This window comes from uncultured Dokdonia sp., from assembly GCF_947496725.1.
Classification (GTDB): domain Bacteria; phylum Bacteroidota; class Bacteroidia; order Flavobacteriales; family Flavobacteriaceae; genus Dokdonia.
In genome coordinates this window covers 115,344-173,014 of the sequence record NZ_CANMDS010000002.1, presented here as the reverse complement: position 1 = coordinate 173,014, position 57,671 = coordinate 115,344, and the positions used below count along the sequence as shown (strand labels likewise).

Genomic DNA, 57,671 nt, shown 5'->3' with positions numbered 1-57,671 from the left:
GTTTTAGATTACTAAGCCCTAAAGTAGTAAAAAATTTAGCGTTTATTGAATATGAGCACTATTAAGGCACAAATACCTCCTACTACAACGTTAAAAATAGTTTGAGTACCCCAGAGTAACCATCCAAAAATGACTCCATCTTCATACCCAAAGAATGTAAAAATAGCACCCATTGCTATAGGGTAAACACCCATACCAGCATTAGTCGCACTCATAGCAAATGCTCCTATTACAAAAGAGGCGAGAATTACCCCTAGTGGTGCGCTTGCGATACCTGGCACTGTAAATTTCATCACCCAGAACATTCCTATATACATAAGCCATATAAAGATGGTGTGAAAAATAAAAGCACTATTATGCTCCATTTTGAGTATGCTCTTAATACCATCTAAAAGGCCAAGGCCAAAATCTCTTATCTTTTTAATAAATGGATGAGAAGAAGTTTTAAGCAATCTTAACCCAGCGATTCCAGCCGTAATTCCTAAAATAAGTAGTATGATAAAACCTGTAGGATTTGCATTTTCTTTAAAATAAGAAACAAGAGCAGTAGACTGTAAGGCAATCGCAGTAGCCATAACTAAGAGAAGTACAATCAAGTCTGCAATGCGCTCTGCTACAATAGTTCCAAAAGCTTTTTCAAATGGTATGTTATCCGTGCGTGACAGCGACACTCCTCGTAGTACTTCTCCAGATCGAATAATAAAGGTGTTTGCAAAGTAGCCTATGAGAATAGCCATAAAGCTTGATCGTAATCTTGGTTTATAGCCTAAGGGTTCTAAAAGAAATTTCCAGCGATAAGCTCTTGAAAGATGACTAAATAACCCAAAAAGTAATGAGATAATTATCCATATAGGGTCTACTGTTTTTATAGCCTCCCACATATCACTGCGCTCCGCACTACTCATTTTACTAAGTTGATACCAGACCAAAAAAACTCCCACGAGTGGGAGTATAATTTTAAGCACAAGGCCTGTATGTTTTTTTGTAGACAATGCTTACTTAAGTAAGTTAGTCTCTTCATTAGGAAAACAAAGCGTAGGTTTAAATTCCTTAGCTTCATCTAGTTCCATAAACGCATAGGTGATAAGGATGAGAATGTCTCCCTTTGCAACCTTACGAGCAGCTGCGCCATTAAGAGTGATTTCTCCACTGTTACGTGGTCCCGGGATAGCATACGTTTCAAGACGTTCACCATTAGTCACATTTACAATTTGAACTCGTTCTCCTTCTATAATTTTTGAGGCATCCATAAGATCTTCATCTATGGTAATACTTCCTATATAGTGTAGTTCTGCACCCGTTACTTTAACGCGGTGTATTTTTGATTTTACAACATTTACTAGCATAGTGCAAAGGTAATAATAAGGTGTTTAATTTAAAGCGATGTTATCTATAAGTCTCACCTCGCCAGCATAAACGGCAAGGAAAGCTCGATATTGTTGATTTTTACGCTTTCGCGAAAGCGTACGAAGATTTTTAACATTTACGATCTCAAAATACTCCAGTTCCAGTCCGTCCTTTTCTTTGTAAATAGACTCGATATATGTTTTTAATTCTCGTGCCGAAAGATTGTTGAAGTTCTTTCTAGCATATGTTAAAGACTCGTAAATAAAGGGTGCAATCTCTAGTTGATGCTTTGTAAGTCGCGAGTTTCTACTACTCATAGCGAGTCCATCTTCTTGACGATGTATGGGGCAACCTACAATTTCTAAATCCAGATTTTCTATTTCAACGAGCTTGCGCACAATGGTGAGTTGTTGGAAATCTTTTTCGCCAAAATATGCCTTATGAGGATTAACTTGTCTAAAAAGAATATTCAAAACAGTACCTACACCATCAAAATGTCCTGGGCGATGCTCTCCTTCCATTACGGTTTCTAAATGGCCAAAATCATACCCCTTTGAAGACACTTTATTGCCATAGGTTTCTTCTGGTGAAGGATTGTAAACAGCGACTTTAGATCCATAGTGAGATAAGAATGCGAGATCCTTTTCTATGGTTCTGGGATACTTTTCTAGATCTGTGGCGTTATTAAACTGCGTGGGGTTTACAAAAATACTTACCACAATAAGGGCACAGTCTTTGAGTGCATAGTCTATTAGTGAGGCGTGGCCATTATGTAATGCACCCATTGTGGGTACAAAACCTACGGTTTTACCTTGCGCTTTTGCTTGACTGACGATTTTAGAAATCTGATTATGAGCTGTGATTGCTTGCACTTTACCAAAATTTTAACGGGGTGCAAACTTACTAATATTAACCCTAAGTGCGTAAAAATTCGTACTTTTGCGTGTTTTTTGAATAGAATAACAACCTAATTTTACATATATGAAAGATAAGAGGATATTGTACGTGTCATCTGAAGTGATTCCTTATCTACCAGAGACCGAGATTGCCTCTATGTCGTTTGAAGCTCCTCAAATGGTTAATTCCAAGGGAGGGCAAATACGCATATTTATGCCTCGCTACGGCAATATTAATGAGCGCAGGCACCAACTACACGAAGTGATTAGGCTATCAGGAATGAATCTTGTGATCAATGATTTTGACATGCCACTTATAATCAAAGTTGCATCTATACCTAAAGAACGTATTCAGGTTTACTTTATAGATAACGAAGAATATTTTAAGCGTAAAGCTACGTTTACGGATGAAGATGGAAATCTTTTTCCAGACAATGATGAGCGTGCTATTTTCTTTGCAAAAGGAGTGGTGGAGACGGTTAAGAAATTAAACTGGGCTCCAGATATTATACACGTTCAAGGATGGCTAGCGTCTTTATTACCATTATACTTGAAGCAATATTATGCTAGTGAGCCGTTGTTTGCGCAAAGTAAGATTGTAACATCTGTGTATAATCAAGGTTTTGAAGGTTCATTAAATAGTGAGTTGCTCAACAAAGTTGCTTTTGATGGAGTTGATCCAGAAACGATTAAAGAGCTTGAAGATCCTACGTATGAGAACTTAATGAAGGTGACTATTAAGAACAGTGATGCTGCTATTATAGGTTCACAAGACTTAAACGAAGATTTACTTAAGATTTTAAATACGACTAAAATCCCTGTTCTACCGTATAAGAAGAAGGAGGAGTTTCCTCAGGCTTACGAAGATTTTTACACAGCCCAAGTTTTAGAAGAATAGATAGTTGCTATGAAATTGAATAAATTATTTAAGCAAGCACTTGCAGTAGTGGGTCTTGCATTATTGATTATATCTTGTGAAGATGAGTTTGGTTCTATAGGAACTGACATTGTAGGGCAAGTAAATTTTGAGACAGAGGTAGCTCAAGATTTTGATATTGCAGCATATAGCCGCAACTATGCAGATGCTTCTGGTTTTAATGGAGTGCAGACTAATGGTTCTCAAATTGGGGTTGTAGGTTATTACAACGATCCTACGTATGGATCTACAACTAGCAATTTCCTTTCACAAGTTGCTTTGTCTCGTACTAATCCGGATTTTGGAGATAATACCGTAGACAATCCTACTGTAATTGATTCAGTAGTATTTTCACTAGCATACTTTGCTACTAATGAAGGTACAGATGATGATGGAGCTTCTACGTATACAATAGATTCTATATTTGGAAATACACCTGGACAGATGAAATTATCTGTATATAGGTCTAATTTCTTTTTAAATAGCTTAGATCCAAATTCAGATTTTGAAGATGCAGCATTATATTTTTCTAATGAGATTGGAGATTTTGCTGGTTTAGAGGGGGATTTGCTGTTTGAAGTAAGAGATGTTAATAGTGATGGGGAGATGGAAGAAGGTTTTGTGCCAAGCGCAGAGGAGCTTGTTCTTAAAGAGCCAGTTCTTGATGATGATGGAAACATACCAGAAGATCCAGAATTTGAAGTTTCAGATAGATTAAGCCCAAGAATAAGATTGTCTTATGATAATACGACTACAGTTGGTGCAGATGTGGTAGCCTACTGGCAAGAAGCAATTATAAACCAAGAAAATACTGGAGTGCTTCTTAATAGTAATACATTCAACGATTATTTTAGAGGTCTTTATTTTAAGGCAGAGGCTATTGATGATAAAGGAAGTACTATCTTATTCAACCTTACAGGGGTAGATGTTACTATATATTATAGCTTTGAAGGAGATGATGACTCTGGTGAGCCTGGTGAGTCTACAGATGATGGTAAGGGTGATATATCACTCTCTTTAAATGGTGTGCGTGCTATAGGTTACACAAACGACTTTGGAATAAGTCCTATAGGTACAACAACTTTTAATGATAGCCAGAATACGGTAGATGGAGAAGAAAATTTATATCTGAAAGGTGGTGACGGTTCTATTGCACTTATAGATTTATTTGGGGCAGATGCAGATGCAGATGGTGTTGCAGATCAACTAGAGGCATTACGTTCTTGTAATATTTTAATCAATGAGGCAAACCTCACATTTTATGTAGATCAAGAAGATTTAGCAGATACGGGTGCTGGGCAATTAGAGCCAGAACGTCTCTTTATTTATGATTATGAAAATAATAGTACACTTTTAGATGCTGCTATAGATGTTACAACTGGAGCTATAGGCCCTGTGGATACTCGTGTTAATCACTTAGGAAGACTTACACGTGAGACAGAAGGAGATCTAGATAGTGATGGAGTGAGTTATAAAATTAGAGTAACACAGCATATAAATGACATTGTTCAAAACGATTCCACAAATGTTCGACTAGCACTTGCTGTTTCTCAAAATGTAACACTTGAGAATACTGCACTTATAGGTGGTACGGGAGATTTAGAAGATGGTCAAAGAGTGCCATTGTCTTCTGTTATCTCTCCAGAAGGAACGATACTTCACGGTAGTGCGAGTCCAGACGAAGAAAAACGTTTGAGACTAAGAATTTTTTACACATTAACAGAAGAAATAGATCCTACTAGCCCTTGTGGTATAGCATTAGGACTTTAAAAAATAAAATTACATATGTGCGGAATTGTAGGTTACATAGGTCATAGAGAAGCATACCCTGTAGTAGTACAGGGTTTAGAAAGGCTTGAATACAGAGGTTATGATAGTGCAGGTATAGCACTATATGATGGAACTGACGTTAAATTTTCTAAAACAAAAGGAAAAGTTGCAGACTTACGAGCTAAGCTCGAAGCAGATATTACTACAACTGGTGGTATAGGAATAGGTCATACAAGATGGGCCACTCACGGAGTGCCTAACGATGTTAACTCTCACCCTCACTTTTCAAATTCTGGAGATTTAGTAATAATACATAATGGTATTATTGAAAACTACGATCCGCTACGTCAAGAGCTTATTAAGCGTGGCTATACCTTTGATTCTGATACTGATACAGAAGTTCTTGTTAACTTAATAGAGGATGTCAAGAAAAACGAAGGTGTAAAGCTTGGTAAGGCTGTGCAAATAGCGCTTAATCAAACTATAGGTGCTTATGCAATTGCAGTATTTGATAAGACGAAGCCAGACGAGATTGTTGTGGCAAGATTAGGAAGTCCGCTTGCGATTGGCGTGGGAGAAGATGAGTTTTTCATTGCATCAGATGCGACTCCTTTTATCGAGTATACAAAGAAAACCATCTATCTTAAAGATGGTGAGATGGCGGTAATACGCAATCATAAAAAATTAAAAGTACGTAAGATTAAAGATGACTCTTTAGTTGATCCGTATATAGAGGAGCTTCAGCTTAATCTTGAGCAAATAGAAAAAGGTGGTTATGATCACTTTATGCTTAAGGAAATTTATGAGCAGCCTCAAGCTATTAAAGATACCTTCCGTGGGCGTATGCTTGTAAAAGAAGGTATTATAAAAATGGCAGGTATTGATGATAATATCGAGAAGTTTAAAAACGCTCGTCGTATTATCATTATTGCCTGTGGTACTTCTTGGCACGCAGGTCTTGTGGCCGAGTATATTTTTGAAGAATTTGCTCGCGTTCCTGTAGAGGTTGAGTATGCTTCAGAGTTTAGATATCGTAATCCGGTTGTCTTTAAAGATGATGTGGTAATTGCTATCTCACAAAGTGGAGAAACAGCAGATACAATGGCGGCTATTAAACTTGCCAAAAAACAAGGAGCATTTGTATTTGGAATTTGTAACGTAGTAGGTTCATCTATATCTAGAATAACTGATGCTGGGGCTTATACACACGCAGGTCCAGAAATAGGGGTTGCATCTACAAAGGCATTTACAACACAGATTACCATTCTTACGCTTATCGCACTTAGGCTAGCGCAAGCTACAGGTAAGATGGCAGAGTCAGAGTTTAGAAGTTACCTTCAAGAACTAGAGAGAATACCTGGAAAGGTAGAGAAAGCTCTTAAGTGTAACGATCAGGCAGAGCTTGTGGCAGCACAATATAAAGATGCGCCTAATGCACTTTACCTAGGTCGTGGATACAACTTTCCAGTAGCGCTAGAAGGAGCGTTAAAGCTCAAAGAAATCTCATACATACACGCAGAGGGATACCCAGCTGCAGAGATGAAGCACGGGCCTATCGCTCTTATTGACGAGATGATGCCAGTTTTTGTAATCGCTATGAGAAAAGGCCATTATGAGAAAGTGGTAAGTAATATTGAAGAGATTAAAGCACGTAGTGGTAAAATAATAGGTATTGTTACAGAAGGTGATACAGAGGTAAAACGCCTTGCAGATCACATTATCGAAATACCAGAAACACTTGAGCCACTCACACCTATACTTGCAACCATACCGCTGCAATTACTGTCTTATCACATCGCTTTGATGCTTGATAAAAACGTAGACCAGCCACGTAACCTTGCAAAGTCTGTTACGGTAGAGTAGGTAGTAAACAATTAGAATTTTTTAGAAGGATATTTTAAACTCAAGTTTAAAATATCCTTTTTTTATGCGCTACTTTTTGGTTGGGCTAAAAAGTTTTTGTCATAGAAATTGTCACGGGTAATAACCGTAACCCCTAGTTTTTAGTACGCTTTCGCGAAAGCGTAATCATCACTAAAAAAAGCACTTCAAAAACTTACACTTTACACTTTTGCATAAAAAATTAAACAGTATCTTTGCACGACGAAAAACGACAAGTTTTTCGCTATTATTTTGCTAAACATTAATATAGAGACTAATGTCACAAGTTACAGGTAAAGTTGCACAAATTATAGGCCCAGTAGTAGATGTCGCTTTTGAGAGCGGAACTGAGTTACCTAAAATTTACGATTCACTAGAAGTTACAAACTCAAACGGAACAAAATTAGTTCTTGAAGTACAGTCACACATTGGAGAGAATACAGTACGTACAATCTCAATGGACTCTACAGACGGATTAAGCCGTGGGGTGGATGCTGTTGCAACAGGATCTGCTATACAAATGCCTATTGGGGCAGATATTTATGGTCGTCTATTTAATGTAATAGGTGATGCTATTGATGGTATGGATGATCTTCCTAAAACTGGAGATGCAGGTTTACCTATACACCGTAGCGCACCAAAATTTGAAGACCTATCAACATCTACAGAAGTACTTTTTACAGGTATTAAAGTAATCGACCTTATTGAGCCTTATGCAAAAGGAGGTAAGATTGGATTATTTGGAGGAGCAGGAGTAGGTAAAACAGTACTTATCCAGGAGTTGATTAACAATATTGCAAAGGGTCACGGTGGTCTTTCTGTATTTGCAGGAGTAGGAGAGCGTACACGTGAAGGAAATGACCTTTTAAGAGAGATGCTTGAGTCTGGTATTATCAAATACGGAGATGACTTTATGCACTCTATGGAAGAAGGTGGATGGGATCTTTCTAAAGTAGATAAAACTGCGATGAGAGACTCAAAAGCAACTTTCGTATTCGGACAAATGAACGAACCACCAGGAGCACGTGCACGTGTGGCACTTTCTGGACTTACTATAGCTGAGTATTTCCGTGATGGAGCAGGAGAAGGACAAGGAAAAGATGTACTTTTCTTCGTAGATAACATCTTCCGTTTTACTCAAGCAGGATCAGAAGTATCTGCACTTCTTGGACGTATGCCATCTGCCGTAGGTTACCAGCCTACACTAGCAACAGAGATGGGTGCGATGCAAGAGCGTATTACTTCTACAAAGAGAGGATCTATTACATCTGTACAAGCGGTTTACGTACCTGCAGATGACCTTACCGATCCAGCACCAGCAACAACCTTTGCTCACCTTGATGCAACTACAGTACTTTCACGTAAGATTGCAGAGCTTGGTATTTACCCAGCGGTAGATCCACTAGACTCTACATCACGTATCCTTACTGCAGATATCTTAGGTAATGAGCACTATGAGTGTGCACAAAACGTAAAAGAGCTTTTACAGCGTTATAAAGAACTTCAAGATATTATTGCCATCTTAGGTATGGAAGAATTATCTGAAGAAGATAAAATGGCCGTAGGACGTGCACGTCGTGTACAACGATTCCTTTCTCAGCCATTCCACGTAGCAGAGCAGTTTACAGGTATCCCAGGAGTACTGGTAGATATTAAAGAAACTATCAAAGGATTTAATATGATTATGGACGGAGAGTTAGATCACCTTCCAGAAGCAGCATTTAACCTTAAAGGAACTATCGAAGAGGCAATCGAAGCAGGAGAAAAAATGCTTCAAGAGGCTTAAGAGATTTTTAATTACGCTTTCGCGAAAGCGTACTATAAATTATAAACTATGCATTTAGAAATTGTAACTCCAGAGGCATCTCTAGTAAGCGGTGAAGTATCATCGGTTACCGTACCAGGTGTTAATGGTGAATACCAAATGTTAGATAATCACGCAGCAACTGTTTCTTTACTAGTAGCAGGTACTGTAAAATTTGAAGGAAATCCTACTATAGCCGATGGTCAAGAAGGTAAATTTACCAAAACACCAGACGGTAAGTGGTCACTTGTAATTGCTAGTGGTACTGTAGAGATGAACAACAATAAAGTGATTGTGCTAGCAGATTAAAGCGCATTAACATACATTATTAAAAGCCCAAATTCTTATGAGAATTTGGGCTTTTTTGTATTATTAACGTATGATAAAAGAAGATGTAGTTATATCTCAAGGCTCAAGGTCGTTACTTGAAAATATTATTGCGGCTACTTGTTATACAGCGACTTTGTTTTGTTTGTATCAATCTTTTGTAGATTTAAAACACGTAGGAGGGTATGCTTATTTTGGTACTACTTGCTTTATGTTTGGTTTACGATATTCTATCTCAAAATATTATCGATTTAACTTTAAGAATCATCGCTTTAGAGATATGTCTACTATAGGCATTATTGAGTGGGGCAATTGGGTGCAATATGAAGAGTTAAGTTATGTTGCCGTTTTTCTTAACTCTAAAGATTTCTACGAGATCAATTTATGGTACGATGAAAAACGACATTTTAACCTTTCTAATTATCAAGACTTAGATGATGCACTTGATGTAGCTCGTGGTATAGCTCTACAGTTGGAACTAGATGTTTATGATGCGGGTACAGACCCATATAATACGAAATGGCTTTAGCCCTTTAAGGCTATTTTTATGTAGAATACTCCAGTATATCACCAGGTTGACAATCTAAGGCCTTACAGATAGCCTCAAGCGTAGAGAAGCGCACTGCCTTTGCCTTACCAGATTTGAGTATAGAAAGGTTTGCTGTGGTGATGCCTATGATTTCTGCGAGTTCTTTGCTCTTCATCTCACGATCTGCAAGCACCTTGTCTAAGTTTATCGTTATAGGCATAAGTTATATGGTTAGATCGTTTTCAGATTTGAGGACGTGTGCATCCTTTAATACCGTAGTGATTGTTATGATGGCGAGTCCTAATATGATCGTGTAGCTATTCTCAAAGGCATTAATGACCATTTGAGGAGCCTCGTTAGTTTCAGCTTGGTTAAAATAGCTCATTAGATATAATCTCCAGCAAAGCGAAATAATACCGTATGCGATAAAGGCTACAGCTCCAAAATTGAGCACCTTTATACTTCTCAAATTAAAGTATCCATATTGTATCATAAACCACAGTCCCTTAGCGACGAGTAAGTGAGCTGCACAGAGTACAATGATAGTTGCTAGGTAAGTTATGATGAGTAAATGACCTTCACCATCTGCATTGAGAAGATCATCTAAGGAGTTATAAAAAGTGATGTTGAAAATGACCTTAGCTAGATTTAAAATAAGTAAACCTACAATTACGCCCAGAAGTAGTTTTATGTTTTTCATAATAGAAAATTATATTGTTAAATCATTTTCAGATTTGAGTTGGTAGCCCGTTCGAGCCATATCTGCTATGATAAGTACTATGAGTCCTACAATAGTGAGTAAAAAATCAACTAATATTATTTCGATTGCCACAGACTCTTTCATTCCATTAGCAACTCTTATAATGTCAAAAATACTTGTTATCACTCCTGAGAATAGGAAAATGCTTCCTGCAAGTCTCATTAATTTTCTAGCTAATTCTGTGAAATAGCCTTGCTTAATAATTGTATAAATACATTTAAAGCTAAGACAGAGCCCAATAAATAAAATAACAGAGCTCACATACCCAATAATAAAGTTATACTTACCAAATACAACTCTATCTTCTGTCGCTTTGTACAATTCTGTATAATAGTCCCACATATATATTAATGAGATAAAGTGCAAAACGTGTAGAAGTATACCTATTGCAGTAATTGTTAAAAGTATTTTAAGTTTATTCATCAGATTTATTTAAATAGTTTTCATTTTATTATCGTTTTACAATAACAAATATATAAAAATTATTGAAAAACAATAATTTTATTTAAAAATCATACATAAAAAATCCCCAGCACTACTTTTAGTGCTGGGGATATAACCTTGAAAGATGGGCTTTACTTTTCTTGTAGCCAGTGTTTTTTGAGCTTACGAGCTTTTTTACCTGCGTTTTCATCGGTAGCGATGGTGTAGGTAGGATCTGCGCTTACTGTTAGATTTGTGGTTGCCTCGTTACCAAAACGTTTATAAGTCACTGCAATCGTTTGACCTACAGTGAGCTTTTTAACTAGCGCATTATAGGCATCTACAGTCGTTATCGCTGCTCCATCTATTGCAGTTATAAGATCTCCTTTATTAAGCTTTGCATCATATGCAGGCGAGTCTTTTGAAGTTGGGCTAGCAATACGTAATCCGCTTTCAGAGGCGTTTACACGTAGTCCTAGATAAGGCTTGTTTTTGTCTCGTATGATTTTCAGACCGGCATTTGTAAATAGGTTTTGATAATCTGGCATCTTACTATCATAAATATATTGAGAGAAGAACGCTTTCGCGAAAGCGTCACCCGCATACCCAGCTAACACATTTTCAAGATCTTGAATACTGTATGAAACCTCCTTTTTTCCAAACTGATTCCACACCACTTTAAAATAGTCATCTAGATTAAGCCCTTGCTGGCGGAGTGAGAGGTCAAGCGCTAGACCCAGCACACTTCCATAAGAGTAGTATGAGATAAAGGTGTTGTTTCTATTTACAGGATCTACAGAGGTCGCGGCATCTACAAAAGGCGCTTGGTAGCTCATCTCAATAGGGTTAAAATAATCGCGGGCAGGTGAGTTCCATACATAGTTGAACGTTCGGTTGAGTCCTTTTACATAATCTTCACTGGTGATAACGCCTGCGCGAGCAAGAATTAAGTTAGTGTAGTAGCTTGTAAAACCTTCGGCAAACCATAGGGATCCACTCATATTTGCTGCTGTAAAGTCAAAGGGCTCGAGATCTGCTGGGCGTATGCGCTCGACATTCCACGAGTGAAAAAACTCGTGAGAAACCGTTCCTATATTGCCTTCCATACCACCAGCTGCTAGTGATTCTCTATCGGTAAGTATCGTACTGTTGCGGTGTTCCATCCCATCACCAGATACGTGAGGAGCATAACAGGCAAGGAAGGTGTACTCGCCAAAATCATAGACAGGCAACTCTCCAAACACTTCTTTTTGTGCAAGAACAATGGCTTTTACCTTTTTCCAGTAGGCGTCAAAATCTTCTGCACTGTCATCACTATGCAATGCAAAGCGTATGTTTTTACCATCTACCATAAACTCTCGCAACTGGTAATCACTTACCTCCGTAGGGCTGTCAAAAAAGTATTGTAAATCTGGTGCTGTAAATGTTGTTTGTGAGACTTTTTTGAGTTGGCTAGCAACTTTCCAGTTTAAGTCTTTCCTTACATTAAAGTCTATCTTGATAGGGCGATGCTCTTCTCCCTCCATAAACATAAATGTAGCAGGCATATTGAGGTGTGCGTGTGACTCATCTATTTGTGAGTACGTACCATCTGCCCTATTTGCAAAGAGTGTGTAGAATACGTTTATTTCTCCATCGTGATTTTTAATCTCCCAAGAGTATGGATCTGGTCTGGTAGCCTGTAGTATTTCTCCTTTACTATTTGTTGCTTTAAAGTCAAATACATTTTTTGCAAACTCGTGTATAGCATAACGTCCCGGTGATGATCTACTCATACGTACGGTAACGGTCTTCTGTTTAAGTTCTGGGAAGGTGATAGCAATGCTAGCCTCGTGATGTACAGCATTTTCAAAGGAGATGCTGTACTCATTAGTTTGAGCGATACAAAAGGAGCTTAAGAGCAATGCAATAAGAAGTAATCTCATAAAGGAAAGTTTAGATTTTAAAAGTAAGAAACTAACGGCACTTCTATCCCTACAAAATGTCACATTGGTGAAGTATCTTTACCATATGTTACCAAAAAAATTACAGAAAAAACTAGATGCTCGAAAAGCTACGCAAGCACTACGAGTGCTCACGCCTCCAGCAAATCTCGTTGACTTCTCGTCAAATGATTATTTAGGATTTTCTAGTAATAGTAGCATCGCCCAGAAAATTACAGCACGCGCTCAGGCTATATTGCAAGAAGAGCAGCTCAGTGCAAATGGAGCCACAGGGAGCAGATTACTGTCTGGTAATCACAAGCTATACACTCGCACGGAGGAGATGCTAGCAGATTTTCACAAAGCAGATTCCGCACTTGTTTTTAATAGTGGGTATGATGCAAACGTGGGCTTCTTTCAGAGTGTGCCGCAGCGCGGGGATCTTATACTCTACGATGAGTATATACACGCTAGTATACGAGATGGCATACAGATGAGCCCAGCTAGAGGCTATAAGTTTAAGCATAACGATATTGCCAGTATAAAAAAGCTGGTCTCTAGATTGCGAGAGATGCATCACCTAGATGATCAAGAAGGTGCCATCGAGCTATACCTTGTGACTGAGTCTGTTTTTTCTATGGATGGTGATACGCCAGACCTTCTTCCTATTGCAAACATCTGTATGAAAAATGGCATACACCTCATTATAGATGAAGCGCACGCAACCGCTGTACTGGGGCCTCAAGGCGCCGGACTCGTACAAGAACTACATCTAGAAGATAAAGTTTTTGCACGCATTGTCACCTTTGGTAAAGGGATGGGCGCACACGGAGCGGCGATTTTAGGTAGTGAGGCTTTAAGGAGCTATCTGGTAAATTTTGCACGGTCTTTTATTTATACTACTGGGCTGCCTCCACATTCACTTGCCGTTATTTTAAGTGCTTATGAGCAATTATTAGAACGTACAAATGAGGATGCGCCAGAGGTTGTGAACTTGCGCAAACTTATAAATCATTTTAAGGCCGAAGTACAAAGATTAGCTTTAGGTGAGCTCTTTATAGATAGTGACTCTGCCATACATTGTGGTGTGATACGTGGTAATGATGCGGTAAAGACGCTTTCGCGAAAGCTAAAAGAAAACAACTTTAACGTCAAGCCTATTTTATCGCCCACAGTGCCTCAAGGTCAAGAGCGCCTGCGTATTTGTTTGCACGCATATAACAGTAAAGATGAAGTTACTGAACTTCTAGAATTAATAAAAAGCCAATTATAGCATTAAACAAGCTCAGTCATTAAAGAGCTTTGTTGAACTACAAAAGAATATAGGATGAAAGATAAACAAGCTACATATTTCATTACGGGGATTTCTACAGATGTAGGAAAGACAGTTGCTGCAGCCATTGTTACAGAGGCCTTACAGGCAGATTACTGGAAGCCAGTACAGGCTGGAGACCTTGATAATAGTGATACTCACAAAGTCAAGCGATTAGTTAAAAATGAAATATCGCAATATCACGATAACAGTTTTGCTTTACAGACGCCTATGAGTCCGCACGCGGCTGCTGCTATAGATAATGTAGCCGTTACCGTAGATAAAATAAAAAGACCAGAAACTACAAATTTACTTGTAATTGAGGGTGCAGGCGGCTTACTAGTCCCTATAAATGAAACCGAAACCATTGCAGATGTAATAAGGCCAACAGATAAAGTGATTGTAGTATCGCGTCATTACCTAGGAAGTATCAATCACACACTGATGACTATTGAATTACTCAAGGCACGTAATCTTGAGATAGGTGGTATCATATTTTCTGGAGATGAGCATCCTACCACAGAGTCTATAATTAAGAAAATGAGTGGTGCAACCGTAATAGGTCGTATTGATGAAGAGCCCTACTTTGATGAAAATGTTATTGCAGAGTATGCAGAGCGCTTTCGCGAAAGCGTAATAAACCTCTAGACTTTTTTTTAAAATCTTTTCTAACTAAGAAGGCTATTACCTTAACTAACTTTGCACTAAACTTATAATTGTGACTATACTAGAAAAAGACAGCAAGCACCTCTGGCATCCACTCACGCAGCATCAAACGGCTAGAAATCCTATTGTGATTACACGCGCAAAAGGGGCCGTGATGTATGATGATGCTGGTAATGAGTATATAGATGGTATTGCATCTTGGTATACCGCAATGTATGGTCACGGTAATGAGTACATCACTAGCGCGATGCATAAACAAATGCAGCAGTTGGATTTTGTAATGTTCAGCGGGTTTACGCATCCGCCAGCAGTTACCCTTGCCGAAAAGTTGGTAGAAATTTTACCAGGAAACCAAGAGAAGGTGTTTTTTAATGATAACGGCTCTACAGCAGTAGAGGCGGCTATCAAAATGTCACTACAGTATTATCATAACAAAGACGATAAGAGAGACACGCTTATCGCTTTTGAAGACGGTTTTCACGGCGATACCTTTGGGGCAATGAGCGCCTCGGGTTTGAGTTCGTATAACGGTCCTTTTGAAGATTTTTTACTTAAAGTAGAACGTATCCCAACTCCGCAAGATGATAACCTTGACGAAGTAATGGCTATGCTAGAGCGGATACTTGCATCAAATAAATGTGCAGCTTTTATTTTTGAGCCATTAGTACAAGGTGCTGCTGGGATGAAGTTCCACTCGGTTGCGGGTCTTGATGCGCTTGTAAAAAAATGCCGTGAGGCAAATGTACTCACCATTGCAGATGAGATTATGACCGGTTTTGGAAAAACGGGAACCGTCTTTGCTTGTGACCAGTTAGATAATAAGCCAGATATAATGTGTCTCAGTAAGGCACTTACTGCGGGAATGTTTCCGCTTAGTATCACGAGTTGTACTCAAGAAATCTTTGAAGGCTTTTTAAGTGAGGAAGTACATAAAGGATTTTTTCACGCACATACCTTTAGTGCGCATCCCGTAGGTTGCGCTGCGGCTATTGCAGGAATTGAAGTGCTGCAAACCGAAGAAATCACAAAAAGTAGAGAGCGTATTAACGATGCTCATACGGCATTTGCACAAACGGTAAAAGCACATCATAAAGTGAATAATGTGCGAGTAAAAGGTGTTGTAATCGCCATAGATCTTACTATAGAAATGGCACGCTATGGCAACCTACGTGACGAGCTCTACCAGTTTTTTATGCAACGAGGTGTAGCACTTAGGCCGCTAGGTAATACCATTTATGTGCTACCGCCTTATGTAATTACAGATGAAGAGCTGGCCAAAGTGTATAGCGCAATACAAGAAGCGCTAGATCATTTTTAGTTATCTTCTAGCAGTAGTGGCGCTAGGTCAATCACTTGGTCACTGTCATCTATAGTGACATTATAAACCTCATACACTTTCTCATCATCCTCACCACTAGTGATGATATGTATGACGCCAGTTCCGTTAGGGCCTTTTATGGGTGTTGTCGCATTAGTTCTTTTTTCTCCATTATTAAAAGAGATATTAAAACTCCCAAAACCGTCACTTTCTATGGGTTCTCCTAGTACAGCAATCACTTCTTGGTTAGATTGTACTTGAGCCAGTGCCTCATCACTTCCAGAAGCTGTTTTGATTTTATTTGCAAAAGCAAATACGCCACCTACTATTAATATGACTCCTATTACGACTATAGAGAGGCATCCTCCTACGGGTACAGCCCATTTCCAGTTGCGTTTCCACCAGCTAGGCTTCTCTATAAGTTCATTTTGATTATCCATTGTGATTGATTTTTAGATAGGTAACAGTTGTGAGGTAAAAGTTACACTTCTTTTTAAGAAAACTCAAAAATAGATGGGGTACGCTTTCGCGAAATTGTACTTTTGTAAATCCAATTTTAAACAAACTTATACTTTGAAAACTCCTATAGCTATAACCGGTCTAGGTTCTATCTCTCCATTAGGTTCAAATGCTGAAGAGCAGTGGAACGCATACCAAGAAACAACTACAAAAATTGCTTGGGAAGAAGAGCTAGAAGCATTTACTGCAAGGTTAACACCAGAGGGCCAAAAAGCTATTCAGGCTATACGTCGAGAAGATAAAAACTATTTAAGAATTGATCCATCTGTACTATATGCTCTTTATGCAGGTAGAATTGCTGTAGCGCAAGCAGGCTGGAAAGATGGAGATTTTGGTATAAACGTAGGTTCTTCAAGAGGTGCAACACAACTTTTTGAAAAGTTTTTTGAAACGTATAAAGAACGAAACATCGTTCCTACACAGGCATCACCATCTACTACGCTAGGTAATATTTCATCTTGGCTAGCAAACGATTTAAAGTCTACTGGACCAGACATATCGCACTCTATAACGTGTAGTACTGCTTTACACGCTTTATTAAATGGCGTGGCTTGGTTACAATCTGGAATGGCAAAAAAATTCTTAGTAGGAGGTTCTGAGGCGGCTCTTACACCGTTTACCATTGCACAAATAAGAGCAATGAAACTCACACCTACAGAAGAGGGTACGAGTGCATATCCTAATATGGCACTTAACCTCTTTAAAAAGAAAAACACAATGGTGCTAGGAGAAGCTGCAGCAGTAGCTTGTCTTGAGTTAGGAAAAAAGAAAAATGCACTTGCTTATGTAACTGCAGTAGGATATGCTACAGAGATGCTAGACCACGCGGTGTCTATATCTGACGAGGGTCTTTGCTTCCAGAAATCTATGAAAATGGCACTGGGCAAAACAGATCTTTCTGAGATAGATGCTATTGTAATGCACGCACCAGGTACACTTAAGGGCGATACCTCTGAGATGGGCGCTGTTAAAGCCGTTTTTGGTGAAGAGCTGCCTATGCTTACTACAAACAAGTGGAAAATAGGCCACACCTTTGGCGCAAGTGGTTTGTTAAGTTTAGAGCTCGCTATAAATATGCTGCAAGAGCAACGTTTTATAGGTGTTCCATACCTCAAGGATAAAACAAAAGATCAAGCTCTTAACAAGATTCTTGTAAACGCTGTAGGTTTTGGAGGTAATGCCGTGAGTATTATCGTAGAGAAAGCTTAGGGTAGTATCACGCTTTCGCGAAAGCGTACCAAAAGAACTTTTAACACATAAAATTATACCAGTACTGGCTACATTTTTTTAAAAACTTAGTAATAGCCATTTACTTGCTTAAGACTATTTCATATTTTTACGTTATGACAGAAATAAGACACAACTGGACCAAAGAGGAAATACTCGCTATTTATAATAAACCTATGATGACGCTTTTATATGAAGCGGCAACTACCCATCGCGAGCATCACGATCCAAATACGGTACAAGTTTCTACCCTTTTATCTATAAAAACTGGTGGATGTCCAGAAGACTGTGGGTACTGCCCGCAAGCGGCAAGATACCATACAGATATAGAAGGTAATGACCTTATGTCTGTACAACAAGTAAAAGCACAGGCACTGCGCGCAAAGGCGTCTGGAAGTTCACGCGTATGTATGGGAGCAGCCTGGCGTAATGTAAAAGACGGACCAGAATTTGATAACGTACTAGAGATGGTACGTACCATAAACAAGCTAGATATGGAAGTGTGCTGTACCTTAGGTATGGTGACAGAAAACCAAGCAGAGCGTCTAGCAGAAGCTGGATTATATGCATACAATCACAACCTTGACACCTCAGAAGATTATTATAAAGATGTCATTTCTACGAGAGCTTTTGAAGATCGTCTAGATACGATTTCTAACGTGCGTAAAACTAATGTGACCGTATGTTCTGGAGGAATCATAGGTATGGGAGAAGCAGTAGAAGATAGAGCAGGAATGCTTGCAGCACTTGCAAAGCTTGACCCACAGCCAGAGTCTACACCTATTAATGCACTTGTGGCAGTACCAGGTACACCTATGGAAGATATAGATCCTATATCTATCTGGGAGATGATACGTATGGTTGCAACTACAAGAATAGTATTACCACAAACGCAGGTGAGACTATCTGCAGGAAGAACAGAGATGAGTAGAGAAGGACAGGCTATGTGCTTCTTTGCAGGAGCAAACTCCATCTTTGCTGGTGATAAACTACTTACTACACCTAATCCAGATGTAAATGAGGATATGAAAATGTTTGATCTATTAGGTCTTACTCCTCAAAAGCCTTTTGTTAAAAAAGCACAACCAGAATCTGTAGAAGCAGTAGATTCTAAGTTTGAATCACTTGGAGAAAAACCAAAATGGTCACGCCCAGGACACAAAATAGAGCGCAACGAAGAGGCAAAACTTGCCGGAAAAGCGCTTAAGTAGGCAGAACCATATTTGAAGTAATATCGTAGATATACGCGAGAGTATACCACAAAACACTAACTCCCTTCTGGGAGTTAGTGTTTTGTGGTACTATAGCTTTACATAATTTAAGGTCATCTTATATGCAGTTACAAGAAATCACAAGAGTACATACTATAACCAAAAAGGAATTTTTACGTGATTACGTAAAGCCGCAAAAACCCGTGGTTATAGAGCACCTTATAGATGACTGGAAGGCTTATGATAAATGGAACCTCGCCTATATAAAAGATATAGCTGGAGATAAGGAGGTGCCGCTCTATGATGATAGACCCGTAAAACACGACGAGGGTTTTAACCAGGCGCACGCTACAATGAGTATGAGTGCATATGTAGACTTACTCAAAAAGGAGCCTACTAACTATCGCATTTTTCTGTATAACTTAATGAAAGAAGTTCCTTCATTAAAAGAAGATTTTAAGTTTCCAAAAATAGGTTTAAGGTTACTCAAGCAAATACCTATGCTGTTTTTTGGTGGAGAGGGGAGCAAAGTCTTTATGCATCACGATATAGACTGGGCAAATATCTTACACTTTCACTTTGAGGGTAAAAAGCAATGTGTGTTATTTCCTCCTAGTGAGACGCCACATCTTTACAAAGTACCTTACTCTCTCATCACCCGCGAGGATATCAACTTTGATGATCCAGATTATGATAAGTTTCCAAATCTTAAAAAGGCAAAAGGTTTCATTTGCCATCTTAATCACGGCGAGACGTTGTATATGCCAGAAGGATACTGGCACTATATGAAATATGAAACTCCTGGATTTAGTATGAGTTTACGTGCGCTTCCGCGAAAAATGTCTAACCTCAGGAAAGCACTATACAATGTGTTCTATATGCGTCACTATGATAACTTTATGAGGCGCCGAAAAGGACAGGTGTGGATAGATGAAAAAAATGAGCGTGCAATGAACAACTAAAAGTGGTGTTGTATCTCTTTATAAATGGCTGTGCGTCATACTAAATCTTAAAATAACACTAACATATTACAATGACTTAACATTGAAAGTGTTTTTTGTCTATTATAACAGCTATTATATCGATAATTTTTCATTTTTTCAAGCTAAGTTGTATTGGGAATAATGTTTTTTTGATATTTGCTTCATACCCAACCCCTAGAATACCCTATAATGAAAAGAGTCCTCTTAATAGATGACGACAAAGCTGTAAATTTTTTTAATGAACGAGTTGTTGTAGGCCACTCGGAATTTGAACACGTCAAAACAGTACAGAGCGGAAAAGATGGTTTGTTATTTTTAGATCAAGTTGTATCTGGAGAAGAAGTCAAGCCAGACATCATATTTTTAGATATTAATATGCCCGCTATGAATGGCTGGGAGTTTCTAGATCACTATGAGCAACTCAATGCTGATTTTAGAAGCGACATTCAAGTTATTATCCTTTCTAGTTCATCAAATCCAGAGCACGTCAAGAAATCTATAGTAAATTATAAAGTGAGAGATTTCATAAATAAGCCACTTTCTTTTAACATACTCGACGGTGTTTTGAAAACCGTAAATGACACTTCTTTTAGGTCACAAGAAATAAATAAACTCAACTTTGAAGTATAAAGCCTTATTAATAGACGACAGTAAGCCTGTTTCATATTTTAACAAAGTTGTATTAGAGAGATCAAATAAATTTTCTTCGATAGAATTAGCTAGTAATGGACTAGAAGCTATCAGCATACTTGATAGCGGTTATACTGCAGATGTGATTTTTTTAGATATTAATATGCCTGTGATGAACGGCTGGCAATTTTTAGAACATTACCAGCAAAGAGTATTAAACCAAACACCTATAATCTTACTGCTTGCAACAATGCCTAGACAAGCAGAACAAGATAAACTTGCAAGCTATCCTTTTGTAAAAGGTGTTAAGAAAAAAATGTTATCTCAAGAGATGCTAGAAGAGGTAATTGATCATATGATTTTAGTTTAAATATTCTGTAATGTCACGGTATAACAAGTTATTATTCTTACTATTTATTTTTGTAAGCGCGCTAAGTTTTGGTCAGACTAGAGCAAAGATTGCGGGTGTTGTAACAGATAGTTATGGTGTTCTTCCTGGGGCACTTGTGTCTATAGAAGGCTACAATAAATCTACAAAAACAGACATTGATGGCGCATTTTCTTTTGAAGTAGATGAAGGAGAATACATTCTATCTGCAAGTTTTGTAATGTATAACGTGCAGTACAGTACTGTGGTCGTAAAGGCGGGAGAAACAAAGGAGATAAATTTTAAACTTGAAACCGGTTTTTCGGCAGATGAGCCTATTTCTCTCGGTACTAGATCAGACCCAGTCTCTTCATTTCAGAACACAGCCTCTGTAGATATTATTTCGCCTCAGCAAATTACAAACTCTTCTCAAATAGAGTTAAGTCAAATTTTACATTATCTAGCACCATCTTTTCATTCAACACATCAAACCATAGCAGATGGTACAGATCATATAGATCCTGCAACTTTAAGGGGGCTAGGCACAGATCAAGTACTTGTTTTAATAAACGGTAAGAGGAGACATAATAGCTCACTACTTAATGTAAATGGTACGATAGGTCGAGGTGCTGTGGGAACAGATTTTAATGCCATACCAGTAAGTGCTATTGAAAGAGTAGAGATCCTTAGAGACGGAGCTACCTCACAATATGGATCTGATGCTATTGCTGGAGTAATCAATATCGTATTAAAGAAACAGACTAATGCTATCACACTTGATAATTTGGTGAAAATTAATCAAGAGGGCGATGGTCTTACTCAGTTTGCGGGAGCAAATTTTGGGATGAAAATAGGTGAAGAAGGCTTTTTGAACCTAACAGGGGAGTACCGAAAAAGAGAGGCTACAAACCGAGCAGGTAATTATACAGGTAGTGTCTATGTAGATAACCCAGAAGAAGATGCTAACCTCATTGAACAGAATGATTTTTATAATCAAACAGGTTATTCAGACAGGCAGGTAATGCAAATAGGAAATGCAGAGACCCAAAATCTTGCAATCCATTTTAATGGTGAGATTAAAGTGTCAGACAGTGCTCAGGTATATCTTAATGGAGGAAGAAATTATAGAGAAGGTAAAAGTGCTGGTTTTTATAGATTTCCAAAAGATGAGGATCGTGTAATAACAGATTTATTTCCTAATGGATTTTCACCTCAAATACTTACAGATATTCAAGATGATGCGGTTACATTAGGTATCAAAGGAGTGAAGCGTGAGTGGACTATAGACTTTAGCCATTCTATAGGCAAAAACTCTCTAGATTATACGGTAAATAATTCAAACAATGCATCAATGGGGGTAGCATCACCCACTACTTTTTATGCTGGAGGCTTTTTATACAGTCAGAATACATCAAACATTGATCTTTCTAAATCTTTTGACTGGCGTTCTGGACTTAACTTTTCCTTTGGAGCAGAGCTTCGAGTAGAAAATTACCAGATAGGAGCGGGAGAAGAAGCCTCATATATAGATGGAGGTAGCGTTTTTATAAATCAAGACGGAGAAGAAATACCGCGAATAGCAGGAGCGCAGGTTTTCCCAGGAATTCAACCAGACAATGAGCTCAATAAATTTAGAACTAATAGTTCTTTTTATGTAGACGTAGAGGCAAATGTGACAGACCAGTGGTTAGTACAAGGAGCAGCAAGAAATGAAAATTATAACAACTTCGGGAATCAAATTATATGGAAACTAGCCTCACGTTATAAGGTATATGAAAACACAAGTATAAGAGGTGGTGTTGCTACAGGCTTTAGAGCCCCATCGCTACATCAAGTGTTTTTTCAAAATATAAGTACTCAGTTTATAGATGGTGATATTGTACAAGTGGGTACGTTTAATAACGAGAGTGCACTTACTGCCCAAGCTTTTAACGTAGATAAATTAAGACCAGAGCTGTCTAATCACTACAGTGCTGGTTTAAGTAGTAAGATAAATGCAAACCTTTCTGTATCTCTGGACTACTATTATATTTCTATAAAAGATAGAATTGTTCTTTCTGGTAGAATTGCAGAGGGTTATGAGAATATTCTTGATCCTTTTGGAGTAGGAGCAGCTCAGTTCTTTACAAATGCTATAGACACAAAAACATCAGGTTTTGATGCCTCTGTAGTATTTAAAAAATCTCTAGGGTTAGGTAATATAGAAAGTTCTCTAGGCTTCAACGTAAACAATACTAAAGTAGGGAGCGACATTAGAGTTCCAGAGGCTTTTGAGGGAGCAGAGGAGGTGATTTTTAATAGAGAAGAGATAGGAAGGTTAGAAAAAGGGCAGCCTAGCTATAAACTTAGTTTTAGAAATTTTTATGACATCCAAAAATTTAGAATACAACTTAATAACACACTATTCGGACCGGTAGAATATTTTCATCCAGAAGATGCAAATCCAGAAAACTGGGTTGTAAATGACTTCACGGGCACCATAGAGTCTAGAGATCAAAAATTTTCTCCCAAGATAATTACAGATCTATCTGTCGACTATCAGTTTAGTTCAAGGGTGAGAGCTGCTATAGGTGGCAACAATATCTTAAATGTGTATCCAGATAAACATACACACTCTTCAAATACTGGTAATGGTAATTTTGTTTATAGTAGAAGGGTTGGCCAGTTTGGGGTACAAGGAGCAAACTATTTTGTAAAGGTAGCTATCAAGCTGTAGTGACTTATGATGAGAGGAGGTAGTTTTCTAAAATCAGTAATAATCATCTTCTTTCTAGGGGCACTAGCCTCTATGAGTGCACAGCAAAATACCAGTCAAGTCTCAAGGGTACAAAGAGCTATTTATATATTTAATATTGCGCAGCAAGTAAGTTGGCCAGAGCAGCTAGATGAGCGTTTTAAAATAGGCGTATTAGGACCAGATAGAACTCTTATAGATCTTAGGGCTATGGCTCAAAAAAGAAAAATACAAGAGAGGCAAGTCTCTGTGTCAAACTTTTTATCCATTAAAGATATTCAAGATGTAGACGTACTTTATGTAAATAGAAAGTACAACTACCAGATGCCCTATATCTTACAGTCCCTGGAAAATAAAGGGATTCTAGTTATTGCAGAAGATTACCTGTTTAACTCTTCTATGATTAATATTGTAAGCGTGGGTGATACCTTTAGACACCAGCTTAACGAAGGTTTGTTAAACAAGAACGATTTTATAATTGCTCCTTCCTTACAGTCTTATGCGATTGCTAGTTCAGAAAAGTGGCAAGCGCTATTTCAAGAAGCACAAGATTCTCTTCAAGCGGTTCTCAAAAATGCTAAGCAAAAGGACGAACTTATAAATCGTCAAGAGCAAGAGCTAGTGAGCCAAAATGAGATTATAGACACAATACAAGAGATTGTAAAATATAAAGATAGCTCCATACAAGAATTACAAGAGACAGATAAGCAACAAAAGAAAACCATTGAGAAAACTCAGGAGATTACCGAAGAGCTTGAAGATAAAGTTAAAAACCAACTTATAGAGTTAGACGAGCAGCAAGTTACTTTAAGAAATAGTGCAAAAGAAATTGAGACTAGGCAAGACAGCATTGAGGTTCAGAAAGTAAATATAAGTGATCAAAAAAAGGTGTTACTCGAGCAATCTTCAGAGTTAGATCTAAGAGCCACCATAAACTGGCTCTTAACGGGTATAGCACTATTATTTCTTATTGCTGGTTTTGTACTCTACAAGAATTACCGCACAAAAAAGAAACTTATAGAGCAACTCACCATACAGAATACAACCATACTTGAGCAAAAAGAAGAACTGAGTCAAAAAAACGAAGACCTAGAACAATTTGCATACATAGCCAGTCACGATTTACAAGAACCTCTTAATACTATTTCAAGCTTCATAGGCCTCATAAGAGGAGATTATGGAGAACAGTTTGATGAGGTGGGTCTACAGAGTCTAGAATTTATAGAAGAAGCAAGTGATCGTATGGCTAAGCTTATAAATATGCTTCTTGAGTATTCTAGAATAGGTAAAACAAGAGTTTTTACTCAGGTTGACACTCATAAAGTACTGCAAGATTTAGAGAAAGACATTACATCACTTGTAACACGCACAGGTGCCACTATAAATTATACACAACTGCCAGTGGTATCTGGTTCTGAAGTAGAGCTGCGCTTGTTGTTCCAAAACTTAATTACAAATGCACTCAAGTTTTGCCCAGAAGACAAGCGCCCCATTCTCAATATAAGCACAACAAAAGTGAGTAATGTAGATAACCCATCACAAGGTATGTGGCAGTTTTCTTTTTCAGATAATGGTATCGGTATACATCAAGCACATCAAGATCGCATTTTCTCCATCTTTCAGCGACTACATACTAATGATGAGTATGAGGGAACCGGTATTGGTCTTGCACACTGTAAAAAGATTGTAAGTATCCATAAGGGAAGCATTTGGCTAGACTCAGAGCTTGGTAAAGGGACCACCTTTTACTTCACAATACCCTACGGTATATAATTAGGGTTAGATTACGCTTTCGCGAAAGCGTAACAACAAGCAACACAAACTACATTTAAAACTTGCTACCAGTAATTTACTTAAATTGCTGTGCACTAGATGTTGTTTTAAAACTAAAGCCTAAATGATGGAACTCACGTCAACCTATTGGAATAATCGCTATGCCGATGGAAGTACAGGTTGGGACCTAAAAGAGGTCTCTCCACCTATCAAAGCCTACCTCGATCAATTAGAAAATAAGGAGCTTAAAATTTTAATCCCTGGTGGCGGTTATAGCTATGAGGCCCAGTACTGCTGGGAGCAGGGGTTTAAAAATGTGTATGTAGTAGACTTTTCTCAACTAGCATTAGAAAATTTGAAACAGCGAGTGCCAGATTTTCCTAGTTCGCAACTCATACAAGAAGATTTCTTTACGTATGACGGTCAGTTTGATGTAATCCTAGAGCAAACGTTTTTCTGCGCATTGCAGCCAGATTTGAGGCCTGCTTATGTTGCACATATGCATACATTGCTTAGAGCTAAAGGGAAGCTGGTAGGTTTACTTTTTAATTTCCCTCTTACTGAGAAAGGACCACCATACGGAGGAAGCACTACAGAATATGAAAGCTTGTTTTCAGAACACTTTGACATTCAAAAAATGGAGACTGCCTATAACTCAGTAGCTGCTCGTGCAGGTAAGGAGTTATTTATCAAAATGGTAAAAAAGTAAACTAGTAAATACCACAACACAATGATTGTACAACTCGCCGAAGGAACTATTAAAACTAAATATGGCACCTATAAAGAGATACTCTTTTATGACGGTATCAAGGAGTCTCACGCGCTAGTGATGGGAGATATTTCGGGAGAAGAAGATGTGCTCTGTAGGGTGCATTCATCGTGCATTTTTGCTCACCATTTTAATAGTATAGAGTGTGATTGCCGTGAGCAAATGGGAATATCCCAGCAACTTATAGAACGAGCAGGAAAGGGCATTGTAATCTGGCTAGAGCAAGAGGGAAAAGGAAATGGTCATTATGCACTCCTTAATACATTACCGCTCAAAAAACAAGGTATGCCTCAAGCAGATGCGTACGAGGCCGTAGGTTTTCATAAAGACAATAGAGACTTTTCGGCAGCAGCAAAGATTTTGAAGCATCTAGAGGTAAATTCCATCACGATGATTACGGGTAATGAAAAGAAAACCAAAACACTCACAGATCTCGGCATACGTGTAACTGGTATTCAACCTACGGAGTTGTAATGTGAGTACGCTTTCGCGAAAGCGTGATTTTAAAACAATACCGGTATCACATAATACGCCAGTGCAAACAGCAACCCTACAGAGATGAGATTTAAAACCACACCCACACGGGCCATCTGATCTACGCGCACGTGACCACTTGCAAATACAATCGCATTAGGCGGTGTAGCCATAGGGAGCATAAAAGCACAACTAGAAGCAAGGGTTACGGGAATGACCATTTGTAGCATAGGCACATCCATCCCGATGGCAATACCTACCACAAGAGGTACGAGTATGGTCACGAGGGCTACATTACTCATTAACTCGGTCATAAAGAGCATTAAGAAAATAAGCACGGCAGTCACCACCCACATACTCCAGTCTTCCTGCTGTGATATGTAGGAACCTATCATATCTATAAAACCAGATTGTGCTAGTCCGGAGGCAAGTGCGAGACCGCCGCCAAAGAGAATGAGAATCCCCCAAGGTAATCGCGAAGTATCTTCCCAATTGAGCGGAAAAGAACCTTTCTTGTAATCAATAGGTACAATAAACATAAGTAGTGCGGCAATGACAGAAATGGTCGTGTCTGTTAGGGTAATATCTGGTAGCAGGTTGTTTAAATACGAGCGCAACATCCACGAGATTGCTGTAATGAGGAATATGGCAAGCACTACTTTCTCACCCTTTGAGATAGGACCTAGTTTATCAAGTTCGGTTTGTATAATATTTGCAGACTTACCTATGGTGCCTAAACCGTTGCGATAAAAGACGCGGGTAATCATAAAGTAGGTAATAGTCATCAATAAGATAGAAAAGGGAACACCCATTTTCATCCATTGAAAAAAGCCTATATCTACATTATAACTTTCATTTAAAAAGGCAAGCATTACAGAGTTAGGTGGTGTGCCTATCAAGGTCGCCATCCCACCTATATTTGCGCCAAAGGCGATACCTAGCATAATACTAAGTGCAAAGTTGCGGTCGTTTTTTGTAAATCCATCTTCGTCATCTATGAGAAGCTGTATAACAGATACAGCTATAGGGAGCATCACTACCGTACTTGCTGTGTTTGAAATCCACATACTCATAAGGCCAGTGGCAATCATAAAACCTAAGATGATACCGTTTGCCTTTGTGCCTGTGATTTTAAGAATTGATAACGCAATGCGCTTGTGTAGCTGTACTTTTTCTAGTGCTAGCGCGATGACAAATCCTCCAAAAAACAGATACACAATAGGGTTTGCATAGTTGCTTGCAACTTCTTTTATAGTACCTATACCAAGTAGTGGAAATAGTGCTAACGGGATTAACGCCGTCACAGAAATAGAAACAGCTTCTGTAATCCACCAGATAATCATCCATACGGCAATGGCAACCACTCTATCTATCGCTGGGTTGATAATATCAAAAGGTAATGCCAGTATGAGAATGCAAAGTAACGGGCCTGTGATAAAACCTATTTTTCGCGAAAGCGTAAATTCTTTCATAGCCCTAAAAATAGGTAAAAAAGAAAACTACCTACCTTTTAAAAATAGCGCAAGTCTTATTTTCCAATACGGCATCTCCTCCTTGAAGTATTCATAAAAAGATTTGAGCTTATCTGGATCTGCTACTTTCAAGATAGCGTCGTGTACTTGCTTGACCTCTACAGGCTGTATAAACTGGTAAAAGTCTATCTCCATACCCTCTTCGTGCAGCTTTATGAGGTGATTGTAAACAGAGCCTATGGTGAGTTTGCGAGTCTCTGCAATTTCTTCAAGTGAGAGACCTTGCTGGATGAGGTTTTTAGTCTCGAGATACGTTTTGCTACCGCTTTTAGGTTTTGGTTTTTTGAGGTGTTCTTTGATGAGTTTTAAAAAGTCGGCGCCATATTTTTCCATTTTGGCTTGCCCTACACCTTGTATGTCTAAAAACTGTTTTTGAGTCACAGGCTCTTGGTCTTCCATATCTTTAAGAGACGCATCTGAGAATACAATATAAGCCGCAACATTTGCCTCTCTAGCTAGTTCGGCTCTTAGCTCTCGTAGTTTTTCAAAAAGAGAACCTTTTGGTTTTTTAGGCTTACGTTCTTTAGTAATCGGTTTGGCTTTTTCCTTACTAGGTTTTGCGAGTTGTATCTTTTTACCGTCGTATAAAACTTCTTTAGAAAGCGGTGTGAGGAGAAGTCTTCCGCTTTCGCGAAAGCGTATTTCTAACAATCCTTGATTAATCATTTGTATCACATACTGCTGAAGATCTCGCCAAGAGACATCCTTTGCAGCGCCATAAGTTTTGATATTTTGGTACCCTTTGTCATACACCTGTGCGTTTTGAGAACCTCGTAGCACATCTATTACAGTACCCATAGCTTCTTTTTGCTGCATACGGGCCACACCAGAAAGTACTTTTTGGGTAAGTACGGTGCCATCAAAATATGCGGGGGCATTTTTACAAATGTCACAGTTTCCACAGTCTTGCGATAAGAACTCCCCAAAGTAATTTATGAGGACTTTACGCCTACAGCTTAGTGCCTCTGCATATTGCTGCATACGGTCAAGCTTTGCCATCTGGTAGTCGGCATTTTTTGCTCCGTCTATAAACTGGCGTAGCTGCATCGTGTCTGCATAGCTATAAAAAAGTACCGTGTGTGACGGTAATCCATCACGGCCGGCTCTACCTATCTCTTGATAATATCCTTCAAGGTTTTTAGGCATATTATAGTGTATCACCCAGCGCACATTACTCTTGTCAATACCCATCCCAAAGGCAATAGTCGCACAAATTATAGGTGTGGTATCGTTTATAAAATCTTCTTGCACTTTTGAGCGTTGCTCTGCACTCATACCTGCGTGGTAGGCGGCAGCGTTGTGCCCGTTGCTCTTAAGTTTGGCCGCGAGATTTTCTGTGCTTTTTCTTGATAGACAGTAAATGATACCACTCTCAAAAGGGTGATCTTCTAGAAAGTCTAGTATTTGCTCGTTTCTTTTTTGACCTGGTCGCACGTCCAGATAGAGGTTTGGTCTGTCAAAAGAGGAGATGTATTTTTTTGCTTGTGGGATACTAAGTTGTTGTGCAATGTCATCTTGCGTAGACCTATCTGCAGTTGCCGTGAGTGCTACAAGTGGTGTTTCTGGATAACGTCTTTTTAAATAACCTAATTGTGTGTAAGCGGGTCTAAAGTCGTGTCCCCAAGATGAGATACAGTGCGCCTCATCTATGGCAATGAGTGATATCTTTATTGTAGAAAGTACGGGATCTAATAGTTGCAAACTCTCTGGAGCCACATAAATAAGATCTAGCGCATTGTGCTGTAGGTCTGACAGTACCTTTTGCGTCTCTTCTGGTGGTTGTGTACTGTTATAATAGGCTGCCTTAATACCATTTGCTCGCAAAGCATCTACCTGATCTTTCATTAAAGCAATAAGCGGTGAGATCACGAGGGCAACCCCGTCAAGCGCCAGAGCTGGCAGTTGAAAACACATAGATTTACCACCACCCGTAGGCATTATGACTAGTGCATCTTGCCCATTACAAATGGACTCAATAATCTCTTGCTGGTTAGGGCGGAAATTATCATAACCAAAGTGAGTTTTGAGTAATTTATGTAAATCTTGTTGTGTGGGTAGTGCAGAATTTGTCATTGCGACAAAGGTACTCAATGTATGATTTTAATATTCCTATTTTATGATGGAGACTTAAGTTACAACCAGACATATAAATAAAATTGATGACGCATATATCTGACTGTAAACTAAGTGATAAGCTACTAGTTATTTTTACTAAGCATTAACAACTCATTGCACACAATCTCTGTTGTGTACCTTTTTATACCATCTTTATCTTCCCAAGAGCGGTTAGTAAGTTTTCCTTCTATAGCAATTTCTTGTCCTTTTTGTACATAGCTCTCTAACACTTTTACAAGGCCACCACGTACTACGATGTTGTGCCAGTAGGTGCGCTCTATCTTTTGTCCATTCTTGTCTTTATAAGAATCATCTGTAGCCATTGAGAAGTTGGCAATTTTGTTTCCGTCTGGAAAAGTTGTGATTTGTGGGTCTTGACCTAAACGTCCAATAAGTTGTACTTTGTTGCGTAATGCATTCATAATAAAATTGTTTTCTTGAGCAGGTTAAGCCTGCCAAATTAGTTTCAGTTCTTTCTTGAGTCACTCCCAAGAAAATCATCGTTCTTGTGAACAGTGCAAATATGAAACATAAAACAATCTCCATACGAAAGGTAAACGCTTACTTACGTTTATAGTCGCTTGTAAATGGTTGTAAGCATTTGTAAATGAATAAATTTCCTATCAACTTGTAAGGTAATTTGCTTATAATCAATTTTATAGGTTAATTATTAAGTCTGTTTTATACATTTTGTGAGTATGCTATGATAGGTGATGCAATAATAAAGCAAGAAGCTTTTCTGTCTTATACGGTTTTAAAATACTATCATTTATACCGTGTTTGCCTAGCTCATTACATCCATTATTATAGTTTGTTGCAGTTAATGCTATAATAGGTGTAGTGGTATTAAATTCTCTTATGGCTACACTCGCATCTATACCATTCATCACTGGCATATTTATATCCATAAGTATAAAGTCATACGTATTTTCTTGTACCATAGATACAGCCTCTAGGCCGTTACTAGCCGTATTGTTTTCAATACTATATTGCTCGAGAACTTTTTTGGTAACTACTTGATTGATCTTATTATCATCTACAATAAGTATTTTTTTACCTTTAAGCTTATCATAACCTGAGATTTCAAATGGAGCTTCTACGTGTTCTTCACTCCCGGTCTCAAGATCTATTTCAAAGTAAAAATTTGAACCCTTGTTGGGGCTACTTTCTAATGAGAGTTTACTTCCTAGTATTTTTAAAATCTTATTTACAATAGGTAATCCTAGGCCTGTTCCTTCTTGTGTAGGTAAGTTTTCTACTTGGGCAAATTCATTAAAAATGTTTGCTTGTTCTTCTTCTGGTATACCTTGACCGGTATCTTTTACTTCAAATAATATGCTGTGTACTTTACCTACTTGCTTGATAAGGGTAGCCTTAATAGTTATGTTTCCATCTTCTGTAAACTTGCTCGCATTACTCATTAAGTTCATAAGCACTTGTGATATCTTGGTTTTATCACCGTACAATGTGTTAGGAATCTCTGGAGCGATAATGCTATGAAAACTATTGTTATTCTTCTTATTAATAAACTCTAGATTTTGCCCTATGTGATGTATTAATCTGTCTAAGCTAAAATTTGACATCTGTATGCGCTCACCTTCCTTAGAGTCATATTTATTTAAACTCAGTATGTCATTTACCAAAGCCAGTAAATAATCTGCCGAAAATTTTAAGGACTTGAGATCATCTTTATGCGATTTAAGTGCAGGATCTTCTAAAAAAACAGAGGATAGGCCAATGATTCCATACAGGGGTGTTCTCAACTCGTGGCTTATAGTAGATAGAAATTTAGTGTTACTACTTGCTAGTTTTTGAGACTTCTTCTTTGCTTTAAGATATTGTCTGTTTTTTGCTCTCAGGTTTCGTAACAGCTTGTTTCTTTTTGTTCTTCCATATAATAGGGAACCTATTAGAATAAGTAAGATTACCCCTATTGCAAGTGCAGTATTAAGTAATAAATTATTTTTCTGAGCCATCTGGGTGGCTAAGTCATTTTCTAACTCTGATGCTCTTAGTTCTTGTTTGTATTTGTTGAGATTAAAACGCGAAGTAGCATTTTTTTCTTGTTTAATTTTATTGGCTTCATATCGCTTTTCAACTAAGGCGTCATATACCTTACGCACCTCGTTAATCTCTTTGTACCTGCCCAGTGACTCATACGCCTGCATCAGGTTTTTATAATTATCAATTTTATAATTGTCATCTTGCTTATCACCGCCTATTTCGATAGACTTTGTAATTGATTTTACTGCCTCAAGAGGTTTGTCTTTAAGCAGGTAAATACCTCCTTGTACATAATAGATGGTGCTTTCAAAGTTTTGCCTTCTACCATTAAAGTTATGTAGTTCTATTAAAGCCTTTGCCTTGTCAAGATAAACTTGAGCATTTTCAGGATCATCCATAGTCACATACAGCTCAGCAAGGTTGTTATTTGCTATAAAATGAACCATCGTTTTATCCTTGATGTCGTTGCTAGGCTCTAACGATTTTTCAAAGTAGCCAATTGCTTTTTTTGGATCTTGGTCAAAAAATGTGTTACCTAAGTTTAAGTATGCGGTAACAATCCCATATGTGTCATTTGTGCGTTTACTTTCTTCAAGACTTTTAGTAAAGAGCTCTTCGGCTCCGTGCGTGTTGTCTACTTGTATAAAAGCATTGCCTAAAGCACTTCTTAGCCGTGCAGCCAGTGCATTTTCTTCTAAGCGTTGGGCATTTTTAATAAGGTAAGGAACAGTCTCAATTATTTTTTCATAACTAGATTCATTAAATAGCTCTAGAACGAGAGGTAAATATGAGTTGATCTCTTCTTTTGTAAGCTCTTTTTCTTGAAGCATTAAGATATCTTCTTGCGAGAATATGTCTTGACCAAAAGAAATAGATGGCTGTAGAAAAATGAAAAATGCGAAAAGTAAAATGGTTAGTCTTAGCATATTTTATGATTTGGGACTTTGAATGTAGTTATTGCCATTTTTGTGTAATCAAAACATACGTAATTGATTGATTTTAGGATTTATATCTTGAAAATACTACATTTTATCGATAAAACATACGTTTTTGTAATTTTCCAATAATTTTTGCAAATATCTCAATCTCAGTAATTTGGTTATTTGTCTTTTTTTGTGTGAGAATGTATTGTTGTTATTTAGTAACTAGACTAATGTTGCGATAGTGATTACGCTTTCGCGAAAGCGTAAAAAATCCTTTCTGTATTAAGAAATTCCTCCATATCTTTTATCTGTAATTAGAAAGCTTATGAGTAACTATCACATTAAGGGCTTAGAAGAGTATTTTCAAGTCTACCGAAAGTCTGTAAATACACCTGAAAAATTTTGGGAAGAAATAGCCGAAGAGAACTTTGTCTGGAGAAAAAAGTGGAATAGTGTCTTGCAGTGGGATTTTACAAAGCCAGAGATAAAGTGGTTTGAAGGGGCACAACTCAACATCACAGAAAACTGTATAGATAGGCACCTGTATACTAAGGCAGATCAAACGGCTATCGTTTTTGAGCCTAATGATGTAGATGAGCAAGCACAACACATTACTTATAAACAACTGCACGAGCGCGTGTGCAAATTTGCAAACGTGTTAAAAGATCAGGGCATTGAGAAAGGTGATCGTGTATGTATATATCTACCTATGATACCAGAGCTCTCTATAGCCGTACTCGCCTGTGCTCGTATAGGTGCGGTACACTCTGTAGTGTTTGCTGGTTTTTCTAGTACAGCACTTAGTACACGCATAAATGACGCTTCTTGCAAGCTAATAATCACGAGTGATGGCTCTTATCGAGGTAAGAAAACCATAGATTTAAAAGGTATTGTAGATGAGGCACTTGCAGAAACACCTTGTGTAAACAGTGTGCTCGTTGTAAAAAGAATACATACAGAAGTCGCAATGAAAGAAGGTCGTGATCACTGGTTACAGCCTCTACTAGAAAAAGCAAGTGCAACCTGTGAGGCAGTCCTTATGAATGCCGAAGACCCTCTCTTTATCCTTTATACGTCTGGATCTACGGGTAAGCCTAAAGGGATGGTGCATACCACAGCGGGATATATGGTATATAGTGCATATACGTTTAAGAATGTTTTTCAATACAGACGAGGAGATGTATACTGGTGTACGGCAGATATAGGTTGGATTACGGGTCATAGCTATATCATTTATGGGCCACTGGCAAATGGGGCAACTACAGTAATGTTTGAGGGTGTACCCACCTATCCAGACTGGGGTAGATTCTGGCAAATTGTAGAAAAACATAAAGTCACACAATTTTATACAGCACCTACGGCTATACGTGCGCTGGCCAAAGAGAGTCTTGATAATGTTACTAAGTATGACTTATCAAGCATTAAAATTTTAGGAACCGTAGGAGAACCTATTAATGAAGAAGCGTGGCACTGGTATGATGAAAATATAGGTAAAAAAGGAATCCCAATAGCAGACACCTGGTGGCAAACCGAAACTGGAGGTATTATGATAAGTCCTATTCCATATGCTACACCTACTATACCCACCTTTGCAACATTACCATTGCCAGGGATACAACCATCACTTATGGATGAAAATGGCGCCGAAATCAAGGGCAATCAAGTAGATGGCCGTCTTACTATCAAGTTTCCTTGGCCAGGGATGGCGCGCACTATATGGGGTAATCACCAGCGATATAAAGAAACTTATTTTACCGCCTATGAAAACAGGTATTTTACCGGTGATGGCGCCCTAAGAGATGCAACAGGTTATTATAGAATAACTGGTCGTGTAGATGATGTTATTATTGTCTCTGGACATAACCTGGGTACCGCACCTATAGAAGATGCCGTAAATGAGCACCCAGCTGTTGCAGAGAGTGCCATCGTAGGTTTTCCTCACGATGTAAAGGGTAATGCCTTATACGGGTATGTGATTCTTAAAGAAACAGGAGAGAGTAGAGATCAAGATAACGTGCGTAAGGAGATTAACCAGCTTATAACAGAACGTATAGGCCCTATTGCAAAACTGGATAAAATTCAATTTACACCAGGATTGCCAAAAACAAGGTCTGGTAAAATTATGAGAAGAATACTCCGTAAGATTGCTAGTGGCGAGAGCGAGCAGCTAGGAGATATAAGCACGCTGCTTAATCCAGAAGTTGTAGCGACTATAAAGGATAATGCATTACTATAAAAAAAAGTCCTAAGTAGTTGTACTTAGGACTTTTTATAAATTCTAGTTGTTATCATTGAGGTTATCTCTAGGTTGTACGTACTCTTTTTTATCTTTTACTTGATGATTTATTGCTTTACCGTGAGTAGCTTCTAGATTAATAGCTTGTTCTTTTTTACTAGTTTTCTCGGGATTAGGTGTTGTATTGCTCATAATTCTTATTTTTTGTTTACCTCAAGATACATTCATAAAATAGTGTTTGCCATACTTTTAAAACTCTTTAACCTCTACTTGTTAATAAGTGTAAAAGTGGGTAAGTGAGTGTGGTTGTAGTAAGATAGATTAACTTTGTACTACTAAAAACATTTGCTATGAAATCTTCATTTTCTGATATCATAAATTCTGACACTCCTGTGCTAGTAGACTTTTTTGCTACTTGGTGTGGGCCGTGTAAAACGCTTGGACCTATTTTAGAACAAGTAAAAGACACCCTAGGAGATGGTGTAAAAATTGTAAAGATTGATGTAGATAAAAACCAACCGCTGGCAGCAAAGTATCAAGTGCGCGGGGTGCCTACAATGATATTGTACAAAAATGGAAAACAGGTCTGGAGACAGTCTGGTGTACTAGACAAGACGGCGCTGGTTGATATCATTAAAAAATCATAATATGATTTTATTAATTTCTCCAGAGCAAACTACCCCAGATGAGATAGAGACGCTTCACCATTTATTTGAAGTAGGTTTAGCACATTATCATTTTAGAAAACCTGAAGCAAGCCTTGATGAACATATTACATACCTCAATCGAGTAGACGCTCAGTATCACAACCGTATAATGACTCATAACTACCACGAGGAGCTTTGTAAGAAGTTTGACTTGCGTGGTGTGCATCTTGAAGAGGCAAAGTGGAGAGCTCAAGAAACTCGGTTAGAAGGGTATGTTTCCGCTTTCGCGAAAGCGAATAAAAAAGTATCATCATCATACCACGAGTTAGAAGATCTAGAAGCTCAGTCTGTAACTTTTGATTACACAATTCTAAGTCCCGTTTTTGCCGCTATTTCAAAAAGTGATATGCAAGGTCGCGGGTTTGATGTGCGAGCTAGCGAGAAGTGTATTGTAGGGATGGGAGGGATTAATGCCGTAACCACGCCAGAGGCAGTGGCACTTGGCTTTAAAGGAGTAGGCGCTCTGGGAGGTATATGGAATGCACAAAACCCTGTGGCTGCATTTGTAGAAATGCAAGAAGCTTTTAAAGAGGCAAATACATAACCTATAGTATATTTGCAGTATGGCAAAAAGAGGAACACCAAAAAACACAAAGAATAAGGCAAAGCATTCTAAACTTATGGATCGCAAGAAAAAGAAAGAGCGCGAAAAAAGAGAAGTGAGCCAAGAGCGACTTAAAGTTGCCAAAGAAAAAATGAAAGCTCTTAAAGAGAGTGAAGAAGAATAAAAAACATCCTACGGGATGTTTTTTTTGTTGATAGTTAATTGTTTAGGTAACAAATAGGCTTTTGTTACGTCTTTATAAAAACCTAGGCAACCATTTTAATTTTTGTTGCGTCTATATATAAAATAGCAATCTTATGACGGCACTTATAAAATTTATCTTAACACTCCTTATAGGTACATATGCAGCTGCAGCAGTTGCACAATCATTTAATGCAACAGTACACGACGCGCGTACTAATGAACCTATCCCGTTTGCCACTGTAAAGCTGTCTAAAAATACTGGTACCATTACAAATGAGGAAGGCATCTTTACCATAGGAGAACGTAAACTAGCAAGTCTTAAAGACTCCGTATATATATCTTCTATGGGATATGAGGAGGTGGCTATTTTACCTAAAAAGTTAGGAGATACAATTATAAAATTAAAGGTAAAGACTAACGAGCTAGACAATGTTTTTCTTACCAATAATCCGCTAGGGGTAGAAGATATTATAGCGCGTGTAAAAGAAAATATTGCCACAAATTATCCCAACACACTTACCGAGAAAAAAATATTTTTTAGACAATCTGCGTCTAATACTATGGATAAAATGGATGTTGAGGTAGAAAAGACAACCATTCCAGAGTTTAATCAAGCATTTATGGACAGCCTGGTGGGAGCGGTCGAAAAGAAAAGTGATTATTACAGCGAGTCTGTAGGTATGCTTGCTGGCAACTACAACAAACAAAAACTTGTTATTGATAAAGCGGCAAAGCTCTATGATAAAAGTAAGAAGGATGTAGGTGTAGAGAGTTTTGGTAAAAGACTGGAAGAGATTGTTGAGAAGAATGTAAAAGTAGATTCATATTTTAAAATCAAATCTGGAATTATAGGCACAACCATAGAAGTAGACGACTCTACAAAGATGGGGAGCTCAAACGGCGGACTCAAAATTGAGGTAGATACAGAGCAAGAAGAAAATGATAAAGAACAAGCCATCACAGCGAGTATAAAGTCTGATCTTTCTGATCTTTTTGAGGCGATGTTTTATAAAGAGGACACAAAGCTAGATTTTTTAACAAAGTCCAACCGTTACCGTTTTACAAAAAGAGAATTTACATCTATAGGAGATGCTATTGTTTATGTGATAGATTTTGAACCTAAGGGAAGAAAAGATTTTAAAGGCACCCTGTACATTAATACAGAAGACTATGCGGTAATGCGTCTAGAGTATGAGAATGTGCGTAAGCTCTCTAGCTTTGGGATGTTCGGGATAAGCTATAAAAAGTACTTGTATAGAGGCAAGAGTATCTATGCAAAAGATGAAAATGGAGGCTACTCACTGCGATATATGGAGCTAGAAGATGGTGAGAAAGTAGGGATAGATAGACCACTTAAAATCATCGAAAAAAATAAAAACGTAGCAGGCCGAAGAAAACAAAATGAAGTTGCAATGGAGATAGAGTTTGCAACTACGAGTTACTCAAAAAAAGAGCTTGTCGTGTTTAACTCTGTCGTAATAGATGAGCCTGCTTATAAAAATGTAACAGAGAGTGAAGAGCTAGAAGCGACCTACTTACCCAACTATGATCCTAATTTCTGGAAAGGGTACACCATTATGGAGCCTAATGCGGCCATACAGAGCTTTAAGTCAGAAAGTAAGTAACAATTCACCTCCCATATCATAATTAAGATAATGCCAGTATACTATCTAGGGTAGCTGGCATTTTTATGTATACAGGTCTAAGGGGGCTTTTAGTATCTTTACTTTATGGAATTAGTATTTATAGGGCTCGCAATAGGAGCGGTACTCTCATATTTTATATACAACTGGTTTTCTGGCAAATCAAAAACACCAGATGCCCACGCACAATCTGTAGTGCTTATGGAGCGCATACGCACGGTATGTAAGTTCATAACCGTAGAAGGCGATTTTGCCGAAATATATCACTACGAGGGCCTCAAAAATAAATGGATGAACCTCTTACTAGGGTCAAAAAAAGCTATTGTACTCATAGATGCAAAGGCGCACATAGGTTTTGATCTTACTAAAATAAAGATGGAGGCAGATGATAAGAATAGAACCATAAAACTCTTTGGCTTTCCAGATCCTGAGTTACTATCTGTAGAGACAGATTTTAAGTATTATGACAAGAAAGAAGGCTGGGCAAACCCTTTTACTAGTACAGATCTTACCGAGATTAATAGAGAAGCAAAGCAGCACATACGTGACAAAATACCACAAAGCGGCTTGTATGAAGAGGCAAAATCTCAAGCACTTGAAACGGTGCAATTAATGCAAAAGCTGGTAGAAACCATAGGGTGGAAACTAGACTACTCATCACTAGAAATATCTGATACTAGAACGAGTAAACCTAAAATAGAAGCCTAGTGATACATCTCATTACAGGTAACACTGGCGCGGGTAAAACAACCTATGCCATCGCTCTTAAAAAAGAGGTAAAAGGTGTCATATTCTCTATAGATTATTGGAACAAGACGCTCTTTCTAGATGACAAGAAAGAGACAGATGGTGTAGACTGGTTTTTAGAACGTATTAACCGCAGCGATGAGATGATACAGTCACTTATCATCCAGTTACACGAGGCAGGTACGCCAGCTATACTAGATTTAGGATTTGCAAAAGCAGATAGGAGAGCACGTTTTTACGCTTTCGCGAAAGCGCAACAAATCCCTTTCCAGTTACACTTTTTAGACATAGATAAAGAAGTTAGACAGCAGCGCGTGACGCATCGCAATCTAGAAAAAGGGACGACATATCAATTTGACGTCTCACCAGCCGATTTTGAATTTATGGAAACTTGGTTTGAACCGCTCACAAGTGCAGAGCGTAAAATCGCATATATCAAAAAGGAATGAATATAGAGGCCTTTAGAGAATATTGTATGAGTAAAAAAGGCGTAACAGAAGCGTTTCCCTTTGATGCAGACACGCTCGTTTTTAAGGTGATGGGTAAGATGTTTGCCGTGTGTGGACTAGAGCGCGTGCCTCTAGCTGTAAACCTTAAATGCGACCCAGATCGCGCTGTAGAACTGCGTGAGATGCACGACGGCGCCATTACTCCTGGCTGGCATATGAACAAAACACACTGGAACACCTGCGTACTAGAATCGCTACCCGTCTCGTTACTTATTGAGCTTACAGACCACTCATATGACCTAGTGGTTTCAAAAATGACAAAAAAACTTCAAGCCGAGTTAAAGGCGCTATAATATGAATACACCTACTACCTTTTATAAGGATCAAATAACACAACACAGTCAAGAATTATCTAAAGTCAAGACAAAACTCAATGTGTCAAGTACTGTGCGTCTTGCCGTTTTTATAGCTACTGGAGCTGGTATATACTTTAGTCTAGGTAATACACAATTGCTTATAGGTTGTATACTATTGGGTATTGTTGCATTTGTAATACTAGTGGGGCGTCATAGTAAGTTACAGCACGAGCGAGATCTCCTTAAAGCACTAATAGCGCGTAGTGAAGTAGAGCTTAAAGTACTAGAACGAGATTTTACAGATTTACCAGATGGGAGTGAGTTTCATAATCCGGAGCATTTATATAGTCAAGATATAGATCTTTTTGGCCGTGGATCTTTTTATCAATACTTTAATCGTACAGCGCTACAGAGCGGCTCTGCAAGACTTGCAGAGATGATGCTCTCTAATGATACACTAGAGATTAAAAAGAAGCAAGAAGCCGTAAAGGAGCTTAGTACACTTGCCACCTGGAGACTTAGATATGGAGCTATTGCATCGCTCGTAAAAACTGATGTCTCTGCGCAGGCTGTTGTAAGCTGGTTACAAGAGTATACTTCTTTTGTACCTAGTATGATGAAAGTTTTTACAAAGGTCTTTTCTGTAATTTCACTGGCAGTAGTTGGAGCTTATTTTTTAGGGTTTATTGCCGGTTGGTGGGTATTTGTCATTTTTGGTATTGGTTTATTAATAAGTGGGCGATATGTAAAAAACATAGGATTACTTTCGGCTCATACAAGTGCTATACAGACTACATTTACTCAATATGCAAGTTTACTTGCAGAGATAGAAACTCAAGAGTTTACGAGTATACTTCTTAAAAACAAAAGAGAAAAAGTCATTACAGAAGCACAAGCAAGTTCTGGTATTTTAAAAAAATTCTCAAGACACCTTGATGCCCTAGATCAACGTAATAACATATTAGTAGGACTAATAACTAATGGATTTTTTCTGCGTGATATAGGTGTTGTGTACAAGATAGAAGACTGGATTACTACAAACCGAGAGGCGGTAAATGACTGGTTTGAGGTGATATCATTTTTTGATGCTTACAATAGCTTGGGTAATTATACCTTTAATCATAGTCATCACGTCTTTCCAGAAATTGTAGCAGCTGGAGAAACCTTACGTGTAAGAGGAGCAGCACACCCGCTGCTAGATCCTGCTATTGCTGTGACTAATGATATTACTATAAAAGATGATGAGTTTTTTATAGTTACAGGAGCAAATATGGCTGGTAAAAGTACTTTTTTACGCACCGTCGCTTTAGAAATTGTAATGAGCAACATAGGCTTACCTGTTTGTGCCAGTGAGGCAGTTTATAAACCCATAAAACTCATCACTAGTATGCGCACCACAGATAGCCTTACAGATGATGAGAGTTACTTCTTTAGTGAGCTTAAGCGCCTTAAGTTTATAGTAGATGAGATTGTAAACGAGCGCTATTTTATCATACTAGATGAAATTCTAAAAGGAACAAATAGTACAGATAAAGCTGCTGGCTCCCGTAAGTTTATAGACAAGCTGGTAGGTAATGGAGCAACGGGTATTATAGCAACACACGACTTAAGTCTTTGTGAGGCCGCAAACGATCTTGCAGAGGTAAAGAACTACTACTTTGATGCACAGATTATAGATGATGAGCTATTTTTTGACTATACCTTTAAGGAAGGCATTTGTCAAAATATGAATGCAAGCTTTCTTCTTAAAAAGATGGGTATAGTAGATTAATACAAATAATGCAAAAGTGGATAGTCTAACTCAAATAGTACTAGGTGCAGCCGTAGGAGAAGCTGTTCTAGGTAAAAAAGTAGGTAATAGAGCAATGCTCTGGGGAGCCATAGCTGGTACCATACCTGATCTAGATGTGGTGTGGAGATATCTTACAGATACTATTACGGCAACAGAGATGCACAGAGGCTTTAGCCACAGCATCATTTTTGCACTTATAGCCGCACCGTTTTTTGGGTGGCTTGTCCATCAGATAAAAAAGCGACCAGACGTAGGCTGGACTGGCTGGTCAAAACTTTTCTTTTGGGGCCTGTTTACACACCCACTTTTAGATGCATTTACCACCTGGGGGACACAAATATTTTGGCCCTTTCACTGGAGAGTTGCTTTTAATAGCATTTTTGTGGTAGATCCTTTATATACACTACCATTTCTCATATGTGTTATTGCGGCGGCTACAAGGGGTAGAGATACGCTTTCGCGAAAGCGTACTAACAACCTAGGTATTTATCTTAGTACGGCTTATTTATTACTTACCGTTCTCATAAAATTTGCGGTGCACCATAAAGTAGAAGCTTCATTGCAAGAGCAAGGAATCACGTATACTAAAATCTCGACCAGACCTGCGCCGCTCAGCACAGTTTTATGGAATATTAATGTAGATACCCAGGATGCTTACCTTATAGGTGATTACTCGTTTTTTGATTCTCAACCTATAGTTTATAAAACGTTTCCTAAAAAAAGAGCGCAAGCCCAAAAGTGGATTGAGACAGATGAGGTACAGCGCCTCATTACCATTTCTGAAGGATGGTACATTTTAGAAAAAGAGGAAGAGAACTGGGTGTATAATGACCTCCGTTTTGGCCTCATTACAAATGATGAAAATGATAGTCAGTTTGTGTTTAGATACCTTCTTACAGACAATGATGGTAGCATAACCGCCATCGAAGACCGACCTAAACCAGAAAATGGAAAGAAGCTACTCATAGATTTATGGCAACGACTTAAAGGTAACTAGTCATCAAATCTTCCAGGGAATTGCTGTTGTAAAATTTTCATTAGACTCTCTTTAGTAAGCGGCTTGTTATCAAAGTGACACAGTAAAGGATACTTCTCAGCCTTTTGCTTATCTACTGGTGATGTTGAGGTCGTGAGCATTGCGATAACAACACCTGCTTTCTGGTTAATTTCTAGATTTTCATAATGTTCTAAAAACTCAAAACCATCCATACCCGGCATATTAATGTCTAAAAATATGAGGTCAGGTTTTGGGTAGTCTTCATCTATTAATGTTTTGAGGTATTCTAGTCCTTCTTCACCAGAGTATTTTATTGTCACTTTTGCCGTTACTTTTGCCTTTTTAATAACTCTTGAGTGTACAAAATTATCTGACTCAGAGTCGTCTATAAGTAATATCTCTCTTAGTGGTTGCATATGGTTATTTTTTTAAAGTAAAAGTAAATGTACTTCCTTCACCTATAGTAGATGATACGCTTATTTTACCTTTATGAAGTTCTACAATTTTTTGACAGAAAGCGAGACCTATGCCTGTACCCTCATAATCTTTTGCACTATGAAGTCTGGTAAACATATTAAACACTTTCTCTAGATGTTCTTTTTTTATACCCAATCCATTATCTGTCACTTGAAATTTACAGTAGAGTTTTGTTGAGCTCACGCTTATGTGAATTTTTGGATCACGCTCTGGTGGGGTAAATTTTATGGCATTAGTAATAAGGTTACTAAATAGCTGTCTTAGCTCTACTGGGTAACCCGTTACAACAGGTAGATTGTCGTGAGTGATTGTAGTATTAGTCTCTTCAATTTTAGACCCAAGATCTATTTTAATTTCTTCTAGTAGTTTTGATAATTCAACTTTAGAACGTGTTCCAGATCTTCCTAGTCTACTATAGTTAAGGAGACCAGTTATAAGTGTTTTCATACGAGAAGTAGCACCTTTTATAAAACCGAAATAGGTTGCAGCCTCCCCGTCTAGCTTGTCTGCATAATCTTCTTCAAAGAGGTCTATAAAATTATCTACTGTACGCAATGGTTCTTGTAAGTCGTGAGAGGCAATGTATGCAAACTGGTTGAGTTGTTTATTCTTATTTTCCATCTCGTGTATGAGATCCTCATTCATTGCCATTTGTGCCTCTTTAAGTGCAATCTCATCATCTCTAGAGTGAACAAGTTCAATAAGTTTATCATTGTTTTCGGCTAGTCTTGAGAAGAGAGGTATAAGACGCTTCTTTACAGCGTATACATTATAGAGCATAAGTAATAATGCAATTACGAGTGCTATAAGACTTAATATGTATATGTTATCATATGTAGACTTGCGATCTTTTAAAATTTCATTTTCTTCTATGAGCATTACATTCTTCATACGCTCAATGTCTTCTATAAGCTGAAGTGTTTCTGCTCTACCAGATTTTTTTCTGTTTTCTTCTGGAGTGCGTAATATATAGTTGTCTAGATTATCATTCATTCCCATAATGCGCTGGTTAAGTAGGCTGCGCATTTTTTTTAGGTTTTTAACCTGTATGGGATCATCTTCTATTTTTTCTTCTAGAGTTTTTAAGCGTTCATTGAGCTTTGCAACTTCTACCTTGTAGTCTACACGATAGTCGGGATCTTTACTTATGAGATAACCCCTTAACTTGGTTTCGGCTTTAAGTATCGTTTCTGATACACTATGTATTTCAGCTTTTACTTCGTTAGTATGCACAATCCATTTTTGTGAGTATTGTGATGCCAGGTAGAGCGCTCCTATGAGCAAGATGACTGCTAGGGTAGAAAAAAAGCTAAGGTATAGGGACCTTACAATATTTTTAGACTGCGTTGTATCCATTAACTTATAGATAAAAACTTGAGCACTTTTTCTTTAAGTGATAAGATGGCTTCTTTATGCTCATAGGCTTCAAAGTCGTGATGACGTAAGTAGTCTGTAAGCTCTTTTTCTCTTGCATCCTTTTCACGTTGTCTCTCTAGACGTTTAATAAGCTCCTGCTTTTCTGAAATGAATTTTTCAAAAAGTGGAAGTAATTTTTGCTGTAAGTTGAGAAGGTTTTCTTTTAAGAAAAAACCAGAAGCGCCGCTCATTATAAGCTCGGCGGCTTTTTCTTCATTATTAAGATTTCCAGTGATGATAATGACTGGTATCTCTTTATTAAATGCTTTTACCTGCTTTATAACGTCAAAGCCTGTAAAACCTTCTAGGTTAAAATCACTTATCACTATGTCTGGTAAAAACTGCTTAAGAGCCACCGCAAGCGAGAGTTCCTTGTCAGAAATACTAATTTCTACATTTGTGCAAAACTTCTTTATTTGCTTCTGGACTAAAAATGCGTCAGACACTAAGTCTTCTACAATAAGTATGCGCAGAGGAGTATCTATCATCTGTATGTGGTCTTGGTTGTTAACGTAAAGATATGTGTATTTAACACTTTATCGTCTTAAGATAATTATAAAAAACACAAGCGCCTAGATTAGAGATATATCATTTGGCTTTTCTAAAAACTGTGGGAGTAATTCCTTTTATAGATTTAAAGCTTTTATTAAAATGGGATAGCGTTTTATAGCCACATAAATCTGCTATACTACCTATGGTGAGATCGCTATCTGTAGCGAGATAAGTACAAGCTTTTGAGATACGTACTTCTGTAAGAAATGTAAAATACGTCTTATTTGTGCGCTGTTTAAAATATTTACAAAACCCGTGTGGCGTGAGTGCTGTGAGAGCGGCAAGTTGTGCTAGAGTAATGTCTTGGTGATAGTTGCTTAAGGTGTAGTCAAAGATGGCGCTCATACGCTTTCCATCTTTTTCAGAGATATCGCGTTCGTATATAAATTCAGATAGGGGGGTGTGTTTTGCGACTTTGAGCGCGGTTATAATTTCTATAAAATAGCCCAGTTTATAGATACCTTTTGCCGTAGCGATGTAGTTAAAAAGCGCAGCGATATCTGGCGTTATGGAGGTTTTAAATCCCGCTTTCGCGAAAGCGTAAAAATCTACAATCCCTTTGCCCTCATCTAGTGCCAGAAATGTATCTCCAAAGGAGGCGAGACTAAAAAACACCGTATGCATTAACGCCTGCTTACCATCGCTATTAAAAACGTGCGGCTGGTGACTACCCAAAACAATAATGTCTCCCTTAACAAAAGAATGGACGGCATCTCCTGCAAAGAGTGTCCCAGATCCCTCTTTTATAAAACTTATTTGCACCTCTTCGTGATTGTGAAGGGAGTTGTATAACACGCCTTCATCAATTTGAAAAAGTATGGCAGCATTAGTAGGCTTGGGTATCTTAAAAGGTAGCACTTTCATAGAGCTAAGATACTTTTTTGCTTGATAATGACATAAGAACTTAATATTTGGATAATATACAGTCAGTAATGGATAAAACAGTATTTAATCTAGAGGTTGTCGTACGGCTATCTTTGATAAAAAATTTAAAGTATGGCGATAGAGTGGAAAGGTGTAATGCCAGCTGTTACAACCAAGTTTACTGATACTGATGAGCTGGATATACCAGCATTTAAAAAAAATATAAAAGCACAACTTGATGCTGGAGTACACGGCATAGTACTAGGAGGTACACTAGGAGAAGCAAGTACGCTAGAAGATCACGAGAAGCGCACACTTACAAAAGAGACTGTGGCTTATGTAGATGGTAAAGTGCCTGTGATGATAAATATTGCAGAGCAGTCTACAAAGGGTGCTATTGCCGCGGCTCAAAAGGCAGAAGATGACGGCGCAAGCGGCCTTATGATGTTGCCACCTATGCGATATAAGGCGGGAGATCAAGAGGTGATACAGTACTTTAGTGATGTGGCTAGTAGTACAAAACTGCCTATTATGATTTATAATAACCCGGTAGATTATAAAATTGAGGTTTCCTTAGCGATGTTTGAAGTGTTACTTAAACACGATAACATACAGGCAGTTAAGGAGAGCACAAGAGATATATCAAACGTGACGCGCATTAAAAATAACTTTGGCGATAGGCTTAAAATTATGACAGGTGTAGATACACTTGCACTAGAGTCATTGCTTATGGGTGCAGATGGTTGGGTAGCAGGACTTGTATGTGCTTTTCCAGAAGAGACGGTTGCTATTTACGAGTTACAAAGAGCAGGAAAGATACAAGAAGCACTTGCTATCTATAGGTGGTTTTTGCCCTTACTAGAGTTAGATATAAATCCTAAATTAGTACAAAACATAAAACTCGCCGAGGTACATACAGGTATAGGTACAGAAAATGTGCGAGCACCTAGGTTACCGCTTTTTAGAGAAGAAAGAGAGCGCGTGCTCAAGATCATAACAGAAGGAATAGCCACAAGGCCTACGTTACCTAACTATAAAAATCTTTAATGCTTGCGCTAAGACCCTCTTGTGAACATTGTAATGTGCCCTTACCACCAGAATCTAGTGAGGCAATGATTTGTAGCTTTGAGTGTACTTTTTGTGTCACTTGTGTCACAGAGCTATTAAAAGAAGTATGTCCTAACTGTGGAGGAGGATTTGAAAAACGTCCCGTTAGGCCTAAAGAGTTATTAATAAAATATCCAGCATCTACAACCGTGGTTCATAAACCAGTAGCTATTGTAGCGCACCTTAAAACCATAAAAGCATAATGATCACAGGTAAAAATCAAATAGGGTATAAACAATCTGCAGAGGGGGCAAAAACATACAAGACAGCAAACCCTGTGACCAATAGCGATAACCCAACAGTTTTTTATGAAGCCACCCAGTTAGAAATAGATGAAGCTTGTAGCCTAGCAGCTCACGCTTTTAGTACATATAGTAAACTTCCTGGTGTTAAACGCGCAAGCTTTTTAAATGCTATTGCAGATGAGATTGAGGCATTAGGCTCAGATCTTATAACAATATATATACAAGAAAGTGGTCTTCCAGAAGGGCGCGCTCAAGGCGAAAGGGGTAGAACGCTAGGCCAACTAAGAATGTTTGCAGAGCTTGTAAAAAATGACACTTGGAGGCTACCGTTATTACAAGATGAAGGTGGTAATTTAAAAAAGACATACATACCGCTGGGGCCAGTAGTGGTTTTTGGTGCGAGTAATTTTCCACTGGCATTTTCTACCGCAGGGGGAGATACGGCAAGTGCACTTGCAGCAGGGTGCCCAGTAATTGTAAAATCGCACCCTATGCACGCCGGCACAGGTGAGATGGTGGCGACAGCAATTACAAAAGCAGCACAAAAGACGGGAATGCCAGAAGGTGTTTTTTCTAACCTTAATAGTAGTGGTAAAGAGGTAGGAGAGCAACTTGTAAAACATAAGGGTATAGCAGCAGTAGGTTTTACAGGCAGTCACCACGCAGGGAGAGCATTATATAACCTTGCTGCAGCTAGAGAGACTCCTATTCCGGTTTTTGCAGAGATGGGAAGTATTAATCCAGTTGTAATAACACAACAGGCAATCTCAAAAAGAGCAGCTCAAATAGCCGAAACCTATGCCGCTTCTATCACGCAAGGCGTAGGACAGTTTTGTACAAATCCAGGACTTATTATAACAGTAAAGAGCGAGGAGACAACACATTTTATAGAAATTCTAGCAAAACATCTTGAGGCCGCTCCCGATGGCTGTATGCTTCATACTCGCATACAAGAAGGATACGAGAAAAGTAAAAATGAGATAAAAGAACAAGAGAGTGTATCTCTTAAAGTAGTAGGGTCTTCATTAAAACCTAACCATACCACAGCAGCACTAGCTGTAGTAGAGGGAACTTCTTTCATCGCAAATAAGACATTACATAAGGAGGTATTTGGACCATTTTCTATGGTTGTACTTGCAGAGGATGAAAATGAGCTTCTTAAAATAATAAACAGTCTTGAGGGACAACTTACCGCCACTATTATTGCAGAAAATAATGAGATTACAGCCCTACAAGACATTACGCTAGCATTACAAAATAAAGTGGGTCGCATTATATATAACGGTGTGCCTACTGGTGTTGCTGTGGTAGATGGGATGACACACGGAGGCCCTTATCCTGCAAGTACAGATAGTAGATTTACGGCAGTGGGTAACCATAGCATTATGAGATGGGTGAGACCATTTAGTTTTCAAGATTTTCCAACGGCTTTATTGCCAGATTATTTAAAATAGTATGAGATATTTAGTGTGGGTGATAGCCTTTTTTATGACTATAACGACTATTGCACAAACTGCTACAGAGCAGCTCAAGCAATGTGTTGAGGCGTCACAAAGTTTTAAATGGAACGAGGGTAGTAAGGAAGTGCATCCACTGGGGGTGTTTTCAAAAGAGCGATTTGGGAAGGAGTCCGCTTTCGCGAAAGCGCAACTCAAAAAACTTAATACCATCTCGCCAAAAACCTTGTCAGAAACGGAAAGGATATCTCTCGAGCTATTAAAATTTAAGCTGCAAGAAACCGTAGACTACTATGAGTATGAACGCTTTTTAAATCCGCTACTGTCTGACTCAGGTTTTCATAGCAGTTGGAACTATATGGTGCGGCCTATCACCTCATACAAGCAAGCTGTAAAGTATCTTGACAAGTTAAATGCTTTGCCAGAGGTGGTAAATCAATATGTACCATTACTAAGAGAAGGAATAAAAAAAGGCGTGTCGCAGCCGCGAGTTATTTTTGAAGGGTATGAGAGTACTTATAACTCACAAATTGTAGCAGATTATAAAGACAGTTTTTACTACACACCTTTTTTAAATCTTCCAGAGTCAATAACAGAAGAGCAGAAGGATTCTTTAGAAACCGCAGCAAAGCTAGCTATAGAAAACAGTGTGGTTCCAGCATTTAAAAGTGTAAAGGCTTTTTTTGAAAATGAATATTTTCCTAACACACGCACTACCATAGGAGTATCTGAAACCCCTAATGGAGACGCCTATTATCAAAACCGTATACGTTATTATACTACATTAGATATCACGGCAGATGCTGTTCATAACAAAGGACTTGAAGAGGTTGCTCGCATAAAAAGCGAGATGGAAAAGATTATAAAAGAAGTAGCTTTTAAAGGAAGCTTTGCAGATTTTTTAAAATTCCTGCGTGAAGATGAGCAGTTTTATGCCAAAACTCCTGAGCAACTTTTAATGATTGCACGTGATATGGCAAAGCGTGCAGATGCGCAACTGCCTCGGTTTTTTAAAACATTACCACGCAAGCCCTATGGTGTCGCACCAGTACCAGATGCAATTGCACCTAAGTATACTGGAGGGCGATATGTAGGTAGTCCAAAGGGAAGCACAAGCCCAGGTTATTACTGGGTAAACACCTACGACTTACCTAGTAGGACCCTTTACACACTGCCATCTCTTACTGTGCACGAGGCTGTGCCGGGCCATCACCTACAGGGGGCGCTTAATCAAGAGTTGGGTGATAGTATTCCTCAGTTTAGGCGTAATATGTATGTAAATGCCTATGGCGAGGGCTGGGGCTTATACTGTGAGTATCTGGCAGCAGAGATGGGTATGTATACAACACCGTATGAGCGTTTTGGTCAACTTACCTATGAGATGTGGCGTGCGTGCCGGTTAGTTGTAGATACTGGTATACACGCAAAAGGTTGGACTCGTGAAGAGGTAGTAGCCTTTATGTCACAAAATACCGCATTGTCACTACACGAGATTCAAACAGAAACAGATAGATATATATCCTGGCCAGGGCAAGCACTAGCTTATAAAATGGGTGAACTCAAAATAAGAGAACTAAGAACACTTGCAGAAAAAGAGCTGGGCAGTCGTTTTGATATAAGAGATTTTCACGAGATTATTTTAGAACAGGGTACTGTAACTCTGGCTATTTTAGATCGAAGAGTAAAAGATTGGATACAAAAAAGTAATTGACAGTGTAAGGTTTAGCTAGCGTTTATGCCTTTTATTCCTATGTAATTTAATTGATTTATAGCTAACCTCACACTAGTCAAAACATTGCAGAATCATAAGTGATGAAACATATTTTTAAATGTATTGATGCACATACGTGTGGTAATCCAGTACGAGTGGTAGCTCAAGGAGGTCCAGAACTTACGGGCAAAACGATGAGCGAGAAACGCCAGCATTTTTTAAAAGAATATGACTGGATACGCAAGGGCTTGATGTTTGAACCTAGAGGGCACGATATGATGAGTGGCAGTATATTATTCCCTCCTCACGACCCTGTAAACGATGTTGCTATCTTGTTTATTGAGACATCTGGATGCTTACCTATGTGCGGTCACGGTACGATAGGTACAATAACAATTGGCATAGAAGAAGGGCTCATTATACCTAAAAAAGAAGGTGTAGTAAAAATGGAAGCCCCTGCAGGCCTAGTAGAAATTGCTTATCAAAAAACTAAAAATAAAGTAGACTGGGTACGTCTTACTAATGTAGCATCATATCTCGCTGCTACAGATCTGGAGATAGATTGTCCAGAGCTGGGTATAATACATTTTGATGTAGCCTATGGAGGTAATTATTATGCCATTGTTGACCCTCAAAAAAACTTTACAGGAGTACAAGATTTTACAGCTAGCCAGATTATCCAGATGAGCCAGGTGGTGCGGGAGCGTATTAATAAGAAATACCCCAGTGCATTTATACATCCAGAAAATGACACCATAAGAGATGTCACTCATATGTTATGGACGGGTGATACTATTAACCCCGCTTCAGATGGGCGTAATGCTGTTTTTTATGGAGATAAAGCTATAGATCGCAGTCCGTGTGGTACTGGTACTTCTGCGAGGCTTGCACAACTGTATGCAAAAGGAAAGCTAGAGGTCGGTCAGGCATACACGCACGAGAGTTTTATAGGCTCTACCTTTATAGGCCGTGTCGAGCAAGAGACAGTGGTGGGAGAGTATAAAGCAGTCATCCCTAGTATACAAGGCTGGGCACGCATTTATGGTCATAATACAATCACAATAGATGAAGAAGATCCATATGCTTTCGGATTTTCGGTAATTTAGAAAACACAAAAGGTCTTGACTATGGCAAAGCATATTATCATAATAGGAGGGGGCATTGTAGGAGTGAGCTGTGCTTATTTTCTACACAAGGCTGGACATCAGGTTACTATTATAGATCAATCTAAAATGAGTGATGGAGCCAGTTATGTAAACGCCGGTTATATGTCGCCCAGTCACTTAATTCCGCTCGCAGCTCCAGGGGTTATGAAGCAAGGAGTAAAGTGGATGTTTAATAAAAAGAGTCCGCTGTATATAAAGCCACGACTTAATGCAGACTTCTTAAAATGGTCTCTTGCTTTTAATAAGTCTTGTAATCAAAATCACGTGCATCGCTCCATACCGGTAATGAGAGAAATGGCGGTTATGGGCAGAGATCTCTATCACCAGATAAAAAAAGAAGAGGGCTTCTCATTTCATATTGAGAAAAAAGGATTGTTAATGCTCTGCCATACAGAAAAAGCCCTGCATCACGAAGATGAGTTAGTGCAAATCGCAAGTAAAGAAGGCCTTCAAGCAAAAACAATAACGGCTCAGGAGGTACAGAAAATGATGCCAGGAACTGCGCTAGATATCGTAGGAGCTTCCTACTTTGAGTGTGACCATCATAGCACACCCGGTGAGTTTATGGAGGAGATAAAATCATATTTATTAGGTGAGGGAGTCGTTATTAGGCAAGAAGAAAAAGTACTTGATATAACAACTGCTGGCAGTAAGATAACCAGCGTGCAAACAGATAAAGAAGTACTCACGGCAGATGAGTTTGTGCTAGCTGCTGGTAGCTGGACGAGTACGCTTTCGCGAAAGCTTAATATTAACCTCCTACTACAAGCCGGAAAAGGGTATCGCATACAGACTAAAACTCCCACGGGAATTACCTATCCAGCCATACTTGCCGAAGCAAAAGTAGCCATCACACCTATGAATGGTTTTACTAGATTTGCCGGAACAATGGAGATTGCTGGTATTAATCACACTATTAATAAAACACGAGTAGAGGCAATAGCCCAGGGAGTAAACAAGTACTTCCCAGAGGTGCGTATTACATCGCAAGAAAAGGAAGCCGCTGCGTGCGGTCTTAGACCTGTATCTGCAGATGGGATGCCGTACATAGGTAAAAGTGCTAAGTGTGATAACCTAACAATCGCAACTGGTCACGCTATGATGGGTTGGACACTAGGACCTAGTACAGGTAAGTTAGTCCAAGAAATTATAGATAATAAAACATCTAGTGTTGTCTTAGATATGCTCCATCCAGACAGAAAGTTTTAAGAATAATATATTAATAATAGATCAAGATGAGCGCTCACACTATAGATGTAACCATCCTTACTTGCCAGAAATACCTTAACCCAAAAGTTATAACCACCTATGAGCAAAATATTCTTGACGAAAGAAAGCTTATTACTCAAGCACTAGAGGATTTAGGTCTAAAGGTACATTGTGTTGCTTGGGATGATACAGAGTATGACTGGTCACAAACTAGAGCCGTGGTTTTTAGAACTATTTGGGATTATTTTGAGCGCTACGAAGAGTTTTCAGCTTGGTTAGAGATTGTAAAAACAAAGACACAACTTGTTAACTCCTATGACCTCATACAGTGGAATATAGATAAGCACTACCTTGAAGATTTACAAGATAAAGGTGTTGCTATAGTGCCCACTGAGTATGTAGATACAGGTTCTTATAGATCAATTGCTGAGGTTTGTTTAGAGCGTGACTGGCAAGATGTGGTTATAAAACCTGCTATTGCTGGCGGTGCCTTTCACACGCATAAGGTACTAGAGTTTGAGCGAGCAGACTATGAAGAGGTTTTTGAAAACCTAGTAGCAGAGCGAGATATGCTCATCCAGCCATTTGTACCCACCATTTCCTCTCGTGGCGAGGCCTCACTTATGGTTTTTAATGGGAAGTTTACTCACGCAATTCTTAAAAAACCTAAACAAGGTGACTATCGCGTGCAAGATGATTGGGGAGGTACGGTACATCCCTACTCACCTACACAAGAAGAAATCACCTTTGCCGAAGATTGTTTTAAAGCTTGCAACACAATGCCAGCATATGGAAGAGCAGATATACTCTGGGGTGAAAATGGAGATATTCTTTTAGGCGAGCTAGAAATCGTAGAGCCAGAATTATGGATACGTAATGACCCAGCAAGCGCAAGACAGTTTGCTCAAGGTGTTTTGAAGACGCTTGTGTAGTAGTTTTGAGTACGCTTTCGCGAAAGCGTAAAAAAACCCATATATTTACACCATATGAATGCACAGGGCTGGATATACTTACCACTACTTCTTAATTTCCTCATAAAGAGGGACCCTGAATAGATGTCTTACTTGAATTTTGAGTAACTTTAAGACAATCTAAATTTTATAAAAATGCCTTTTTATCATAAGCTGGGAGAGATCCCACATAAACGTCACACACAGTTTCGTAAACCAGATGGTACCCTATACTCAGAGCAACTCTTTGGTACGATAGGTTTTGACGGGATGAGTACAAATAGTTATCACGTACACAGACCTACACAGGTTAAGGAGATACGCAAGCAATACTCTGTAAAACCAGAAATTGCTCGTGAAAATAATATGCAGTCATACCGTTTTAAGGGGTTTCAAATCAAACCAGAAAAAGATTATCTGGAGAGTAGAAAACCCGTTCTGACTAACAGTGATTGTACCATTATACTTGCTGCTCCCCAAGAACGCACGCAAGAGTACTTCTATAAAAACACAGATGCAGACGAGCTTATCTTTGTTCATAAAGGAACAGGTAAACTCAGAACTCACTTGGGTAATCTTGATTTTAAATACGGAGACTATCTTTTAATACCACGTGGTGTTATTTATAAAATAGATTTTGATACAGAAGATAATCGGCTATTTATTGTAGAATCTCGCAGGCCTATATATACCCCTAAGCGTTATCGCAACTGGTTTGGCCAGCTGCTGGAGCACTCTCCTTTTTGTGAGCGCGACCTTCGCCAGCCTTACGAGCTAGAAACTAATGATGAGAAAGGTGACTTTGTAATTAAAGTAAAAAAGCAAGATGACATCTTTGAGATGGTATATGCTTCTCACCCCTTTGACGTGGTGGGTTACGACGGTTACAATTATCCATATGCATTTTCTATACACGATTTTGAGCCCATAACGGGGCGCATACACCAGCCACCACCAGTACATCAAACCTTTGAGACAGATGCCTTCGTAGTGTGCAGTTTTGTACCTAGAAAGTATGACTACCATCCATTAAGTATCCCAGCACCATATAATCATAGTAATATAGATAGTGATGAGGTGTTGTATTATGTAGATGGCGATTTTATGAGTAGGGCAGATGTAGAGGCAGGTCACATCTCACTGCATCCAGCCGGTATCCCTCACGGTCCACACCCCGGAACTGCCGAAAAGAGTATAGGTAAAGAAGGTACAGAAGAGCTTGCCGTTATGGTAGATACTTTTAAGCCTCTTAAAGTATGTAAAGATGCAATGAGCATTGCAGATGAGAGTTACTACCAGTCGTGGTTAGATCACTAGGGTGGTTACGCTTTCGCGAAAAATTAAAAAACAACAAATTAATAATACAAAGACAAGTTAAGAGCTAGTGCTACAGACTTGTAAATAAATATATAATATGGCAAAAGACTTAAAATCCGTAGACTACGGACTGGAAAAAATTTTTGAAGGAGCGCAAGATTTTCTTCCGCTACTGGGAACAGATTATGTAGAGTTTTATGTGGGCAATGCAAAGCAGGCTGCCCATTTTTATAAAACTGCTTTTGGTTTTCAATCATATGCTTATAAAGGTCTAGAGACGGGCTCTAGAGATGAGGTGAGCTATGTAGTAAAGCAAGATAAAATACGTCTTGTATTTACATCGCCACTTAACAGTAAGTCACCTATAAATGACCACATAGTAAAACACGGAGATGGTGTAAAGGTGGTTGCCTTATGGGTAGACGATGCCAGAAGTGCTTATGAAGAAACAACAAAGCGTGGAGCAAAGTCATATTGTGAACCTTTTGTAGAAAAGGATGATCAAGGGGAAACGGTAAGAGCAGGTATTTATACCTATGGGGAGACCGTTCATATGTTTGTAGAGCGCAAAAATTATGAGGGTGCCTTTTTACCAGGCTACCGCGTATGGGAGTCAGATTACAATCCGTCACCTACAGGCCTTAAATATGTAGACCATATGGTAGGTAACGTAGGGTGGAACCAGATGAATAAATGGGTAAAATTTTATGAAGATGTAATGGGCTTTGTAAACTTCTTGTCTTTTGATGATAAGCAAATCCACACCGAGTACTCTGCCTTAATGAGTAAGGTAATGAGTAACGGTAATGGTCGCATTAAGTTTCCAATAAACGAACCTGCAGAGGCTGCCAAAAAATCACAGATAGAAGAATATCTAGATTTTTATGAAGGTGCTGGGGTACAACACCTCGCACTAGCAACAGATGATATTATAAAAACGGTTGCACAGCTTAAGGCTCGCGGTATTGAGTTCTTGCCACCACCACCACAAACTTATTATGATGACATCCCACAGCGTCTGGGTGAGCATATGAAGGTGATGAAAGAAGATATCGAGCGTTTACAAGAATTATCAATTCTTGTAGATGCAGATGAGGATGGGTATTTATTACAAATATTTACAAAACCACTACAAGATAGACCTACCTTATTTTTTGAAATCATACAGCGTATGGGGGCAAAAGGCTTTGGAGCAGGTAATTTTAAAGCGCTTTTTGAGTCAATAGAGAGGGAGCAAGCACAGCGTGGTACGTTGTAGTTTTGAGTGCGCTTTCGCGAAAGCGTAATTCCTTTTATTACTCAGAATCACAATATTTTAACGAAAACTTCGTCTTAGAAATAAGGCGAAGTTTTTTTGTTATCCTATTTTTGGAATAACAATTGTATTCTAAGGGTGTAACCACCAAATAACCCCAGAAAATGAAATCAAAAAATAAACATATAATAATAGGTATTCTGCTGGCGGTCTTTGCTTTAACTACAGCTTTTGTGCAAATGCCAGAACCTCCTGTAACTAAAGCGCACAATGACTCGTATCAAGCAGGAGAGTGGCTTAAATTTAGAGTGCATTATGGATTGCTCACGGGTGGGTATGCAACTATAGACATCAAGGATGAGGTGTTTAATGGCAAGCCTGTGCATCATATTAAAGGTTATGGAGAGACTACGGGTATTGTAGGTCTTGCTTTTGGGGTAGAAGATTATTATGAGAGCTGGGTAGATAAAAAGACAGACTTGCCTTATAAATTCTTGCGCAAAATAGATGAGGGTGGTCATACTAAAAACAAAGTGATAGAGTTTGACCAGCAAGCAAATAAAGCACACATAAATGATTTAAAGCATAACAAAAAGACCACTATAGATACAGAGCCGGGTATACAAGATATGGTCTCTGCAATGTATTACCTGCGTAATAATCTAGAGACAGAAGGGTTAAAGGCGGGGGATGAGATTAATCTCACGATGTTTTTTGATGGAGAAAACTATCCTTTTAAGATGCGTTTTTTAGAGCGTGACACTATTAGAACTAAATTTGGAAAAGTAAAAACACTCGTGTTTAGACCACTGGTACAGTCTGGAAGAGTTTTTAAAGAGCAAGAAAGTCTTACCATATGGGTAAGTGATGATGATAATAAAATACCCTTGCGCATTAAGGCAAGCTTATCTGTAGGGTCACTCAAGGCAGATCTTGATGCTTACAAGGGGCTTAAGTATCCTTTTGAGATGGTCTTTGACTAGGGATTTTTGTAAATTGCCATTTAATAAGATAGAGACTATAGCTACACACTTTTTAATCTTTTTTTGAGTTAGAACTTAAGCTTCTATAGTCGCAATTATAAATGAAGAAAACCATACAGCCAGATATTGAAAAAATCATCAATCAGCTTGATGAT

General features: G+C 38.5%; 56 protein-coding genes (1 of these 56 only partly in view). 39 read left to right on the top strand and 17 right to left on the bottom strand.

All coding sequences use genetic code 11. From position 1 onward, the window contains the following. Positions 1 to 35 precede the first annotated feature (35 nt). Genes Q0948_RS04590 through panC form a run of 3 tightly spaced genes read right to left on the bottom strand, consistent with a single transcriptional unit; the run spans position 36 to position 2,219 of the window. On the bottom strand, positions 36 to 992 hold the full coding sequence (locus Q0948_RS04590) for a lysylphosphatidylglycerol synthase transmembrane domain-containing protein (protein ID WP_298349200.1): 957 nt from the start codon (positions 990 to 992) through the stop codon (positions 36 to 38). 3 nt (positions 993 to 995) lie between these two features. Beyond that, positions 996 to 1,346: an aspartate 1-decarboxylase gene (gene panD, locus Q0948_RS04585; protein WP_035325908.1), complete on the bottom strand. Its 351-nt coding sequence runs from the start codon at positions 1,344 to 1,346 to the stop codon at positions 996 to 998. Between the two features lie 24 nt (positions 1,347 to 1,370). Beyond that, the gene (gene panC, locus Q0948_RS04580) at positions 1,371 to 2,219 is read right to left on the bottom strand and encodes a pantoate--beta-alanine ligase (protein ID WP_298349196.1); all 849 of its coding nucleotides are present in this window, start codon (positions 2,217 to 2,219) and stop codon (positions 1,371 to 1,373) included. Positions 2,220 to 2,328: 109 nt separating this feature from the next. Between panC and Q0948_RS04575 the strand changes: the two genes are divergently transcribed. The 6 genes from Q0948_RS04575 to Q0948_RS04550 all read left to right on the top strand — a co-directional run bounded on the left by Q0948_RS04575 (position 2,329) and on the right by Q0948_RS04550 (position 9,470). Then, positions 2,329 to 3,141, top strand: a complete 813-nt coding sequence (locus Q0948_RS04575) for a glycogen/starch synthase (RefSeq protein WP_298349194.1) — start codon at positions 2,329 to 2,331, stop codon at positions 3,139 to 3,141. Between the two features lie 9 nt (positions 3,142 to 3,150). Beyond that, positions 3,151 to 4,929, top strand: a complete 1,779-nt coding sequence (locus Q0948_RS04570) for a DUF4270 domain-containing protein (protein ID WP_298349192.1) — start codon at positions 3,151 to 3,153, stop codon at positions 4,927 to 4,929. Between the two features lie 15 nt (positions 4,930 to 4,944). Further along, positions 4,945 to 6,792 (top strand): glutamine--fructose-6-phosphate transaminase (isomerizing), encoded by a 1,848-nt coding sequence (gene glmS / locus Q0948_RS04565; RefSeq protein ID WP_298349190.1) that lies wholly within the window; start codon positions 4,945 to 4,947, stop codon positions 6,790 to 6,792. Between the two features lie 295 nt (positions 6,793 to 7,087). After that, complete coding sequence (gene atpD, locus Q0948_RS04560) at positions 7,088 to 8,596, top strand: F0F1 ATP synthase subunit beta (protein ID WP_035334816.1); 1,509 nt, start codon at positions 7,088 to 7,090, stop codon at positions 8,594 to 8,596. Between the two features lie 48 nt (positions 8,597 to 8,644). Further along, positions 8,645 to 8,923 (top strand): F0F1 ATP synthase subunit epsilon, encoded by a 279-nt coding sequence (locus Q0948_RS04555; RefSeq protein ID WP_035325900.1) that lies wholly within the window; start codon positions 8,645 to 8,647, stop codon positions 8,921 to 8,923. Positions 8,924 to 8,993: 70 nt separating this feature from the next. Beyond that, positions 8,994 to 9,470, top strand: a complete 477-nt coding sequence (locus tag Q0948_RS04550) for a hypothetical protein (protein ID WP_298349178.1) — start codon at positions 8,994 to 8,996, stop codon at positions 9,468 to 9,470. Positions 9,471 to 9,486: 16 nt separating this feature from the next. Here the strand turns inward: Q0948_RS04550 and Q0948_RS04545 are convergent, their stop codons facing one another. From Q0948_RS04545 to Q0948_RS04530, 4 genes are all read right to left on the bottom strand, one after another. Further along, on the bottom strand, positions 9,487 to 9,690 hold the full coding sequence (locus Q0948_RS04545) for a helix-turn-helix transcriptional regulator (protein WP_035334814.1): 204 nt from the start codon (positions 9,688 to 9,690) through the stop codon (positions 9,487 to 9,489). Between the two features lie 3 nt (positions 9,691 to 9,693). Beyond that, positions 9,694 to 10,170 (bottom strand): DUF2975 domain-containing protein, encoded by a 477-nt coding sequence (locus Q0948_RS04540; protein ID WP_298349175.1) that lies wholly within the window; start codon positions 10,168 to 10,170, stop codon positions 9,694 to 9,696. A 9-nt stretch (positions 10,171 to 10,179) separates the two neighbouring features. Further along, positions 10,180 to 10,653, bottom strand: coding sequence for a DUF2975 domain-containing protein (locus Q0948_RS04535; RefSeq protein ID WP_298349171.1), 474 nt, complete (start codon positions 10,651 to 10,653; stop codon positions 10,180 to 10,182). A 152-nt stretch (positions 10,654 to 10,805) separates the two neighbouring features. Beyond that, a complete protein-coding gene (locus Q0948_RS04530; RefSeq protein ID WP_298349168.1) occupies positions 10,806 to 12,578 on the bottom strand; it encodes a PDZ domain-containing protein in 1,773 nt (590 codons plus the stop codon). A gap of 85 nt (positions 12,579 to 12,663) precedes the next feature. On the opposite strand from Q0948_RS04530, the gene Q0948_RS04525 reads away from it, so the two are divergent. The 3 genes from Q0948_RS04525 to bioA all read left to right on the top strand — a co-directional run bounded on the left by Q0948_RS04525 (position 12,664) and on the right by bioA (position 15,871). Further along, positions 12,664 to 13,848, top strand: coding sequence for an aminotransferase class I/II-fold pyridoxal phosphate-dependent enzyme (locus Q0948_RS04525; RefSeq protein WP_298349165.1), 1,185 nt, complete (start codon positions 12,664 to 12,666; stop codon positions 13,846 to 13,848). Positions 13,849 to 13,902: 54 nt separating this feature from the next. Beyond that, positions 13,903 to 14,535 (top strand): dethiobiotin synthase, encoded by a 633-nt coding sequence (bioD, locus tag Q0948_RS04520; RefSeq protein ID WP_298349162.1) that lies wholly within the window; start codon positions 13,903 to 13,905, stop codon positions 14,533 to 14,535. 70 nt (positions 14,536 to 14,605) lie between these two features. Further along, complete coding sequence (bioA, locus tag Q0948_RS04515) at positions 14,606 to 15,871, top strand: adenosylmethionine--8-amino-7-oxononanoate transaminase (RefSeq protein WP_298349160.1); 1,266 nt, start codon at positions 14,606 to 14,608, stop codon at positions 15,869 to 15,871. Here the strand turns inward: bioA and Q0948_RS04510 are convergent. Beyond that, on the bottom strand, positions 15,868 to 16,311 hold the full coding sequence (locus Q0948_RS04510) for a cytochrome c oxidase assembly factor Coa1 family protein (RefSeq protein WP_035334805.1): 444 nt from the start codon (positions 16,309 to 16,311) through the stop codon (positions 15,868 to 15,870). The genes bioA and Q0948_RS04510 overlap by 4 nt on opposite strands. A gap of 133 nt (positions 16,312 to 16,444) precedes the next feature. On the opposite strand from Q0948_RS04510, the gene Q0948_RS04505 reads away from it, so the two are divergent. The 9 genes from Q0948_RS04505 (at position 16,445) to Q0948_RS04465 (ending at position 26,558) form a co-directional block, all read left to right on the top strand. Further along, a complete protein-coding gene (locus tag Q0948_RS04505; protein ID WP_035334804.1) occupies positions 16,445 to 17,599 on the top strand; it encodes a beta-ketoacyl synthase N-terminal-like domain-containing protein in 1,155 nt (384 codons plus the stop codon). A 134-nt stretch (positions 17,600 to 17,733) separates the two neighbouring features. Then, positions 17,734 to 18,828, top strand: a complete 1,095-nt coding sequence (gene bioB / locus Q0948_RS04500; RefSeq protein WP_035334803.1) for a biotin synthase BioB — start codon at positions 17,734 to 17,736, stop codon at positions 18,826 to 18,828. Positions 18,829 to 18,950: 122 nt separating this feature from the next. Then, a complete protein-coding gene (locus tag Q0948_RS04495) occupies positions 18,951 to 19,790 on the top strand; it encodes a cupin-like domain-containing protein (RefSeq protein WP_298349152.1) in 840 nt (279 codons plus the stop codon). Positions 19,791 to 20,000: 210 nt separating this feature from the next. Continuing rightward, positions 20,001 to 20,441, top strand: a complete 441-nt coding sequence (locus Q0948_RS04490; RefSeq protein WP_298349148.1) for a response regulator — start codon at positions 20,001 to 20,003, stop codon at positions 20,439 to 20,441. Next, a complete protein-coding gene (locus Q0948_RS04485) occupies positions 20,431 to 20,811 on the top strand; it encodes a response regulator (protein WP_298349142.1) in 381 nt (126 codons plus the stop codon). The genes Q0948_RS04490 and Q0948_RS04485 overlap by 11 nt, the downstream gene beginning before the upstream one ends. 10 nt (positions 20,812 to 20,821) lie before the next feature. Then, complete coding sequence (locus tag Q0948_RS04480; protein WP_298349137.1) at positions 20,822 to 23,524, top strand: TonB-dependent receptor; 2,703 nt, start codon at positions 20,822 to 20,824, stop codon at positions 23,522 to 23,524. A 6-nt stretch (positions 23,525 to 23,530) separates the two neighbouring features. After that, positions 23,531 to 25,315, top strand: a complete 1,785-nt coding sequence (locus Q0948_RS04475; protein WP_298349134.1) for a YfiR/HmsC family protein — start codon at positions 23,531 to 23,533, stop codon at positions 25,313 to 25,315. A gap of 127 nt (positions 25,316 to 25,442) precedes the next feature. Beyond that, entirely contained in the window at positions 25,443 to 26,024 is a 582-nt protein-coding gene (locus Q0948_RS04470; RefSeq protein WP_298350204.1) for a methyltransferase domain-containing protein, read from the top strand. 21 nt (positions 26,025 to 26,045) lie between these two features. Then, on the top strand, positions 26,046 to 26,558 hold the full coding sequence (locus Q0948_RS04465) for a GTP cyclohydrolase (RefSeq protein ID WP_298349132.1): 513 nt from the start codon (positions 26,046 to 26,048) through the stop codon (positions 26,556 to 26,558). Positions 26,559 to 26,587: 29 nt separating this feature from the next. Here the strand turns inward: Q0948_RS04465 and Q0948_RS04460 are convergent, their stop codons facing one another. From Q0948_RS04460 to Q0948_RS04445, 4 genes are all read right to left on the bottom strand, one after another. Continuing rightward, entirely contained in the window at positions 26,588 to 28,030 is a 1,443-nt protein-coding gene (locus Q0948_RS04460) for a DASS family sodium-coupled anion symporter (RefSeq protein ID WP_298349130.1), read from the bottom strand. A gap of 27 nt (positions 28,031 to 28,057) precedes the next feature. Then, positions 28,058 to 30,163: a DNA helicase RecQ gene (gene recQ / locus Q0948_RS04455; RefSeq protein WP_298349127.1), complete on the bottom strand. Its 2,106-nt coding sequence runs from the start codon at positions 30,161 to 30,163 to the stop codon at positions 28,058 to 28,060. A gap of 125 nt (positions 30,164 to 30,288) precedes the next feature. Further along, the gene (gene ssb, locus Q0948_RS04450; protein ID WP_298349125.1) at positions 30,289 to 30,627 is read right to left on the bottom strand and encodes a single-stranded DNA-binding protein; all 339 of its coding nucleotides are present in this window, start codon (positions 30,625 to 30,627) and stop codon (positions 30,289 to 30,291) included. Positions 30,628 to 30,906: 279 nt separating this feature from the next. After that, positions 30,907 to 33,135, bottom strand: a complete 2,229-nt coding sequence (locus Q0948_RS04445) for a response regulator (protein ID WP_298349122.1) — start codon at positions 33,133 to 33,135, stop codon at positions 30,907 to 30,909. 322 nt (positions 33,136 to 33,457) lie between these two features. Between Q0948_RS04445 and acs the strand changes: the two genes are divergently transcribed. Continuing rightward, on the top strand, positions 33,458 to 35,368 hold the full coding sequence (acs, locus tag Q0948_RS04440) for an acetate--CoA ligase (protein WP_298349119.1): 1,911 nt from the start codon (positions 33,458 to 33,460) through the stop codon (positions 35,366 to 35,368). Between the two features lie 42 nt (positions 35,369 to 35,410). On the opposite strand, the gene Q0948_RS04435 is transcribed toward acs, so the two are convergent. Continuing rightward, positions 35,411 to 35,560, bottom strand: coding sequence for a hypothetical protein (locus tag Q0948_RS04435; RefSeq protein ID WP_298349116.1), 150 nt, complete (start codon positions 35,558 to 35,560; stop codon positions 35,411 to 35,413). 158 nt (positions 35,561 to 35,718) lie between these two features. Between Q0948_RS04435 and trxA the strand changes: the two genes are divergently transcribed. From trxA to Q0948_RS04390, 9 genes are all read left to right on the top strand, one after another. After that, entirely contained in the window at positions 35,719 to 36,015 is a 297-nt protein-coding gene (gene trxA, locus Q0948_RS04430) for a thioredoxin (RefSeq protein ID WP_298349113.1), read from the top strand. Position 36,016: 1 nt separating this feature from the next. Next, positions 36,017 to 36,619 carry a thiamine phosphate synthase gene (locus Q0948_RS04425; protein ID WP_298349110.1) on the top strand — a complete coding sequence of 201 codons (603 nt, stop codon included), beginning with the start codon at positions 36,017 to 36,019 and terminating at the stop codon, positions 36,617 to 36,619. A 19-nt stretch (positions 36,620 to 36,638) separates the two neighbouring features. Further along, positions 36,639 to 36,803 carry a hypothetical protein gene (locus Q0948_RS04420; RefSeq protein ID WP_298349108.1) on the top strand — a complete coding sequence of 55 codons (165 nt, stop codon included), beginning with the start codon at positions 36,639 to 36,641 and terminating at the stop codon, positions 36,801 to 36,803. A 133-nt stretch (positions 36,804 to 36,936) separates the two neighbouring features. After that, the gene (locus tag Q0948_RS04415; RefSeq protein ID WP_298349105.1) at positions 36,937 to 38,448 is read left to right on the top strand and encodes a carboxypeptidase-like regulatory domain-containing protein; all 1,512 of its coding nucleotides are present in this window, start codon (positions 36,937 to 36,939) and stop codon (positions 38,446 to 38,448) included. A gap of 105 nt (positions 38,449 to 38,553) precedes the next feature. Beyond that, positions 38,554 to 39,174, top strand: a complete 621-nt coding sequence (locus Q0948_RS04410; RefSeq protein ID WP_298349102.1) for a DUF4230 domain-containing protein — start codon at positions 38,554 to 38,556, stop codon at positions 39,172 to 39,174. Next, the gene (locus Q0948_RS04405) at positions 39,174 to 39,662 is read left to right on the top strand and encodes an ATP-binding protein (RefSeq protein ID WP_298349099.1); all 489 of its coding nucleotides are present in this window, start codon (positions 39,174 to 39,176) and stop codon (positions 39,660 to 39,662) included. Before Q0948_RS04410 ends, Q0948_RS04405 begins: the two co-directional genes overlap by 1 nt. After that, on the top strand, positions 39,659 to 40,015 hold the full coding sequence (locus tag Q0948_RS04400) for an MmcQ/YjbR family DNA-binding protein (RefSeq protein ID WP_298349096.1): 357 nt from the start codon (positions 39,659 to 39,661) through the stop codon (positions 40,013 to 40,015). The genes Q0948_RS04405 and Q0948_RS04400 overlap by 4 nt, the downstream gene beginning before the upstream one ends. A gap of 1 nt (position 40,016) precedes the next feature. Further along, positions 40,017 to 41,789: a DNA mismatch repair protein MutS gene (locus tag Q0948_RS04395; protein ID WP_298349093.1), complete on the top strand. Its 1,773-nt coding sequence runs from the start codon at positions 40,017 to 40,019 to the stop codon at positions 41,787 to 41,789. 16 nt (positions 41,790 to 41,805) lie between these two features. Further along, on the top strand, positions 41,806 to 42,807 hold the full coding sequence (locus Q0948_RS04390; protein WP_298349089.1) for a metal-dependent hydrolase: 1,002 nt from the start codon (positions 41,806 to 41,808) through the stop codon (positions 42,805 to 42,807). On the opposite strand, the gene Q0948_RS04385 is transcribed toward Q0948_RS04390, so the two are convergent. From Q0948_RS04385 to Q0948_RS04370, 4 genes are all read right to left on the bottom strand, one after another. Then, the gene (locus tag Q0948_RS04385) at positions 42,804 to 43,223 is read right to left on the bottom strand and encodes a response regulator (protein ID WP_298349087.1); all 420 of its coding nucleotides are present in this window, start codon (positions 43,221 to 43,223) and stop codon (positions 42,804 to 42,806) included. The genes Q0948_RS04390 and Q0948_RS04385 overlap by 4 nt on opposite strands. A 4-nt stretch (positions 43,224 to 43,227) precedes the next feature. Further along, entirely contained in the window at positions 43,228 to 44,640 is a 1,413-nt protein-coding gene (locus Q0948_RS04380; RefSeq protein WP_298349084.1) for a sensor histidine kinase, read from the bottom strand. Beyond that, positions 44,640 to 45,188 (bottom strand): response regulator, encoded by a 549-nt coding sequence (locus Q0948_RS04375; RefSeq protein WP_298349080.1) that lies wholly within the window; start codon positions 45,186 to 45,188, stop codon positions 44,640 to 44,642. The genes Q0948_RS04380 and Q0948_RS04375 overlap by 1 nt, the downstream gene beginning before the upstream one ends. Positions 45,189 to 45,288: 100 nt before the next feature. After that, on the bottom strand, positions 45,289 to 46,116 hold the full coding sequence (locus Q0948_RS04370) for an AraC family transcriptional regulator (RefSeq protein WP_298349076.1): 828 nt from the start codon (positions 46,114 to 46,116) through the stop codon (positions 45,289 to 45,291). Positions 46,117 to 46,248: 132 nt separating this feature from the next. Here Q0948_RS04370 and Q0948_RS04365 point away from each other — a divergent pair, with 132 nt between their 5' ends. The 11 genes from Q0948_RS04365 to Q0948_RS04315 all read left to right on the top strand — a co-directional run. Beyond that, on the top strand, positions 46,249 to 47,163 hold the full coding sequence (locus Q0948_RS04365) for a dihydrodipicolinate synthase family protein (RefSeq protein ID WP_298349073.1): 915 nt from the start codon (positions 46,249 to 46,251) through the stop codon (positions 47,161 to 47,163). Then, positions 47,163 to 47,426 carry a DUF1272 domain-containing protein gene (locus tag Q0948_RS04360; RefSeq protein WP_298349071.1) on the top strand — a complete coding sequence of 88 codons (264 nt, stop codon included), beginning with the start codon at positions 47,163 to 47,165 and terminating at the stop codon, positions 47,424 to 47,426. The genes Q0948_RS04365 and Q0948_RS04360 overlap by 1 nt, the downstream gene beginning before the upstream one ends. Continuing rightward, positions 47,426 to 48,922: an aldehyde dehydrogenase (NADP(+)) gene (locus Q0948_RS04355; protein ID WP_298349068.1), complete on the top strand. Its 1,497-nt coding sequence runs from the start codon at positions 47,426 to 47,428 to the stop codon at positions 48,920 to 48,922. The genes Q0948_RS04360 and Q0948_RS04355 overlap by 1 nt, the downstream gene beginning before the upstream one ends. A 1-nt stretch (position 48,923) precedes the next feature. After that, positions 48,924 to 50,636: a DUF885 family protein gene (locus tag Q0948_RS04350; RefSeq protein ID WP_298349065.1), complete on the top strand. Its 1,713-nt coding sequence runs from the start codon at positions 48,924 to 48,926 to the stop codon at positions 50,634 to 50,636. Between the two features lie 101 nt (positions 50,637 to 50,737). Further along, a complete protein-coding gene (locus Q0948_RS04345; RefSeq protein WP_298349063.1) occupies positions 50,738 to 51,742 on the top strand; it encodes a 4-hydroxyproline epimerase in 1,005 nt (334 codons plus the stop codon). Between the two features lie 21 nt (positions 51,743 to 51,763). After that, positions 51,764 to 53,011 carry an FAD-dependent oxidoreductase gene (locus tag Q0948_RS04340; RefSeq protein ID WP_298349060.1) on the top strand — a complete coding sequence of 416 codons (1,248 nt, stop codon included), beginning with the start codon at positions 51,764 to 51,766 and terminating at the stop codon, positions 53,009 to 53,011. A 26-nt stretch (positions 53,012 to 53,037) separates the two neighbouring features. Beyond that, entirely contained in the window at positions 53,038 to 53,943 is a 906-nt protein-coding gene (locus tag Q0948_RS04335; protein ID WP_298349056.1) for a hypothetical protein, read from the top strand. A gap of 174 nt (positions 53,944 to 54,117) precedes the next feature. Further along, positions 54,118 to 55,278 carry a homogentisate 1,2-dioxygenase gene (locus Q0948_RS04330; RefSeq protein ID WP_038597624.1) on the top strand — a complete coding sequence of 387 codons (1,161 nt, stop codon included), beginning with the start codon at positions 54,118 to 54,120 and terminating at the stop codon, positions 55,276 to 55,278. A gap of 97 nt (positions 55,279 to 55,375) precedes the next feature. Beyond that, the gene (gene hppD, locus Q0948_RS04325; protein WP_298349052.1) at positions 55,376 to 56,536 is read left to right on the top strand and encodes a 4-hydroxyphenylpyruvate dioxygenase; all 1,161 of its coding nucleotides are present in this window, start codon (positions 55,376 to 55,378) and stop codon (positions 56,534 to 56,536) included. A 161-nt stretch (positions 56,537 to 56,697) separates the two neighbouring features. Continuing rightward, complete coding sequence (locus Q0948_RS04320; protein WP_298349050.1) at positions 56,698 to 57,516, top strand: DUF3108 domain-containing protein; 819 nt, start codon at positions 56,698 to 56,700, stop codon at positions 57,514 to 57,516. Positions 57,517 to 57,617: 101 nt separating this feature from the next. Further along, positions 57,618 to 57,671, top strand: the start of a protein-coding gene (locus tag Q0948_RS04315; protein WP_038597618.1) for a tryptophan 2,3-dioxygenase family protein. The gene runs 885 nt beyond the window's last position; only the first 54 of its 939 coding nucleotides appear in the window; it begins with the start codon at positions 57,618 to 57,620; the stop codon falls past the right edge of the window.

What these genes read in the sequence shown, in the direction of transcription:
- bioD (WP_298349162.1), top strand. Translation starts at nt 13,903, where the DNA reads ATGAAAGATAAACAAGCTACATATTTCATTACGGGGATTTCTACAGAT.
- bioB (WP_035334803.1), top strand. Translation starts at nt 17,734, where the DNA reads ATGACAGAAATAAGACACAACTGGACCAAAGAGGAAATACTCGCTATT.
- Q0948_RS04380 (WP_298349084.1), bottom strand. Translation starts at nt 44,640, where the DNA reads ATGGATACAACGCAGTCTAAAAATATTGTAAGGTCCCTATACCTTAGC.
- Q0948_RS04570 (WP_298349192.1), top strand. Translation starts at nt 3,151, where the DNA reads ATGAAATTGAATAAATTATTTAAGCAAGCACTTGCAGTAGTGGGTCTT.
- Q0948_RS04535 (WP_298349171.1), bottom strand. Translation starts at nt 10,653, where the DNA reads ATGAATAAACTTAAAATACTTTTAACAATTACTGCAATAGGTATACTT.
- Q0948_RS04460 (WP_298349130.1), bottom strand. Translation starts at nt 28,030, where the DNA reads ATGAAAGAATTTACGCTTTCGCGAAAAATAGGTTTTATCACAGGCCCG.
- Q0948_RS04350 (WP_298349065.1), top strand. Translation starts at nt 48,924, where the DNA reads ATGAGATATTTAGTGTGGGTGATAGCCTTTTTTATGACTATAACGACT.
- Q0948_RS04435 (WP_298349116.1), bottom strand. Translation starts at nt 35,560, where the DNA reads ATGAGCAATACAACACCTAATCCCGAGAAAACTAGTAAAAAAGAACAA.
- Q0948_RS04525 (WP_298349165.1), top strand. Translation starts at nt 12,664, where the DNA reads ATGTTACCAAAAAAATTACAGAAAAAACTAGATGCTCGAAAAGCTACG.
- Q0948_RS04550 (WP_298349178.1), top strand. Translation starts at nt 8,994, where the DNA reads ATGATAAAAGAAGATGTAGTTATATCTCAAGGCTCAAGGTCGTTACTT.
- Q0948_RS04360 (WP_298349071.1), top strand. Translation starts at nt 47,163, where the DNA reads ATGCTTGCGCTAAGACCCTCTTGTGAACATTGTAATGTGCCCTTACCA.
- Q0948_RS04540 (WP_298349175.1), bottom strand. Translation starts at nt 10,170, where the DNA reads ATGAAAAACATAAAACTACTTCTGGGCGTAATTGTAGGTTTACTTATT.
- Q0948_RS04370 (WP_298349076.1), bottom strand. Translation starts at nt 46,116, where the DNA reads ATGAAAGTGCTACCTTTTAAGATACCCAAGCCTACTAATGCTGCCATA.
- Q0948_RS04530 (WP_298349168.1), bottom strand. Translation starts at nt 12,578, where the DNA reads ATGAGATTACTTCTTATTGCATTGCTCTTAAGCTCCTTTTGTATCGCT.
- Q0948_RS04355 (WP_298349068.1), top strand. Translation starts at nt 47,426, where the DNA reads ATGATCACAGGTAAAAATCAAATAGGGTATAAACAATCTGCAGAGGGG.
- Q0948_RS04320 (WP_298349050.1), top strand. Translation starts at nt 56,698, where the DNA reads ATGAAATCAAAAAATAAACATATAATAATAGGTATTCTGCTGGCGGTC.
- trxA (WP_298349113.1), top strand. Translation starts at nt 35,719, where the DNA reads ATGAAATCTTCATTTTCTGATATCATAAATTCTGACACTCCTGTGCTA.
- Q0948_RS04385 (WP_298349087.1), bottom strand. Translation starts at nt 43,223, where the DNA reads ATGCAACCACTAAGAGAGATATTACTTATAGACGACTCTGAGTCAGAT.
- panD (WP_035325908.1), bottom strand. Translation starts at nt 1,346, where the DNA reads ATGCTAGTAAATGTTGTAAAATCAAAAATACACCGCGTTAAAGTAACG.
- Q0948_RS04420 (WP_298349108.1), top strand. Translation starts at nt 36,639, where the DNA reads ATGGCAAAAAGAGGAACACCAAAAAACACAAAGAATAAGGCAAAGCAT.
- Q0948_RS04400 (WP_298349096.1), top strand. Translation starts at nt 39,659, where the DNA reads ATGAATATAGAGGCCTTTAGAGAATATTGTATGAGTAAAAAAGGCGTA.
- recQ (WP_298349127.1), bottom strand. Translation starts at nt 30,163, where the DNA reads ATGACAAATTCTGCACTACCCACACAACAAGATTTACATAAATTACTC.
- Q0948_RS04365 (WP_298349073.1), top strand. Translation starts at nt 46,249, where the DNA reads ATGGCGATAGAGTGGAAAGGTGTAATGCCAGCTGTTACAACCAAGTTT.
- atpD (WP_035334816.1), top strand. Translation starts at nt 7,088, where the DNA reads ATGTCACAAGTTACAGGTAAAGTTGCACAAATTATAGGCCCAGTAGTA.
- Q0948_RS04410 (WP_298349102.1), top strand. Translation starts at nt 38,554, where the DNA reads ATGGAATTAGTATTTATAGGGCTCGCAATAGGAGCGGTACTCTCATAT.
- Q0948_RS04340 (WP_298349060.1), top strand. Translation starts at nt 51,764, where the DNA reads ATGGCAAAGCATATTATCATAATAGGAGGGGGCATTGTAGGAGTGAGC.
- Q0948_RS04475 (WP_298349134.1), top strand. Translation starts at nt 23,531, where the DNA reads ATGATGAGAGGAGGTAGTTTTCTAAAATCAGTAATAATCATCTTCTTT.
- Q0948_RS04495 (WP_298349152.1), top strand. Translation starts at nt 18,951, where the DNA reads ATGCAGTTACAAGAAATCACAAGAGTACATACTATAACCAAAAAGGAA.
- Q0948_RS04555 (WP_035325900.1), top strand. Translation starts at nt 8,645, where the DNA reads ATGCATTTAGAAATTGTAACTCCAGAGGCATCTCTAGTAAGCGGTGAA.
- hppD (WP_298349052.1), top strand. Translation starts at nt 55,376, where the DNA reads ATGGCAAAAGACTTAAAATCCGTAGACTACGGACTGGAAAAAATTTTT.
- Q0948_RS04335 (WP_298349056.1), top strand. Translation starts at nt 53,038, where the DNA reads ATGAGCGCTCACACTATAGATGTAACCATCCTTACTTGCCAGAAATAC.
- Q0948_RS04415 (WP_298349105.1), top strand. Translation starts at nt 36,937, where the DNA reads ATGACGGCACTTATAAAATTTATCTTAACACTCCTTATAGGTACATAT.
- Q0948_RS04465 (WP_298349132.1), top strand. Translation starts at nt 26,046, where the DNA reads ATGATTGTACAACTCGCCGAAGGAACTATTAAAACTAAATATGGCACC.
- Q0948_RS04395 (WP_298349093.1), top strand. Translation starts at nt 40,017, where the DNA reads ATGAATACACCTACTACCTTTTATAAGGATCAAATAACACAACACAGT.
- acs (WP_298349119.1), top strand. Translation starts at nt 33,458, where the DNA reads ATGAGTAACTATCACATTAAGGGCTTAGAAGAGTATTTTCAAGTCTAC.
- Q0948_RS04575 (WP_298349194.1), top strand. Translation starts at nt 2,329, where the DNA reads ATGAAAGATAAGAGGATATTGTACGTGTCATCTGAAGTGATTCCTTAT.
- Q0948_RS04330 (WP_038597624.1), top strand. Translation starts at nt 54,118, where the DNA reads ATGCCTTTTTATCATAAGCTGGGAGAGATCCCACATAAACGTCACACA.
- Q0948_RS04345 (WP_298349063.1), top strand. Translation starts at nt 50,738, where the DNA reads ATGAAACATATTTTTAAATGTATTGATGCACATACGTGTGGTAATCCA.
- Q0948_RS04425 (WP_298349110.1), top strand. Translation starts at nt 36,017, where the DNA reads ATGATTTTATTAATTTCTCCAGAGCAAACTACCCCAGATGAGATAGAG.
- glmS (WP_298349190.1), top strand. Translation starts at nt 4,945, where the DNA reads ATGTGCGGAATTGTAGGTTACATAGGTCATAGAGAAGCATACCCTGTA.
- Q0948_RS04470 (WP_298350204.1), top strand. Translation starts at nt 25,443, where the DNA reads ATGGAACTCACGTCAACCTATTGGAATAATCGCTATGCCGATGGAAGT.
- Q0948_RS04490 (WP_298349148.1), top strand. Translation starts at nt 20,001, where the DNA reads ATGAAAAGAGTCCTCTTAATAGATGACGACAAAGCTGTAAATTTTTTT.
- Q0948_RS04510 (WP_035334805.1), bottom strand. Translation starts at nt 16,311, where the DNA reads ATGGATAATCAAAATGAACTTATAGAGAAGCCTAGCTGGTGGAAACGC.
- ssb (WP_298349125.1), bottom strand. Translation starts at nt 30,627, where the DNA reads ATGAATGCATTACGCAACAAAGTACAACTTATTGGACGTTTAGGTCAA.
- Q0948_RS04545 (WP_035334814.1), bottom strand. Translation starts at nt 9,690, where the DNA reads ATGCCTATAACGATAAACTTAGACAAGGTGCTTGCAGATCGTGAGATG.
- Q0948_RS04445 (WP_298349122.1), bottom strand. Translation starts at nt 33,135, where the DNA reads ATGCTAAGACTAACCATTTTACTTTTCGCATTTTTCATTTTTCTACAG.
- Q0948_RS04375 (WP_298349080.1), bottom strand. Translation starts at nt 45,188, where the DNA reads ATGATAGATACTCCTCTGCGCATACTTATTGTAGAAGACTTAGTGTCT.
- Q0948_RS04480 (WP_298349137.1), top strand. Translation starts at nt 20,822, where the DNA reads ATGTCACGGTATAACAAGTTATTATTCTTACTATTTATTTTTGTAAGC.